This is a genomic window from Bifidobacterium sp. MSK.13.1, assembly GCF_019131435.1.
Lineage (GTDB): Bacteria > Actinomycetota > Actinomycetes > Actinomycetales > Bifidobacteriaceae > Bifidobacterium > Bifidobacterium pseudocatenulatum.
The window spans coordinates 1-57671 of record NZ_JAHOMM010000006.1; the positions used below are offsets into that span (position 1 = coordinate 1).

The window sequence follows — 57671 nt, forward strand, 5'->3', positions numbered from 1 at the left end:
TTTGTTTGTTCAATGGATAACATGCGGGCAATCCGCATTCACCATGAGCCATGTTATCTTCGCGAGCGCAACGGGCTTTCAATAGATAGGATCTGCTTCCAAGTTAGCAATTCGTCAGAATGCGTCCGCGCGCCTTTACGCACTCTCAGTACTCTCATGCACCTACATCTCAATTACATACTTTGTCGCTCATGCAGCATGTTCAATCGCCAAAGAATGTACAGCCTTTTATATCAGCGCCCATCCAAGGCTACGTTTACGTCCTGAAATACGGTGGACTTCTTTTCTATCTCATTGCTGCTACGAGTAGCAGCAACAGCTTCCAAGCCTCTTAGCAATGCTCAAATCCAGGGTCTCTTCCTTTTGCCAAGCCGCATAGGCATGTATAAATCAACATATCTGCCTTCTCTGAACTACACTGTTCCTAGAAAAGTTTCAACATTGAAAGGGGTAACCAATGGCGCGCAAAGGTGGGTTTCTGAAGGGGATCGTCGCATCGGCGGCGACCTATGCCGTCAAAACGGCGGTCGACATTGCGGCCAATCCGGAAAACATGCAGAAGGTGGCGCAGCTTGTCAGCGAGCAACAGGTAGGCAGCAAACTCAAGCAGGCCGCCGCGAACATGCATCTGCCGGCCGCGCTTAGCCCATCCGCAAGAGTCGCCAAGCAGCTTGACGCCATTGAGGAGACACTGGAGCAATACGCCGACCAATTTCCTGTAAACGCACCAGTCGAACGATGGAAGAGCACCCTGCAAAGCCTTCATCTTATGGACACCATGAACAGATCCACAACCGGCAGCGAGCATAAGATCCGCTTGGAAAAGCTTCAGACGCAAACCGAAGCCCTGTTCAACGAGATCTTCCAGGCTCTCGACTCGGGCGATGCCCAGATCGAAGACTGACCACTTCCCCACTGCTTTCATACCTGTTCCCCGCCACTCCCAAACGCATCGACGCGTCTGCCGGTCGTATACTGCTGCCAAGTGGATTTGAAGGGAAGAACCATGATCGACGACGATTCCAACGAACTCATCCCATTCGAAGGCGGAGACGGTGATGCCGACGCCAGCACCGGGAACAACAATCCAGACGACACGCAAAGCGTCACCATCATCCAAGACGAACAAGGCATCGTCTTCCTCGGCGACGCCGGGACCATAGATCTCTGGCTCAAGGACGAAGGCTTCGGTTCCAAAGCGTTCACAGCCAAAGCCATACAGACCGTCTCCTCGGCCAGCAAAGGCGCACAAACGGTCGGCAACGCCATGGCCGAAAGCGGGCGTTGGGTGAAGCTCACCAAAGAATCAGCCGAACTGGTTGCCAAATACGGCAAGAACTGCAAGAAAGGACCGTTCCAAGCCGGCGTTGTACGACAACCGAACGGGCACATCATCAAACATCTGCAATTCACCCAGCCAGGGCAACTCAACCCCGCCATGCTCACCGGCATCAGCGGCGTCATGGCACAGATGGCTCTGGAACAGGCCGTCTCCGAAATCACCGATTACCTGAAGGAAATCGATGCGAAGCTCGACGACCTGCTGCGCGATCAGAAAGACCAGACCGTCAGCAAGCTCGCCGGAATCTCTCATATGATTGACGAGACCATGCTCATCTACCAGCAAGTCGGTTCGATCAGCGAGACCACATGGTCCAAGATGTCAGGCTGCCCACAAGACATCGCCACCATCCAAGCGTATGCAATCGCCAAAATCAAGGACCTCACCGAGAAGGTGGAACGCGAGCAGGATCCCAAGCAGGTTCGCCCGCTGACCCAGCAGATTCGACAGGAGATCCACCAGTGGTTGGGCATGCTCGCATCCGCGGTCAGGATGCAGGATCAGGTCTCCTGCATCGAGCTCGCACGCGTATGCCAGGAGGAGCCGGAACAGCTCGAAGCACACAAGAAGGGCATCGTGCTTGCTAGGAACAAGCGTCTTGCGGAAATCGAGCAGTCACTCAACGCATTGGGCAGGCAACTGGAAACGAAGGCTGGAATCGTAGGTGGGAAGGTGCTGCTGAACCCATACAGTTCACCTCATGCCATTGCCAACATCGAAAGCATCACCAGCGATCTCAATGCATTCGCCAGCACATTGCAGCTTGAGCACATTCATCTGCATGTCGAAGACGGTCCCACCTGGATCGAAGCCGCGGGCAAGGCCGTAGACGACACCGGCAAGGCCTTGCAGAATGCCAGGCAGCAGACCGCACACGCCGTCCAAGACGCCGGCAGTGCGATAGCGAAGGGCGCTCAAGGCACCGGCGTCGCCGTTGCCAAGGGAATGCAGGACGCCGGAAACCAGGCCGCGCACATCGCGCAGGATGCGGGCGACGCCATCACGAAATGCGCTCAGGACGTAGGTGTCGGAATCGCCGACGGAGTGCAGCAGTTTGGCAAAGGAATAGCAGACGGATTGAAACAGCTCCCGGAGATCAAACTGACCAAGTTCGGGTGGGGCAAGAAATAAGCCGGAGAGTCACGCCGTGAGCACCGAGCTTCTTTCGTCGTTTCGTGGGACTCTTCCATCTGATCATCATCAACACGTGCCACAAACAAGCCAACAAGCATTTTGGGGAGGGCTATTCGTGCGATGTTGCGCTCTATCATTGATAAAGGCATCCAGCAACCGCATATAGTAAGGAATCGCATGCGTTATTTCACTTCGGACACGCATTTCGGCCATCCACTAGTCACCGCGCTGCGCGGGTTCCTGAACAATGGCAAGCTACGTGCTGAGTACCTCGACATCTGGCAGACGCAGACCCGCACCGCCGCACACGCGTGGATCAAACAATATGTGCACGACAATCAGACATCGTTCAAAGCGATCTGCGACATCGCACGTCATGAGAACACCATCATCGACAATATCAACGAGATCGTCGGGCACGACGACGAACTGTGGATTCTCGGCGACCTCTCCTACCGTTGCACCGTCGAGCACACACTCGAATGCCTGCGCCGAATCAACTGCCAACATCTGCATCTGATCATCGGCAACCACGACCGCAACTTCCGTCTCCGATTCAATGACATGCTATACGAAGACGTGTTCGAGACCATCGACGACTACTGCGAAATCGACATGGAACTTCCCGTTCTCGATGAATCCGGCAAAATAACGGTGGCGACCACGCAGCAAAGCATCGCCATGAGCCACTTCCCCAGACTCTCGGCATTGGCCGAAGAACACGACGATTGGCCGAGCAACTGGAACGAGTTCGCCGATATGGCGCCTGCCACCGAAGGCTGGCTGCTCTACGGCCATACGCATCAGGACGTTCCCGACGGCACTGATCCGCGAAGTGTGAACGTGGGACTCGACGCATGGGATTTCAAGCCCGTCAGCGAACAGCAGATCCTCGCCTGGCTTGTATCCCGGTGTGCCGACCAATCAAGGTGAATTCCACCCTGAGCATGAATCCGGGCTGTAGGATGCCGGGGCGCTGGTATTTGTCGACTCCGGCACTCCAGGTTTGCAACCATTCGAGTTTGGGACACTGTCGGCATGTTCCCGGATCAACATTGCCGATGATGGCGGTGACTTGAGCTTTGAGCTCTTCGGGGATGATGGCCGTCCATGCCATGTTGCCACGCTGCGCCGGATCGCCTACGAATTCTTGCGGCACGCCTTTGGCTGCACGCATAAACTGCGCTTGTTCGGATGGCATCAACGGCAGGCAATTGACGATAAGTTTGCGATTATTCTCGATTCCCACCTATCCCACCTTATGACAGACATGAGATAAGCCTTTCGCATGTGAGTGGCGAATAGATTCAGCCGGGTCTGACTTGACCCGGCTGAATCACATGTATGCGCCCGTCTGTTCAGGCAAGGGACTCGTACGCTTGCACGTCGACCGGCTCGAGCCATTCGTTGCTCATCGCGCCAGGGTCTCCTGCCGGAACCATGAATGCCAGGTGGGAGAAGGATTCGCCCGGAGCCGCACCATGCCAGTGTTTGGTGTCTGCAGGAATGCACACGGCTTCGCCAGCTTTGAGTTTCTTGGGTTCCTGACCTTCAATCTGGTAGTAGCCTCGGCCGCCCACGGCGATGAGCACCTGGGCTCCGCCGTGATGTATATGCCAGTTGTTGCGGCATCCCGGCTCGAAGGTGACGTTGTGGATGGAAAATTCAGGAGTGTCGAGCACCGACGCGAGATAGCTTTGACCTACGAAATACTGGGCAAAGCCGTCGTTCGGCTCTCCTATGGGGAATGCGCTTGGATTTTCCATAATGGTCCTTTCGTTGTAATACGCGTTCATTGAACCTCGACGAAAATGCCGTGTCAATGTATAACGAGTGACGAACATGCTTTTCCATACAGCAAACGCATATACGTATAATAGAGGCAAGAGGTACGCATTAGGTTCATTCGCGGACCGAGCGGTGCTATGGAAAGCAACATTTCACACATCCAACCGACAAAGGAGCTCCATCTGATCATGACCGACATGAAGTACGCGCCGCTAGGCTGGTCCGGCATCAAAGTATCCAAAGTATGCCTTGGCGGCATGAGCTTCGGCAAAACCTCACCGGACTTCCATCAGTGGACCATCGACCAGCAGGGAACGGAACAAGTCATCGGCCACGCCATCGACCGAGGCATCAACTTCATCGACACCGCGAACTGCTACGCCTTCGGCACTTCCGAAGAATACATTGGTCAGGCGTTGCGCAATCTCAACATCGCGCGACACCAAGTTGTGCTCGCCAGCAAAGTGTACTTCAACGATGGGCATCTTTCCAAAGAAGCCATCAACCGAGAGATCGACGGCACGCTCAAGCGTTTGGGCACCGACTATCTCGACCTCTACATCATCCACCGTTTCGACTACACCACCCCCGCCGAAGAAACCATGGAAGCCCTGGACGCGCTAGTCAAAGCAGGCAAAGTACGCGCATTGGGCGCCAGCGAAATGTATGCGTACCAGTTCCACAACCTGCAGGCCGTGGCCGACGCCAATGGGTGGACCCGATTCACCAGCATGCAGTGCCACTACAATCTGCTCTACCGCGAAGACGAACGCGAGCTCATCCCCGTATGCCAGCAGTACGACGTTGCTTTGACGCCCTACTCTCCTATGGCTTCCGGACATCTGGCACGCCCGACATGGAATTCGAATTCCACCCGCGGCACCACTGACGGCACCATGCGCAACAAGTATGATCAAGCGCAAGCCCAAGACATGCCCATCGTCGAACGTGTGCTTGAAGTAGCCGAACACCACGGAGTGCCCATGGCTCAGGTTGCGCTTGCATGGCACTGGGCCAAGGGTGTGACTGCACCTATCGTGGGCTGTTCGAAGCCGGAACGCGTGGATGATGCCATCGCCGCGCTAGGAGTGCAGCTTACGGAAGATGACATCGCCTACATCGAAGAGCCGTATACCGCGCATGAGCTAGTCGGTCCGCTTTCCCGCCCAGGAGAGAAGGCCTTGGCCGGCACCCTGGCGCCCACGCTCAAGGAAACAACCCGAAACTAAAACCACATGTGGCGGTATCTGCCTTATATATGGCAGATTTCGCTCCCCGTCTCCACGTATCTCGCCTATATATGGCAGATAGCACCGGACAGCCTCGCAAATCTGCCATATATAGTTGAGTTAGAGGCCGAGACCCTCCACCCAAGAAGTCACTTCGTCGGCCGATACGCTGGACGAGAACCTCTGACCATCCTGCCAGTCGCCAGCTCCCGCCATATCCGCCAAATCAGAACCGCTGCTCCCCAACGGAGATGACGCAGAAGTGGCGAACGGAATGACTTTCTCGCCGGTGAAGTCATTGTCAGTCACAAAATGATTGACCGGCCATACGGCCCCGCCCCACCAGATCGGATACCCGATGAATACAGTGTCGTACTTATCCCACCCATCTGGCGAGGTAACGTTCAAAGGAACATCGCGCAGGCTTTCATCATTATGCTCGCTGTTCACTCGACTGAATTCGTCGTTCCAGTTCAGATCACCACTGGAATATTCCCGCTCCGGGGTGAGCTCGAACAAATCACCGTCCGCCGCATCCGCAATGGCCTTGGCCACGTCGGCGGTGTGACCCGTAGCGGAATAATAGGCCACGAGCACATGACTTCCACTCTGCCGGCCTCCCCGCGCATTCGGCTGTGAGCTTGTGGAATCGGCGTTCTCTGACGAACCGTCTGTATTTCCGGCCCACATGCGCCCATGGAAAACAGCATGGCTGCGTCAGTAGCGGCACCCATCAACTTACGAAATGAATTCCCCGCATTGAACATGTACTTCTCCTTACGGTAGGCGAACATCGCTTTCGCGTATGCCCATCCCAACGGCATATCAAATGCGAATCAAATCACCTTTGATATGCATTTTTCTATAATTTCAACAAACGAATTCTCCGCTCTTCCCTGCCTGCTTCACACTATTTTCCGGTAGTAACTACCGGTCAAATCAAGATACGCCGGTAGTTACTACCGGACAAAATCGCATGTGCCGTACACTGATGGGCAGGAACCGGCCGCTGAGACATACCCAAGAAACGAGTCATCGATGTACACCATGTAACAGGCATGCGAGTTGACGGGCATGAACTATGAGGGACTGAAATTCTACTGCAACGAAGGACTGGTCCCCAATCTCAAACGTGACGTCAACAACAGGCGCGTGTTTGACGAGAAGAACATCGAATGGATCAAAGCGTTGGGATGTTTGAAGCGTTGCGGCCTCAGCATTGCGGAAATGAAACGATATACCGAACTGTGCCTGCAGGGAGAATCATCCATTCCCGAACGCAAAGCCTTGCTCGCATCCAAACGGCAAACGCTGGTGGAACAACTTGCCGCCGTGCAGGATTCCATCGACTACATCGACTACAAACAGGAGTTCTATGACGGCGTGCTTGCAGGAACAACCGAATACTACAGCAATCTCATCGACGTAAACGGCGGTACAGAAACAGATCCGACCGCCTGCGAGCGTCTGCTCGACTGAGTACTCCATTTTACGCGCAAAGCCATGAGCTCTCTCAACATGTAGTTAAAAAAACATACGTCAGCATTAAATACTAAATCAGACTGCTTACACGTGGCCACGCAACCAATCTGATTCTCTATCGGCTAAAAACTCCTCACAATCATAAGTCGCGCAGATCCACGACTGCATCCCACGATATGCATGTCCGCGCAGCCCCCTACACGTCGGAATCGGAAAAGTCGCTAAAGTCATCCAAAGATGACACCCGCTTGCAAATAACTATACGGATATTCCACTCGTGGCAGACTGGCGTTGTGTATAGGAGGGAAAATGAAACTAATCGCCATACTGTTGTCCATCGTCATGACGGGTGCGCCTAACTCCATGACTAATCAAGGTAGTCTTTTTACATCAGCAAACGTTCTCAATATGTATTCTGCAGAGATATACCCCAAGTGCCCGCCAATCCTACACTGGCTCTGCCGAGTCTTCTGACATGATGACAGGAAAACGCGCATGAAACTGCCATGCTCCTTTTTCAGAAGATGTTTTAGCAAATCCTCCTATGGACTTAATCCATTTCATATGCAGCGACAAACCGCTTCCGGACACCGGCTTGTCAGGAAATAAGTTCTTTGACGAAATATCATTCACCTGATCCACATGAATTAAATCATCGTCATCCCAAAAAACAATGAGACGGTATTCACCTCCTGGACTTCCATGCACAGCGATATTTGTATATAGCTCATGAATCAAAGAAAAAACCTCACGGGAAAAAGCATCATCAAGATTCTTCAAATCTTTTAGCGCAATTCTCGTCTTTCCATGAAATCCGAGTTCCTTCAGGAAGGAATCCCCTTGCTCACCTACAATTTGCAATCCAGAGAGACTCATATTGTCCGCTTGTACTGATTCCGTCTTTCCACCATTCATTAAATCAACAACAGATCGCATCTCATCCAAAGTTTCTACGACGAGAGCCCTCACTTCTCTTATTTCTTTCTCGTCAAAGGTTTTGTTCTTCTCAGCATCCAAGATTAGACCGTCCAGCAAAATTGCCATGTATGCCAAGTTACCAGCCACTGAATCATGAATTCGGCTGGCTACCACGCTCTCTTTTCGCAGGTATTCGACGTGCTGACTTAATTTTTCATACCTTAGTTTGTTTTGTTTGAGCTGGGCAGCAAGTTCTTTCCACGCAAACGTTTTTCCGACGAAGTATGCAAAGAACATGACAAGAATTAACATGAAATACTCATTGGCCGCCACACCATCAGCATTAAAGCGCCACATTCGAACCAATGCCACCGCGAACGGATACAGCATCCCCCACAACGACTCAATTCGCAGCCCCGCATACCCCAGAGCCAACCAAGTTCCCCATAAAAAGCTTGGACCACCGTCATCTGGAATAAGACAGCAAATCACAAAAGTAAAAAAAAATGATATTGCAACATATAATCGGCCGCCGCGGCATCAGGACAACAGCTAATACATGCACGCATACGAGGAAAAATGTCATCACACCCGCAGAAGGGAAAAACAGTATTTCCGCAATAGTCATGATGACACAAACCGCTACAAGCAGATATTGGAGGTGAAATACGCACCATGAAATAAATGGATTTACTCTTTTAGTACTCACGTTCATTAATTTCCATCCATTGAATTACTGCTTGAGTCCTATTTTTAGCCCCTAATTTCTTCATGACCCTTCGAATATACGTTTTCACTGTAGGTTCCCCTATGCCAAGCTTGATGCCGATCTCCTTTGAGGTAAAACCCAGGGAACACAGCCCCATAACCTCTCGTTCCCTTTTCGCAAACGTTTCATAGTTGACATTTCCACTTTTGGCAGTCAATAATCTCTCATGCGACTCCTGCGCACTTTCGGAAGATGCATATTTAACATCCGCCCGCCGCCCATTCACTATTGCACATAAGACATGGCAAAGACCTTTCACATTCGCCTTATCCACAAGACAGCTCGCTCCGTTTTCCAGAGCAGGCACACAGTAACGGTCCAGAGAAAAAGCAGTCATGCCCACTAAATCAACCTGAGCAGTCTCCTCACGAATGGTCCGGCACACATCGCAACCGCTCATTCCCTCTAGAGACATATCCACAAGCAATACATCAGGACGCGTCCGCGAGTTAAGACTCTTACTCACCGCGGTCAGACCATCCGATACAGCCCAACACACGTTAGCCTGCGGAAGAATACGCTCAATCATCATCTTCATAACACCAAGCGTCAATCTGTCATTGTCCACGATAGCGATTCTTATTCGTTTTCCCAAATACATCGTCACTCACCTTCACCCCTAAGCATACAAATATAGCCACGCATTGCATCACGTACAGGCCATCACCCAGCCAGCAGCAATAGCTATTTTCAAACACGGAAAAGCGAAAAATCCTCATTTTCCAGAACCGGCATCCAAGATCCCCATTCCCCTGATCGCCCAGAATCACTTAACGCTAAAAGCACACCGGCCGATCCCGTCCCCAAATCCATGGAACACTTGTATCCATAAAGTCCCGGGAAAACAATGTTTCCATTGTTCTTCATCAGGTAAAGATTCAATCCATCAATAATCCGCTCCCACAGCTCATCATCAATACCTAAGTCGCGCAACGCTATTGCAGCAGGCAACAGTCCCACATAACCCCCGAATAAGCCACCATTAAACGTGCAAACCATATCTGAACCTTGGGAAAGCCTTCTAAGAAACTCCTCATTAAGGAATTCCATTGACTCATTACCATCTTTATAGACTTCAATAAAAGCTAGGGCCACACCAGAAGTTCCACAATCCAGATAAGGCATTGTTCTGGGTTTATTCTTCAAATGATCCACGTAATACATCGGACGCTCCTTGTTATCCGCATTGGCAAGATGCGTTAGCGTAAGACGAAAAATGCTTTCCGCACGGGAGCGCAAAGCATCGTCTTTCCTGCAAAGAGAAGCCTTCCACAGGAACAGACCTGCACCCAACCAGCCCTTCATTAAGGTAAAGTCCGCTTTCGAACTCAGCATGTCTTGCGAAGTTAAACCACAATCGCATCTCTCATACACCTTGGAAAGAATATACGACAACATTTTTTCTTCATGCGAGTTCCTAGATGCTCCCAATGACAGAAGAGCCATGCCAATGCCAGACAAACCAGAGTACAAGGAATAGTCGTCAATGCCTGCCAAATAATCAATGTGAGAGATTCCGATATAAGAAAGCATTTTATGACATTCCTCGCGAGAAAACACCTCATATGCAGCCATGGCCACACCTACCGTACCGTTAAACAATCCCGCGCGGAACGACATACCGTCTTTCAATTTACGTAATACCGATATATATTTCTCCCGCGCAATAGCATAAAACCATTCCGAGTTTTCCAAACATGAAGATTTCAGCAAAGCCAAGCTCACACCGGCAAAACCAGACCCAATGCTATATTTAGACATCTCATCGCCATACATTGAAATATCACCTTTGACAGGATATTCACCTCGCAAGTCAAGACCAGAGACAATCCCTTTATAAAGAAGTCTCATAAAGGTTTCAATATTCTCAGGATCTAAAAGCTTGTCACAAGCCTGTAACGCTTTGTCGATAAATGGTCCATGAGACAATAACGGAGTCAAGCCAAGCATTCGCGATCTGACAGACCGAAGAAAAGAAACTGCCTCATTCCCAAAGTGCTTTTGCACCATATAATCCTGACAGAACAACAACGAAGGAGCCAGATAATAAAGGGGACATATGGGAACAAAAAGGCGGTGCACTATAACCGCGAAGGCATACCAATCTTGTTGTTCATAGTTGCATACAGCATCGTTGGTAAATCCTGGAGTAGCGATATCTACTTGAAAATCTTGGGAAAGTTTTTTCGCCGCCTCAAAATCAATCAGTTTAATTTCTAAAGAATCATTAATCAGCACATTTGATAAGCTCAAATCTCCAACCGCAAATCCAATTCCATGCATTTTCGCAATTGCACTTTCCAATTTGGTTGCGATCTCTTTACACCCTCGCCAATAAGAATCAGAGCAATCCGTCCGAGCAGAGCATCCATCGAAAGGGAATTCCATTGCTATGTACTGCTGCAAATCTCGACCTTCAAAAAAATCCTCAACTAAAAATGCATGATTCCAGACATCAAAACAATCGACAGCATTCACAACATCAGAGAGCGGACTCAAGGAACGAAGGATTTGATATTCATGCTTGATTCAATGAAAAGCATCCAAACATGACCTATCACTGACCCCAACATTTTTTCGCCCTTCTTTAAGGATATATTTTTTGCCGTTTCGCGAAGCGAGATACACCCCACCGTTATTACTAAAATGGACAGCGGAGTCTATTTGATAATCCGTTAATTTTCCATTTGAGTATTAAATTAAATTTTATATCTGATTTTTGATTATCCGCATAAACACCATACTTTCAAGCACTTTGAAGTATAGAAAATTATTCAATTTACCACGAATTTACCACGATTGAATGAGCCTTGATATGACAATAAAATAGCACTAAAAAGACACCTTTAACACTTAAACGGTGTCTTTTGTTAAAAAGCAATCAATCCTAAGACTAACTGCTTTGTGTGTATAGATATAATTTGATTAAGTTTTAAAACCAGCTTATTTTTTCATCTCTAAATTGAGGGTTCTCGCTGTGCTGATATGGATTGTAGTTATTCAAATTGCAACCATATTCTTTTAATGATTTGATTTTGTTATCTTCTGTCCATTCAATTAAGGAAATACCGTCAAATTCTTCAATACTTCCTGTATTCATTTCATTTTTAAAATACCACTCTACAACAGTTTGATTTCCCTTATGAAAGAACTGCTTAATATCCCAAATAATAACTTTACCACGAGTATTCCATTCGCTAAACCAATGTTTTACTGTTTTAAGGTTTTCATATTTAGGACACCAGCTTTCCGTATAAACAACATCTTCTGTGAAAATTCTATCCATTCCTAAATCTTGCTGTTTAAGCCACATATCGAACCATAAGTGAATGATTTTTTCTCTCTCATTCATAATAGAACACCTCAATCCTAAGACTAACTACCTTGTATATATGGATATAAAATTGTCAAGCTGGAAGTCAACTATCTTACGATAAATCTATAAATTGCATAGGCAACCCATATAATCCAAGAAAAAGCCCATAAATCAAAGAGAATACTTACTGTTAAATAAATGATAGCAACGGCGATTGCTATTATCCAATTTTCTTTTTGGTTTTTTTCCATAATTGACCACCTCCACAACTTCTAATATGTCGCTTTCTTCATATCCATATTATACCATTCTCGTATCAGCACCACAATAAAATTTTATGCACCGATAATCTTATTGAACAGCTCTAACAGCACATCATTTCATCATTCCTTTCTAGGTACGAAAAAAGCAGTCAATCCTAAGACTAACTGCTCATACAGTAACATTATTTCGATATTCTTATCTGTATCTGGTATTAAAATATATTATTTACAGCAAGAAGCATAAATAAAAAGACAACCACTAATACAGTACATACCATTGCTATCCGATTTAATATCTTATGCGTTTTATCCTTTAGAACAATAGATAATACATATACTAATGCAACTCCAATTATACCCCCTAATGTGTTGCTGATTAAATCTGTAATATCACTTGCTCCGATAGCAAATATAAACTGAATTATCTCATATATGAAGCTAATTCCCAAAACAGAACCTATTGCTTTTAAAGCTGATTTATTTTTGAAAAGCAAACTAAAATATGCACCCACAGGAATAAAAACAATGGCATTATTTATAATTTCATCAAAGTCAATTTTTCCATTTACAATAACCGAACCACCAAAAGGAATCAAGTTTATTTCTCTTATATGGTCTAATGCAGAAAATGAAAATTGTAACTTAAATAAAATAATCCATGATAAAACTAATAGATAAACAATAAGTAATGCTACTGTAATTTTTTTCTCATTCTTCATAATACACACCTCTTTCAAAAATAGATAATATCATACATTTTTGAAGATTTACAGAAATAAAACGAAAACTTTTCTTAAATCATTTCCTTAAAACCGAATTGTAAGTTATTTTCTCGGCTGTCCCTGCGGTGTAGGGTTCTGTGGACTGCTTGCGTTCTGATTACCCTTATTCTTCAACGCAATATCCTTTGCCTTTACATATCAATTTATGTACAGTATTTGTAATCAAAGTTTTTGATGTTCTTTCACCTGAATTGAAGTACTCCAATTCAGGTGCTCCATTCCTTTATCTCCTCTTGATTATCTAACACAGAAAAGAAAAAACCCTGTCAAGAGCCTTGCCACCATTGGTGGTGCTTTGCACTCTTTACTGGGCTTTTTGTTTGCTGTATCTTCCATGCAAGAGGAAATCAAAGACCTCTGTTCCATTTCGCCTTTAGATAATCTTCATAATCTCCCTCATTAAAATCTACTTGTGGAGAAGTATTAGGAATGTTTTTTCTGTTATCAATATCTGCAAGTTGACGGAATATCCAGTCATCATAAGGATTGTGATATTTGTATTCTTTCGGTTGTTCTCTGTATCGGTCTAACCCTCGCATTTCCTTATGTACTTTCATCATGCGTTCTATTTTCTGACGCTGTATCAACTGCTTGATTTCCATAAGTTCTTCCAACTCCGTAACCTCATTGGTAATGTAGTTATGAATATACTGTATGAGTTTATATACCTTGTAAAATCTGTATTCTTTTTCATCATTGAAAAATTCATTTTCAGACAGATAATCTAAGGAAACATTAAAGTCCTGTTCCCGTTTGATAATATCCATGATGTAAGGCTCGGTGTGGTCGATATACTTCCATTCTCCCGACAATAATTCATTGGGTGTTACTCCCAGCACGTCCATTATCTTTTCCAGCGTATCAAAGGTAGGATAATTCACGCCACGTTCAATCTTAGAAAGGCTCTGCATATTGATACCGATTTTGTCCGCCAGTTCCTGTTGTTTCATTCCTCTGTGTTTCCTTATGGTCTGTATGTTCTCTCCTAAGAAACTGATTTTCTTTTCGTAATGCTCCATGACTTAGTATAAACACTCCTTTCATTGCTTTTTTTGGTATTTATAAGCATATCATACTTAATATATATCGAAAAGTCAACAAAAACTTCTTGACAAGTAATTCTAATGGCGTTATTATCGTATCAGATAGAGTGATTAAGCACGCTAGGGTCAATCACACGCTTGAGTAAGCATAGAAAAGATGTATTTTCACTTTGATAGCATGAATAAGCATGGACTATCAGACAGAAAATAAGGTTTCTGACTGGGGCTGTTCCGTTTAGCCACGAGCCTTACAAGGCTCGTGAGCGTTAAGAACGGATCAGACACAGGAAGAAAGGGAACGCCTTTAGGCGTTCATAAAGGGCGTATATGTAACACCGCCCTGCGCATACATGTCATAGTACCTAGAAACTGTGATAAATAAAGGACAAAACACGATTTTTACCCCGCAAAAAAACGGGAAGTACGAAAGGAGTAATGCACTATAACTACACACAAAAATTTATCCGTTAAGATTGATTACATCAGCATTGTATTTGATACTGCAACCGCTGAAGATGTAATCATGCACATTTTAGGTTTACCGACTGACATTTTCAATGTTTATCCAGCAACGATAAAATTCAAGACTTATCAAGCACGCTGGCAGATTGGAGATATTTATGTATCGGGGGACGCAAGAAAGACAGAGGACAACCCACAGGGGCTAGGCTGTTATCTTGTTATGACTGGCAGAGGTTGTGATGATATTTTCCGTATTCTCGATAGTAGGAATTGTACCTTTGGAGATATGTTCCGACGTTGTGAGCGAAGATACGGACTGGATAACTTCCATTTTACAAGACTTGATATTGCCATTGATGATAAGAACGAAAAGCCATTCTTTACCATAGAGCAGATAAAGAAGAAATGCGAAAAAGAGGAATTTATTTCTAATAGTGAGGGCTACCACTTTGACGAAAGCAAGTTTGATGATTTCGACACCGCAAAGACTGTTTATATCGGTGCTGGTAAATCGGGATTGTCCTACCGCTTTTATGATAAAGATAAGGAAGTCTGTTCAAAACATAATAAGACACTTGATGAAGTTGGCAGTTGGAAACGGACAGAAATGCAACTGCGTGATGATAAGGCTCATGCTTTTGCCATGACATTCAAAGACAGACCGCTGGAACTTGGGGAACTGGCTTTCGGGCTATTGGCAAACAACCTACGCTTTGTCGTGCCAAACAGAAATGAAAGTAATAAGAGCAGATGGAAAACGTGTCGGTTTTGGGAACGCTTTTTAGGGGCTGTGGAAGTCTTGAAAGTGCAAGTACCGAAACTACATAATTCTCTTGAAGAAACACAGCAATGGCTCACAGAGGGTGGCGTGATTTCCGCTGTCAAAAGTTTTTACTTCTTAGAAGAACATGACGCATTAGGTGGACTGGAAAAAGTGGGAACTATGCTTGATAAGGCAAGATACAGTAATTCCCTTTCCAGCAAACTAACCGCCCACTTACAGAGGATAAACCGCACCGACCTTATCCCCTATATCCAGTATGACACAAAACAAGGGAAAGGGGGTATCTAATGAATAACAACGATATTCCTGTATGGGAAAAGTACACCCTTACCATTGAAGAAGCGTCAAAATATTTCCGTATCGGAGAAAACAAGTTAAGACGATTGGCAGAGGAAAACAAGGACGCTGGCTGGCTCATTATGAATGGCAACCGCATACAGATTAAACGCCGACAATTTGAAAAGGTCATTGACAAATTGGACGCAATCTAATGCAAATGAGCCTTGTATGTGTTATGATGAACACAAGTCATATCAAGGCTCTTTCCAACAAGGAAAGGAGCAGACACCATGAAAGAAAAAAGACGGGATAGCAAAGAACGTATCCTGCATACTGGAGAGAGCCAACGAACAGACGGAAAATACTTATATAAATATGTGGACGCATTTGGAAACACAAAATATGTGTATGCTTGGAGATTGACACCCACAGACCCGACACCAAAGGGAAAACGGGAAAAACCCTCACTTCGTGAACTGGAACAGCAGATAAGACGGGATATTGAGGACGGTATCGACAGCACAGGCAAGAAAATGACGCTTTGCCAACTCTACGCTAAACAGAACACACAGAGGGCAAACGTGAAGAAAAGCACACAGAAACAACGGGAACAGCTCATGCGGTTATTGAAAGAGGACAAGTTAGGTGCTAGGAGCATTGATACGATAAAACCCTCTGACGCTAAGGAATGGGCATTACGCATGAAAGACAAAGGCTTTTCCTATAACACCATTAACAACCATAAACGCTCGTTAAAAGCGTCATTCTATATCGCCATACAAGACGATTGTGTAAGGAAAAACCCTTTTGATTTCAAGTTAAGTGAAGTCCTAGAAAATGATACCAAAGAGAAAGTCGCATTGACAGAGGAACAGGAACAAGCCCTACTCTCATTCATCAAGACGGACAATGTGTATCACAAGTATTATGATGATGTGCTGATACTGTTAAAGACAGGACTTCGTATCTCGGAACTGTGCGGACTGACAATCATGGACGTTGATTTTATCCATGAGGTTGTGGTTATCGACCACCAGTTACTAAAGAGCAAGGAACAGGGTTATTATATTGAAACGCCTAAGACAAAGAGCGGAATAAGGCAAGTGCCATTAAGCAGAGAAACAATACAGGCATTTCAACGGGTTATGAAGAAACACCCAAAGGCAGAACCATTTGTGATAGACGGACGGAGCAATTTCCTATTTGTCAATCATAAAGGCAAGCCCAAAGTTGCGATTGATTACAACGCCTTATTTGTCCGTATGATAAAGAAATACAACAAGCACCACAAGGACAATCCCTTGCCACATATCACACCGCATACGCTACGCCATACATTCTGCACAAGGCTGGCAAGCAAGAACATGAACCCGAAAGATTTACAGTATATCATGGGGCATTCAAATATCAGTATCACAATGAACTGGTATGCTCATGCGTCCATAGATACCGCAAAATCAGAGGTTCAGCGTCTAATCGCATAAGAAGTATTTACCACGATTTTAACCACGCTTGATAGCGAAAATATAAGAAGATAGACCTAGATATGTGAGGTTTACCACAAAAGAAAAATGCCCGTAGAGCCTATAAAATAAGGCTTTGCGGACATTTAAGAAGATATAAAAAGATAGTCAAAAAGACATATATAATTTCAATAAAATAATTATTCTCTTTAACATATATAGGTTCATCAACGAAAGAAGGCAAGGAATACAGCGGTAATTCTTTATCCGGTATTAAATCACCCTGAGGAGTCACTATCACAGGTACATTCTTTTCGTTTGAAAAGCGCGGCTTCAGAGCACCATATCTGAAAAATACATTACTATTTTGCCATTGTTTATCAGTTAAGATATAAGGACCATCATCATATTTACAAACAATGGTTTTTAAATCTTTTAGTAGCTGAATAAAAATATGTTCAGAACTGGGGTAAATAGTTATGAATTTACCTAACTCAAGTCTATCCGCATATTTTCCATTCGCCTGAATGAAACAAATTCTACTTGAAAGATATTTAAAAGAAATAGATTTAACGAAAAGATATTCAGCAACATCATAGAGAACATTCTGAGCATCATAAATTGTAGAAGTGATATGAATTTTCCAACCTTGAGGAGGAAAAGAGTACATCAGACAATTGACATAAGTCCAATGCCCATCAGACCTAACGCCCCATTGCTCTGAGTTGTCATTCGTCGGCAAAACATAAGCATCTTCACAAGCATAAACAGGTTCGCTATAGTATATGGTCTCCTTATCTGCCGAGAAACGGAGGTAATCATCCGCCGAGTAACCAACCATCACAATTCCCTCTTCCCCTATATCAATCCTTCAAGAGTTGATTTTGAACAAAAAATCTATACGCTGGACATCTTTCAATGAGCTCTCGATGATCCCCCTGATCCAAAAGATAACCATCTTCAATAAAGAAAATAACGTCTGAGTCTATTATCGTAGACAAGCGATGTGAAATGACAATTGAAATATCATACTCATGCGATCTTAATAGGTTATCAAGCACACGTCTTTCTGTCTTCACATCAAGATTCGACGTTGCCTCATCCAAAATAAGTATCGGAGCTTTCCTTAAACAAGCTCTCGCAATCTGCAATCTCTGTCGCTGTCCACCAGACAAAGACATCCCCTGCTCACCAACACCCTTTTCCAAATCACCAACGGAAATAATTTCATCTAAGCAAGCATTTTTCAAACATTTATTAATGTCTTTTTCTGATGGTACAAAATCAAGACAAAAAAATAAATTTTCTTTAATTGTTGTAGAGAAAAGGAGATTATCTTGAGAGACGACAGTAAACCACCTTCTCCACTCTTCTAGATGCTGCCCATCAAGCAAGCTCTCATTAATAGCAATGGCTCCAGAATTTGCACTATATAGACCTGTTATTATATTAATAATAGTCGTTTTCCCGGATCCAGATGGTCCAATAATTGCATATCGACCACCCTTCTCCAACCTCATACTAACATTATGAAGAACTTCATTATCATTGTAACCAAATGAAACGCTTTTCAATTCCAAATAATCAACATTATTATACGCAAAGTTTTCCATATCTACTTCTCTTGAGATCCGATGACACGGTTGATTCTTTTTAAGGAACCTTTGATTGTTTGACAACTCAAATAAAAGGTAAATAAACCACCTACTGGAGTAACCAGCTGAAAGAATAACATTACATATGCAACAAACGAACCGTATGTCAAGAGATGTACGTCCATCAGATGAACACCATAGCAAACAATGACCCCAGTACAAAAAATCGAAATCAGGTTTTGAACGGGCGTAACAAAAGAATATACTTTGTCATTCAAGAGATTAACTTCTTTTATTTCATTTACTCGTTTCTTGAATTTTAGAAGCATACATCTCTCTGCATTACATAACTTAACAGTGCGCATACTTCGCACTATTTCTGAAGTAAACGTATTTAATTTACCTATTCTCTCTTGCAGCATCATCGCATTTCTGTTATTAAATATACCTAAGGGAACAGCCAGTATCATCACTGCAGGAAAGATAATTAGAACCAAAATAGATAGTCTGTAGTTAATTACAGTAAGAGCAACGACGGAAAACAGTATATTGATAACACTCGAAACAAACTGAGGAATACTAGCCGCCACAAAATTCCTGACCAGAGAGATATCATATACTATTCCACTGGCGATTTCACCGCTATTTTCATTGTCAAAAAAGAGCATATCTTTCTCAAAAATTATATCCATAGCCTGAATACGCAATTCCGCCACATGAAGATCGGCCTCAGTTGAAATTAGCAATCCACCAATTGCACACAAGATGAATTGCGCCGCAAAAAGAAAAGGGAATACATACAGTAAACTAAGATCAAATTTTTTATTATCTATAAAATCTTTTATCAAAAGAGGAACAAAGAATGATAACGTCGATCCAGCGATACTGCAAACCACGCCAAGAATCATTCTCTTGCTAATTCGCATAAATTTAAGCATCAGATTTTTCCGCCAAATATTTTGTATTAGTTTTAAGCAACTTTCCTTTACTGCCTATTCTAGGTTTAACATCCTCATCACCAACTTCTTCAGGTTTTAATCCTAAGCTTTCAACAAAAGCATCTGATAAGTCATCAAGCGCCATATCCTTCATTGACCAAATTCTCTTATTTACCCTAATCAATGGCGTCGCAAACCCCTCCCTTCCTGGAGCTATTAGGTCGCTTCGTAGTATTGTGTAATCATTACTTTTTTCAATCCATTCATCGTACTGTCCATTTAAACTTTCCTTTGCAATTTCTCTAGATATTCCCGCTTTAATCGCTTGTTCGATTATCTTTTCATCAGACGTTTCTACATAATCTACTTCTGAAGGCTGGAACTTTTCATCAAATATTTCTGAAATGAATGCAACGACATGCTTTGGATCTTTTTCTGAAATGTAGGCTATGGATCCCGATACTCTGGCCGAATAATGGTCAGATGAACACTTGTCTAAAAAATCACAGGATGAATTTCAAGCTTAATCTGACCACTCGTATACATTTTTCCTATATCATCATTTAATGTTCTATCAATTTGTGCACAAGCCGGACATAGGGGATCTAAATAAAATTCTACAGTCGGAATATCTTTTTTTGACCCAACTTGCACCAGTAGCCCGCCATCATTTGTTGCGTTTGTAGGTTTTCTTTTCACTTCTGATAATGACTCATACGCTTTTTTTATATCTTTAGCGTCACTTGCACTGTTTCTAGACATGAAAAGCCCAATAAATGCACTGGCGAGAAGTATAATAATTATAAATATAGTAAACAATCCGAGAATTGTTTGCTTTTCTCTTTCATTCAATCTTTTCATTACAGCATCCATCTATCAAAATGGCTATCTGTTAACTTCAAAACAGATAGCCACTGCAGTTTAAAACTGTTACTCTTCTACTTCAGCAGAACCAACTCCACGAACTATGCCAATGATGCGTATTCGGATCACAATTAGGATCCGTCGAACAATTTCCATGCGTGTCAACACATGGTGGCCTTTTAGAGGTCATACTTGCAGGTTGCGCAATCAAAGCCTGTAAACTGAGCAAATCCTTCATTTCCACTCCTTTGAACTTCCAGACTCTCATCACAGCGAAACAGATAGAAGTCCAGAAACATTTCTTCCACTGACGAAACCCAGTTTGACACTTTTCTCAATTTCGTGTCTTATTCACTCTCTTATGTCATCCCTTAGATGACATTTCAAGCCATATATGGATCTACCATTTTTGACATGTAACGGCTCGTTTTTCATGATGGGTTACAGACATCATTGTCTGTAACCCATCACATTGCGAAACGGCCATCAGAACCTAGAAATCAGCCCTAGAAAGGACTGGGCATACTCTCTTCACTTGTTGCCGTCCAAAATTGCCGATAGATCGACAACCCAAATAAGTGAATGCTGTCCATATACTGACGCTTTTCCGAAAATGTCACTTTCCATACAAGGCAGAAACGTTCAGCAACGCCCCTCATACAAGAAGAAGGAAAGCGCGCCGTCTTCCAGACCGCCTTGCGTAAAGGAGTCCCTGCGTACAGTACGTTCCGCTTTGCGCGTCAAACCACGGTAATCATAAAAACCGTAATCGCAGGTAGTGTCAGTGAAGAGGAAATACTCGTTCATTCCGGCATTACGAAACACGCCAAGCATGTGGTTGAACAGCTTACGTCCGACGCCCATGCCCCGCGCTTCCGGGGAAACCACAAACAACGTTATCTCAGCCTGATAGCTTTTGCCGGCATCTCGTTTCAACACTTCATCGACCTGCAAAATCGCAATCTGATCGGCAAGTCCTCGACGGCCATCCTTACTTGCCAACAAGGGCAACGCCAAGCAATTTCGCGTAATAGCATGACGTATCCTCTGCGCTGTGGTAACACGGGATCTCAACGAGCCCAATACCACGCCAAGCACCCGACCATCACGTTCAGCGACCGTAGCCTCGGTGGTGCGGGAAAGAAAATCATGCATGTCGATGGCCGCGAGTCGATGCATATTACGCAAGTGAATCGCCTTGCGCAGCTTATACTTACGCAACCCGCGCTCATCGTTCGGAACGTTCCCATTATCATCCGACTCATCATCCACATACCAAGCCTGACGGACAAGCTCTTCAAGCGCGGGAAAATCCGTGCGACGCATCGGTCGGAGCATAATCATTTCTGAAGTCATGCTCCCCCATCCTAGCCGCAGCCATACCAAAACTCCGCTCACGGATGACATAATGCGCATGGTATTGAAATAACAGGAATGCGTAGGATTTGTTGGCATTGGCGTGTGACGCTTGGGGGTCTGGGGTCACGCGCTTAGGATGAGACAGGATTGCGTGTGACGCGCAATGAATGAGAGGTTCATATGGCAACGTTGGTTAGACGAATTGCGGGCGCGCTATGCATAGTGCTCGCCGCGGTATGTGTTTGTTACTCTTTCGCAGTGCGTAACACGCATTCCGGCACAGTATTCTGGATTGTCTGGCTAGCATTCGCGGCGCTGTTCGCCGTGCTTGGATTCGGAGTGCTCTTCCAATGGTGGGCGATGCTGCCAAGACTGGTCAGAGGTGTGGCAATCGCAGTCGCATGCGTCGGTCTGGTCGCATTCGGCACGGTGGAAGGTTGCATTGTCAGCAAAATGCATGCGCAAGGTGAACCAAATCTCGATTATGTGGTGGTGCTTGGAGCTCAGGTGCGCAAGTCCGGGCCAAGCCTTGTGCTTCGTTACCGTCTCGACAAGGCTATTGAGTATTTGGATGAGAATCCGAATACCATCTGCATCGTTTCCGGCGGAAAAGGACCGAACGAGCCGTTCCCCGAAGCCCAAGGCATGGCTGATTATCTTAAAGAACATGGCATTGACGAGCAGCGCATTCTTGAAGAGCCGGATTCGAAGACCACTGAGGAAAACATTGTCAACAGCAAGAAGCTGATCAGTGACGATAATGCTTCCGTAGGGGTGATCACCAACAATTTCCACATGTTCCGCGCGTTGCAGATTGCCGACAAATATGGTTTGGACAACGCCCAAGGCATTGCGGCTGGCTCTCCCCCGAACATGCTCGTCAACAATATGGTTCGCGAGTTTTTTGCTGAGATTAAATTCCTGCTGTAGATTTCAAGTTTCTCAAGCTGTAAGCATATCGGGAATAAGTTGAGGGGTTGGCTCTTGGAACCAACCCCTCAACTTATTTGGGACTCTTACGAGTCAGAAGCTATCGATCGAAGCTCACTCTTCGGAAGCAAGTTCGTCAGCCACAGCGGCGGCTGCGGAAGCAGCTTCAACGCTCTCGGCTTCTTCATCTTCAGCGGCTTCGCCAAGGAAGGCGCTCAGGTCCAGGGTTTCACCCTCGGACTTGAAGGTCACGGCGCGCATGCCGGCGAGCAGGCCCTTGGAACGGCCGACTTCCTGCACTGCGGAGCCGAGCTGGCCGTTGCGCATGATGGCCTGGATAAAGGCGTTCGGATCCATGCCGTACTGCTGGGCGATGGAAGCGAGGAAGTTGAACACGTCGGACTGGGAGACCTTGACGTCCAGCTTCTCGGCGAGCACGTCGAGCACCATCTGGTCGCGCAGTTCCTTTTCGACGGTTTCTTCGGCTTCGGCCTTCTGCTCCTTGGTGGCATTGGCCGGATCAGCGGTCACGCCCTTGAGCTGCTGCTCAACCATTTCAGCCTTGACGCCCTTCGGCACCGGAATCTCCAGGCCCTCTTCGAGCTTGGCGATGAAAGCGTCACGAGCTGCGGTGGCCTGACGACCTTCGGCATCCTGGGAAGCGGCCTTCTTGAGGTCTTCCTTCAGCTCGTCGAGGGTGTCGAACTCAGAGGCTTCAGAAGCGAAGTCGTCGTCGAGTTCCGGCAGCTCTTCAGCCTTGACGGAGTTGACCTTGACCTTGACCTGAGCCTTCTCGCCTTCGTGCTCGCCTGCTTCCAAGGTACCTTCGAAGGTGGTCTCTTCGCCGGCGGACAGGCCTTCGAGAGCCTCATCCAGACCGTCAAGCATGGTTTCGGAGCCGAGCTCGTAGCTCACGCCTTCCTGGGAGTCGACCACTTCGCCGTCGATTTCGGCGGTCAGGTCGATGTTGGCATAGTCACCCTTGGCGGCCGGGCGATCCACACCCACGAGGGTGCCGAAACGCTGGCGCAGGGCTTCCAGACGGTTGTTGATGTCTTCGTCGGTGATTTCGGCCTTGGCGACCTCGATCTCCATGCCGTCGATTTCCGGCAGTTCGATGTCCGGGCGACGCTCAACGGTGGCCACAAACTTCAGCTTGGTCTCGTCCTTGGCGGATTCCGGAACTTCCTGAACGTCGATTTCCGGCTGGGCCATCGGACGGATGCCCTTTTCTTCGAGAGCCTTGGAGTACAGCTCCGGCACACCGTTGTTCACGGCTTCGCCAGCAACGGCACCGAAGCCGATGCGCTGGTCGATGATCTTGCCGGGCACGTGGCCCTTGCGGAAGCCAGGCACGTTGACCTGCTTGGCGATTTCCTTGCGAGCATTGTCGAGATACGGGTTGAACTCTTCCGGATCAACGGTGACGGTGAGCTTCACCTTGGTCGGCTCAAGATTCCTGACGCTGATTTTCACGCTTGCGCTCCTGAAAAATACGGTTCTTCACATTTCTGCCGTTAGGCAACCTCTACATGATAGCGCGACTCACGGACTCTGCAACCAGCGCGACCTGCCACGCCCTCGCGCCCTGCTCGGTGAGGAATTGCGCAACGTCACGTTTTTGCGGTTCGTCGGTCCAACACAGGTTGCGCAGATACTGCGGTTTGATGATGACGTCCGCGGGGGTACGCGTGTCTTCCGCTATCTGCGCCACCATCTTGCGTGCCTTGTCAAGCGTTGCGAGACGTTCCGGATAACGTTCCCTCCAGACTCGCGTCGCTCGTGGAGCGGATATGCTCTGCGCCTCCTGGTTTTGGGGATTGCCGCTTTCGATGACCGGCCATTCGCTTTCCGGCAGATCAAGCGCCTGTTGGATTATTCTCTTCCACATGCTTGGCTTGATTTTACGTTGGATCGGCGCGTAACGTTCGAACATTTTCTCCTGTTCGGCACCGGCTTGGATGCGTACACGCTCGTTGATGGAACGGACCGCCCTGAATTGCGCGGCGTTATGCGGCTTGCGTTCCGCCACTTCGATGATGGTGCTGTCGGCGAGCAGCAGTGTCGGCGAAATATCGTATTCGCGTGCCAGTTCATCTCGTTTGGTCCATAATGCTTTCGCCACGGCCAGGGCCTGGCGGTCCCTCATGATTTCGGTGATATGCGAGATGCGCAGCCATGGGATGGGATGCTCCTTACGTGGCGCAGTTCCTTCGCGCAGCGCGTAATCGAATTCCTCCTCAGCCCATTCGATCTTGCCTTGCTTTTGCAGTTCGGCGCGCATGGTCGTTTCAAGCTCGATCAGCAATTCAACGTCCAGCGCCGCATAATTACGCCAGTCTCGGGGCAGCGGCCTGTACGACCAGTCGGCCGCGGAATGCTCTTTCGCAAGCGTCAGTCCCAGATAATGCTCGGTAACGGCAGCTAATCCGAAACGTTTGAGCCCCAGCAGCCGTGCAGCGATTTCCGTATCAAACAAACGTTTCGGCTGCAATCCCAAATCAACGAATCCCGGCAGATCCTGCAACGAATCATGCAGAATCCATACCGCATCGCCCACCGCACGATTGAAATCGTTCCAATCGGCACCTTCCGCAGCCAATGCCTGCGGATCAAGCAATCCTATGCCGGCACCGTCTCTTTTGAATTGCACCAACCAATCGTCATGACCGTATCGGAAGCCAGACGCACGTTCCGCATCCGCAGCCAAAGACCCATGCGAAGACGCCAATGCGCTGCAGTACTCGCGGAATGCCGGTAGGGTGTCGATCACATCGGGCACGCCCTCACGCGGCTCGGCCTGCAACCTTGGCTCGTCAGTCAACGGGATAATCCTCCTCGGATTGCGTCATGGACCGGAGGAACCTAGCCCACGCGCCCACTTGGGCGCCCGCGTCAAGGCCTCCATCGGCATAGTCTAGTGGCGTCCAAGACACACGAATCTCACACCCGGTTTCGGGAGCGTCGGACTGAGTGCCAAACGTCGTGCTTTTCGTGACTGTGACGGTTCCCGAAACATGTTCGACATCGCACGAACCAACACGGTCCATCATCGCATCCCAATACATGGACGGTATCAGACAATCGCCTTCGCCTCCAGACAACGGCAACGCGGCGAAAGCGACGCAACGCCAATGAGAATGCCAGTCATTTCGGTATTTGTGCGAATACAACATCATGATCCAGCCTGTGGAACGCGCCTCGTCGCATTGCATCTCAACTCCAATGCCGAAACTCGCCATGGCGCACGGCACTGGAATCTCACGATACGACACGCTTGGTAATCGAGGCATGCGTTCTACGGAAAGCACGGCGTCCCATACCTTGTCTGGCACACCGGAGGGTCGGGTCAACATTTGTTCAGGAGGGTCGGCGTAGGCGCACGATCCCCTACCTGTGGCACGCGCTTCGTTGGGCGTGCCTTGAGGAAAAGCATAGATGTCCACCATGATTCAAGGCTACGGCAGAGTCGCCGGTTTTGCGGTATTTCACAGCATTTCGCCACGCGTCGAATGTGAAGATTTTTTCGCGTGGCGAATGCTGGTTCAACAATTGCACGAATATTCCTTTTTCCAATCGCTGAGGCACTTTCAAACGATTGATTTGCCGGAATCGTTGGCTGGAATATGCGTGGCTTCCCGTTTAGTAGACGGTGAAGCCGTGCGATTGGAATTGTTCCACCACACGCTGTTTCATTGCCTCGGACGGCCCCTTCTGGTCTTCCAACGGGTAGGGAATGTTGAGCATATGCCATTTTGGACGGCCAAGCTGGTGGAATCCAAGCACATCGATATGTTCCACTGCGTCGCCGAACGACTCGCAGATCTTCGCCACATTCTCAACGTTTTCCTCGGATGAGGTGAGCCCGGGCACAAGCACGAAACGCACCCAGATCTTCTTGCCGGCCTTGGCCAGACGCTGTCCGAAATCGATGGTCGGTTGCAGAATGCCGCCAGTCACCTTCTTGTAGGTTTCCTCATCGCCGGACTTGACATCAAGCAGACACAGGTCGATGTCGTTCAGCATGTCGTCGGTATAGCTTGCGCCAAGGAATCCGGAAGTATCGAGGCAGGTGTGCACGCCCATCTCCTTGGCCGCACGGAACACGCGGGAAACAAACGCCGGTTGCATCATGGATTCGCCGCCCGAGAAGGTGATACCGCCATGCGTCGCCTTGAAAAGATCCACATAGCGTTCGATCTTTTTGACCATGGCCTCGTAATAGACGGGCTTGCCGTCACGCATTTTCCACGTATCCGGATTCTGGCAATACTGGCAACGCAATGGGCAACCGCTCATGAAGACGGTCATGCGTGTTCCCGGACCGTCGACGGACGTGTTGATGTCCCAGGAATGCACGAAGCCGATATCACCGCTTTTCAGCGCGTTGATGCGGTCACGCCGGTCCAGTCCGATCGGCGATTCGAAGCCTGACAACCCTCCCATAAGCGTTTGGTTGACGTAGTTTTGCGATTCTCTGAGCATATGCCTTGTTGTGGAGCGAAAATGTACGTTCTCAGACATCGGTGTCCTTTCGTTGTATCTCTCCAATGGTTTCCCCACATTGTACAGGGAAAACCAAGGGGCGAAGCTTTCACGCTCCGCCCCTTGCACTCTACCGCTTCACACGGTACCGTTCAGTCTCAGTCGACGACGGCGCCCTGGTGGAACGTACGGGAGATCACGTCGAGCTGCTGCTCCTTGGTGAGCTTGACGAAGTTCACCGCGTAGCCGGAGACGCGCACGGTCAGGTGCGGGTACTTTTCCGGATGCTCGACGGCATCCTCGAGCTGTTCCTTGCGCAGCACGTTGATGTTGGCGTGGTACAGACCGTGGCCGTTGCCGGCGTCCAGAATGCCCACGAGGTTGCCGATGCGCTCATCCTCGTCGCGGCCCAAGCCATCAGGGGTGATGGTGTTGGTCAGCGAGATGCCGTCAAGAGCGTCGTTGTAGTCGATCTTGCCGACGGAGAACATGGAAGGCAGCATGCCATGGGAGTCCATGCCGTTCTCCGGGTTTGCGCCCGGAGCATACGGGGTGCCCTTCTTGTGGCCGGACGGGAAGGCGCCGGTGGCCTTGCCGTATTCCACGTTGGAGGTGATGGTCAGGATGGACTGGGTCGGGACCGCTCCGCGGTACACCGGCAGGCGCTTGACCTGGCCCATGACGGTGGAGACAACCCACTTGGCGATCTCGTCGGCGCGATCATCATCGTTGCCGTACAGCGGGAACTCACCCTCGGTGCGGTAGCCGACGATCAGATCGTCATCGGCGCCTTCGACGTACTCGTCCTCATGGCCCGGAGTGGTCTTGGCGTCCTTGTTGTAGATCGGGTAGACCTTGGCGTACTTGCATGCGGACAGGGAGTCGGCTGCGATGGACAGGCCGGACATACCACAACCGAGGGTACGGTACACTTCCTTGTCGTGCAGAGCCATCTCGATGGACTCGTATGCATACTTATCGTGCATGTAATGGATGATGTTCAGAGCCATCACGTAGGTCTCGGACAGCCATTCGAGAGCCTTCTCGTAGTTGGCCTTGACCTTCTCGTAATCCAATGAGCCGTCGGATTCCGGCTGAATCGGCTCGATAACGCCCTTGTCGATGACCTGCATGCCGGTCATTTCGTCGCGGCCGCCGTTGATGGCGTACAGCAGGGCCTTGGCGGAGTTCACACGGGCTGCGAAGAACTGCATCTGCTTGCCCACGCGCATCGGGGAGACGCAGCATGCGATGGCGGCGTCATCGCCCCAGTGGGAGCGGATTTCCTTGTCGGACTCGTACTGGATTGCCGAGGTGTCGATGGAGATCTTGGCGCAGAAGCGCTTGTAGGCTTCCGGCAGCTTCGGATCCCAGAAGATGGTGATGTTCGGCTCCGGGCCAGGTCCAAGGTGCTCGAGGGTCAGGGTGTCGAGCAGACGGAAGGAGGTCTTGGTGACCAGCGTACGGCCATCATCGCCGAAGCCTGCGTCGGACCAAGTCGCCCAGTACGGATCGCCGGAGAAGATCGCGTCGTAATCCTTGGTACGCAGGAAGCGCACGATACGCAACTTCATGACCAGGTTGTCGATGATCTCCTGTGCGTCGGTCTCGGTGATCTTACCGGACTTCAGGTCACGCTCGAAGTACACGTCGAAGAAGGTGGAGACGCGGCCGAACGACATTGCGGCGCCATCCTGGCTCTTGACGGAAGCGAGGTAGCCCATGTAGGTCCACTGCACTGCTTCCTGAGCGGTCTGTGCCGGACGGGACAGGTCAAGACCATATTCGTTGCCGAGGTTGATCAGCTGCTTCAGGGCCTTGATCTGCTCGTCATGCTCCTCGCGGAAGCGAATCCAGTGCTCGATCTCCGGCTCGGTGAAGTCGTTGCGGTACGGCACGGAGTCCTTGTCACGCTGCTTGAACTTGATCAGGGTGTTCACACCATACAGTGCCACACGACGGTAATCGCCGATGATGCGGCCACGGCCGTAGGCATCCGGCAGGCCGGTGAGGATCTTGTTGTGGCGGGCAACCTTGATCTGCTTGGTGTACACGCCGAAGACGCCGTCATTGTGGGTCTTGCGGTACTTGGTGAAAATCTTCTTGATTTCCGGATCCGGCTCCTTGCCGGCTTCCTTGATGGCCTGCTCGACCATACGCCAACCGCCATTCGGCATCATGGCGCGCTTGCAAGGAACGTCGGTCTGCAGACCGACAACCACATTGTCGACTTCCGGAGAGTCGATGTAGCCGGCGCCGAATGCGTCGATGCCAGCCGGTGTGTGGGTGTCGACGTCGTAGACGCGCTGCTTGCGCTCTACTGCCAGATAGTTGTCATCGAGGTACTGCCACAGGTGCTTGGTCTTCTCGGTGGCGTCAGCCAGGAAGGACTCGTCGCCCTCATAAGGCGTATAGTTCTTCTGAATAAAGTCACGGACATCAATGTCCTTCTGCCAGTTGCCCTCAGCGAAGCCTTCCCAAGCCTTAGCCTGAAGCTCTTCCGGGGAGACTGCCGTCGCATCAACTGCTGCCATTTCCACTCCTTCTGGGTGTTGGTTTGGCGACGCATCGTTACGTCGTCGCTAGTTATCGATTCTAGCTGCATAAACCTGTATAGAACCTGAGTTTACGAGGAAATAAAAGTGACATATGTCACACTTGCGAAGTATAAGAAAAAATCGCGGTGCCGTAATCCAGACACCGCGATTTCTTATATCGCATCAACTACTTTTCATCGGAAGACCAGCGTTTCCATTCGCGATCCTGTTCTTCCCATTTGATGTTGCGTTCCTGCACGATCTTCCATGCATCGAGCGCGTCTTCCCTGGTTTTGTATGGTCCCATACGATGGCTCGCCGGTGATATCATGCCCAGTTCAGGCTGTTCGGTAACCGTATTGAAATACCATTGCTTTTCCATATCACTCCTTACGAAGCGCGCAACGAAACAATAGTCCGCCGCTGTTCTATTCGCGGAACGCGTTGGTAATCGGCAAGCGGCGGTCACGTCCGAACGCCAATGCCGTCACCTTTGGCCCAAGCGGGTATTGACGGCGCTTCCATTCGGCACGATCGACCAGTCGCATAACCGTGTCGACGGTGGTCTCATCGAAACCGTCTGCCAGAAGATCCTCACGACCATGCGCATGTTCAATGTACATCGCCAGCACCTGGTCGAGCAGCTCGTACTCCGGCAGCGAATCAGAATCCTTCTGCCCCGGGCGAAGCTCGGCGGACGGGGCTTTCTCAATCGAATTGACGGGAATCATCACGCCATCCGGCAAAGGAGTCCCAGCAAGCCCCTGTTCGTTGCCCACGACATGCAGCCCGCCGATACCCATGCCCTCGGAGGCAGCCTTATTGCGCCAGCGGGAAATCTCCCACACGCGAGTCTTCAGCAGATCCTTAATCGGAGCGTATCCACCGACTGCATCACCATAAATGGTGGAATAACCGCAGGCAAGCTCCGACTTGTTGCCCGTGGCGACAGCCAGAAGCCCCTTGGAATTCGAATATGCCATGACAATCACGCCACGAATACGCGCCTGCAAATTCTCAGCAGCCACACCTTCAAGATCAAGCTGCTTTTGGAAGGAGACGAACAGCGGCTCAATAGGCTGAACATCATAATGCGCGCCAATATTCTTCGCCAAATCGGCAGCATCATCCTTCGAACCATCAGACGAATACATGCTCGGCATGGAAATGCCATGCACGTTGGCTCCTCCCACGGCATCAGCAGCCATGGCAGCCACCAATGCGGAGTCAATACCTCCAGACAAGCCCAAGCACACGCCCTTGAAATGGTTCTTGGCCATGTAATCCTTCAAGCCTAGCACACAAGCGGTATACACTTCCTCATCCGGATCAGGCTTGGCTGCGATAACACCAACCTGCTGATGTTCGGAGGCAGTATCCAAATCAAAGAAGCTCAAATCCTCCATGAACATCGGAGAACGTTCCAGCAGTGTACCGTCAGCATCAACCACGAAACTGCCACCATCGAACACCAGATCGTCCTGACCACCCACCTGATTGAGGTAGATCATCGGCGCGTTCACTTCAGCCGCACGGCGTACCGCAAGATCGAGTCGAGTATCAGTCTTACCCTCCTCATACGGAGAACCGTTCATGGTAAGCAGCAAATCAATATGCTGCTCGGCAAGTTCTGCCACAGGACCGCCATCCTGCCAGATATCCTCGCAAATAGCCACACCAATACGTGCGCCATTCACATCAAGCACCATGGACTTATTGCCAGGACTGAAAATGCGGAATTCGTCAAACACACCGTAGTTGGGCAGGAAGTGCTTGTCGTAGCCGGCCCAAACCACGCCATCATGCAATACGACGAGTCGGTTGCGTGGCTTGGATGTCTCGCGATCAGTGCCGACCGTGCCAACCACCACAAACAGGTCGCCAAGCCCATCGGCAGCCAGTTCGGTGGCAAGCCAGTTGGCTTTGTTCCACGCGGCTTTGCGGAAGGTGGCCCGCAGGGCGAGGTCTTCGATGGGATATCCGGTCAATGTCATTTCCGGGAATACGACGACTTGCGCGCCCTGTTGCGCGGCGCGGCGGACGTATCGCATGATCTTACCGGCGTTGGAATCAAGGTCTCCGACGCAGGTGTCGATTTGAGCGAGTGCGAAGCGAATGTCTGTCATAGCTGCCTAACCTACCGTTGATTTGTTGAACGTTTTATTTTCTTACGATCGCGAATTGAAAGCGGACCGCACGCGTGTCACGAAAGTTCGTTGAGCACCGTCAGCGCCGCGTTGGCGTAGAATTCCACGCCGGCCTGCAGTGATTCATCTAGACCGACGAAATGCGGGCTATGCCAATCGGGGCAGCCTTTCTCGCCATTGGAACCGATGAAGGCGAACACCGGCATGGTGACGGGCATGAAATCGCAGAAATCCTCCCCCGCCATCGAAGGATGGATTGGCTCGAGCTGCGCGTAGTCGCGCACGTTGTCAGCGACGATTTTGGATAGTTCCATGTCGGAGACGAGCGGATTCTGAAAGTCATCCCAGTCGATGTCTGTGGTAATGCCGTAGCCCGCGGCGATGGATTGGACCTGCTGCTTGAAGCGTTTCTCGACCAGTTCGCCGTCGGACTTATGGAAGTAGCGTACGGTTCCTTGGAAGCTGGCCTTGTCCGGCACGACATTCCACACGTGGCCGCCGTGCAGTTCGGTGATGGACAGCACGAGCGGATGGAATGGTGAGACATTGCGGCTGACGATGGTCTGCAAGGCGAGAATCATTGTGGCGAGCGCCTCGATAGGACCAGTGCCCTTGTGTGGATATCCGGCATGTGAGCCGGCGGCATGCAGAGTAACGTGGAATTTCACGCAGCCGGCCATCATCGGGTCGGGGCCTACGGCGATCTGTCCGGGCGCGTAATTCGGATTGTTGTGGGCGCCGATGGCGGCGGATACGTCGGCGAGCAACCCCGCATCGACCATAGCTTTCGCGCCGAGACCGAGCTCCTCGGCAGGCTGGAACAGCAGTTTAATGGAGCCTTTGATGCGCTTGCGGCGTTTTGCGAGCCAGAATGCGGCTCCGAGCATGTAAGACATGTGCAGGTCGTGGCCGCAACCGTGCATCACACCGTCGTTGACGGACGAGAACGGCAGGCCAGTATCCTCTTGGATGGGCAGACCGTCGATATCGGCGCGCAATGCGATGCGCGGGCCTGGTTGCTCGCCGCGGATCAGGCCGACCACGCCGGTTTCAAGCGGGTTGTTGAGCACTTCGATGTCGTGCGCGCGTAGCAGTTTCTCGATATAGGCACTTGTCTCGTATTCCTTGAAACTGCGCTCGGGATGTGCGTGCAGATAATGACGGATCTCGATGATCTCCGGCGTGATCTCAATATGTTCGCTCATGGTTGACGATTGTAGGCGCAACCGGACGTTTTTCCTATTTTCGTGTTCGTTTTTCGTGCCGACAATGGCGTTTTCCGCAGTTTTTCCCCGTAAGCTGGATGACGTTTTGAACGGATTCACGGGGAGATCGGCATGTCATCGGACATCAAGGCTGCGTTTTTCGATATCGACGGCACTTTGACGAGTTTCGTCACGCATGTGGTGCCGCGATCCACCATCGACGCATTGCATGCGTTGCAGAAAAAAGACGTGAAGGTGTTCATCTGTTCGGGGCGCGCACCCTCCTATATGGGTGTGGTGCTTGACACCATTCCCGTCGAATTTGATGGCATTGTTGGCCTTAACGGCCAGTTCTGCACAACACGCGACGGCCTCGATTACCGTCATCCAATCGACCTGCACGATGTGGAGATCATCACCGACTGGCTGCAATCGCATACCGATGTCGTCGCCAATTACGCGGAAAGCAACTACGGGTATTTCAATCGCATCAACGCCGCTTTGGAACGTACGTGGAACAGCCTTGGCAAAACCGCGCCGAAAATCGACATATGCAATCCGCAGCAACGTATAGGAAACCATCGCACATTCCAGATCAGCCCATATGTGGATAAGGCAACGGAAGCGGAAATCGCCGGCATGTGCGGCAACGTGCGCGGTGTGAGGTGGCATCCCGACTTCACCGACCTGATTCCTGCGGATGGCGGCAAGGCGGTCGGCATGCAGGTCGTGCTTGAGCATTTTGGTTGGTCGAGGGACAATGCGATCGCGTTCGGCGATGGCGGCAACGACGTGGATATGCTACGTTTCGCCGGCATAGGCGTGGCTATGGGCAACGCCACTGACGAACCGAAGACCGTAGCCGATTACGTCACCGACAGTGTCGACGATGCCGGAATCTCGAATGCATTGCATCATTTTGAAATTCTGTAGAAAAGGTTTTTAAGAGTTTTCTTGCGATTTTATAAGACGGTTTTCGCGAATTTCTGCGTTTTTCATGCCCTTTATAAGTATTTTCAATAAGTGAACGCCGTGTTGCCGTCGATGGTTCCTCTATATTGGTCAATCGTTGGGTCCGCCGCGTGGCAAACGGGCGGCCCGTATAGCGAATTGAGAGAGGAACTCAACCATGCGTAACAAGAAGCTTCTCGGCGCGCTGCTCGCCGTCACCACGCTCGCGACCTTCGGTCTGGCCGGCTGCGGCGACTCTGGCTCCAACGGCGCCGCCTCCAAGGAGGATGACAAGACCATCACCGTGGCGGCCTCCCCGACCCCGCACGCGGAAATCCTAAACAAGGCCGTCAAGCCGCTCGTCGAGAAAGACGGTTATAAGCTCGAAGTCAAGGAGTTCACCGATTACGTTCAGCCGAACACCGCCACCGAGGATGGTGAAGTGGACGCCAACTACTTCCAGCACAAGCCGTACCTCGACAACTTCAACAAGGAGAAGGGCACGCATCTGGTGTCCGTGGAAGGTATCCACTTCGAGCCATTCGGCCTATACCCTGGCAAGACCAAGGATTTGCAGAATCTGCAGGATGGCGCCACCGTGGCCGTGCCGAACGACGCCACCAACGAGGCCCGTGCGCTTCTGCTGCTGCAGGATGCCGGTCTGATCAAGCTGAAGAATCCGAAGGACATCAACGCCACTCCGAAGGACGTCACCTCCAATCCGAAGAATCTGAAGTTCAAGGAGCTTGAGGCCGCCGTGGTTCCGACCGTCATCAAGGATGCCGACATCGCGGCACTGAACGGAAACTACGCCATTCAAGCCGGCTTCGACCCGACCAAGGACACACTGGTCACCGAAAAGGCCGACGGCCTGGCCGCGAAAACCTACCAGAACATCCTCGTGGTGAAGGAAGGCAACGAGAACACCGCCAAGACCAAGGAGCTCAAGAAGGCTTTGAAGTCCGACGAGGTGCGCGACTACATCAACAAGAACTACAAGGGCGCTGTGGTGCCGGTCTTCTAAGACCCGCTTCGGCTGCAAGAATTCAATGCCGCAGGTATACTACCCTGCGGCATTCTTATTATGGAACATCAATAGGAACAGGACATTATGACGATTCAGATCGACCATCTGCACAAAAGCTATGGCAGTGGCGCCGAGGCGCATGAGGTGCTGCACGACATCAACCTGACCATCGATTCGGGTGAAGTCTTCGGCATCCTCGGCTCCTCCGGCGCGGGCAAGTCCACGTTGGTGCGCTGCATCAATCTGTTGGAACGTCCCACTTCCGGCAAAGTGCGCGTCGATGGTGAGGACATCACCGATGCGAAAGGCAAGGAGCTGGCGGACGTGCGTGCCGGAATCGGCATGATCTTCCAGAATTTCAGCCTGTTCCAGCAGCGCACCGTGCTGCGCAACGTCACGTTCCCACTGGAGCTCAACCATACGCCGAAAAACAAGCGCGAGGAGCGTGCCCGCTATCTGCTTGACCTGGTTGGATTGGCCGATCTGGCCGACCGTTATCCGAGCCAGCTGTCCGGCGGCCAACAGCAGCGCGTGGCCATCGCACGCGCGTTGGCCAACAATCCGTCCATCATGCTGTGCGACGAGGCCACCAGCGCACTCGACTCCACCACGACTGCGCAGATCCTTGACCTGCTGCGCCGCATCAACCGCGAGCTCAACGTGACGCTGGTCATCATCACGCATTCGTTGTCCGTGGCACGCAACATCTGCGACCGTGTGGCCATGATTGATGGCGGACGCATCGTGGAGATGGGCGATACGGAGGAATTGTTCTCCAATCCGCAAAGCGACATTCTGAAAACACTGATCACCGATGCGAAAGTGGAGAACCATCGCCATAAGCATGATTCCGCTTCGTCCGATGAGCAGACGGACTCGCCGACCAAGGAAGAGGTGAAGTGAAATGGGACAGATTATCTCGCAATTCATCGCCGATTATGGCGAACTGCTGGTCGAGGGAGTACGTGACACGATCATCATGACCGCGGTAGCGACGCTACTCGCGTATGTGATCGGCCTACCTGTGGGCGTACTGCTCATCACCTCAGCAAAGAAGGGCATCCGCCCGAATGCGACACTCAACACCGTGCTCGGATGGATCGTGAACATCGTGCGTTCCGTACCATTCATCATTCTTCTGGTGGCCATCATCCCGTTGACCCGACTGATTGTCGGCACTTCGCTCGGCGTGCCGGGAGCCATCGTGCCGCTGGTCATCACCGCGGCGCCGTTCGTGGCACGCGTGGTGGAGCAGTCGCTCGCCGAAGTGGACGGAAGTCTGGTGGAGGCCGCGCAAAGCTTCGGTGCCAGCAATCTGCAGATCGTGTTCAAAGTGCTGCTGTTCGAAAGCCTGCCGTCGCTGGTGCGCGGCGCAGCACTGACGTTCATCACCCTGTTCGGCTTCTCCGCCATGGCCGGCACCGTCGGCGCAGGCGGTTTGGGCGATATCGCCATCCGCTACGGCTACCAGCGTTACCAGTACGACGTGATGACCGTGGCCGTGATTCTGTGCGTCATCCTCGTACAGATCGTGCAGACCATCGGCGACGTGGCGTCCGACCACATCGACCATCACGAGCGCTAAACCGACGCTTTCATGCTCCTATATGCAAGAATCGGGTCTGAATAATTGTGTTCGGATCCGATTCTTGTATGCGAAAACACTGCTACGTGGTGCGCTTACTTGTTGAGTTCAACAACTCAATCTATGATATAACCTGTTTTTGCTCCGCATTTCCCCGACTCGATGGGAGATGATGGGATTCACGGCAAGGACACTCTACCATGCACCGAAATTCAAGTCAGAAACCAATCAGTATCCGGCTTTAATGGCGGTGATGGTCAGCTCGCCACGGTTCGTGTACCCGAGCGCCGTGAAAAACTCGGATATGCAGGGGCGCACAGTGGTCTCGCTCGGTCCGAGCCGTTTGGCGATATCTTGTTTAGTGGCGCCTAGACAAGAAGGAACAATCCCACTGCCATGTCAGGTATGGTAATCTCAAAACACCGTATAACCTCGAACCATCCAGAACATCGATAAACTACTTCAAAGACAAAAGAGGCGCGGCACGATTGCAGGGGCATTGATGACAGGAACATTACCAAAACAGCATAAAGCGGCGCGCATTATCGAGCATATCGTCCTTGTACTCGCACTGGTCTGGGCCGGCGGCTGTACCCTCATATGGACGCAAATAGACATGCCCCACAGCATCGTGAACACGACATCCTCTGACGGCACCTGCGAAGTGGCCATCGGCGAACTAGGCTCGCCCATGTTCTTCGGCCCAAGCACCATCACGATCAAAGTCTCCTGGGACACCGATTCCAACGTCATCGGAGCCGAGAACGTCACAGAAATCAAGACGGACCTGCACAACGACGGCAAATCATTGGACTCGGACAACTTCACCGTAACCTGGCACGGCAACATCCCGACCGTCACCACCCACGGCGAGGAACAATCGGACCAGAGCTACACGTTTAACTGGAAATAACCACCCCGGACATCACGTCTCTCCGAGAATAGTCCTCACGACCGAGCAGGCCTCACAGGGGCATAAGCATGAAAATCATGACTATAGCTATCATGCGCACCTCTGACGATAATCGCGTGTGGTCGTTTTTGGCTTTGTTCCAAGGTTTTCATTTTTTGGGAAACCTGACTATCACCCTCGTTTTCCACGAGGCACCTCCAGACACCCGAAAATAATCCGGGAACGTTCCACCACCCTGCCGGCGCTCAGCGTCTTCGCCGACTGGCACGGAAAAGTGCAATACCCCCTGTGGTTTCATGATGTTCCGCCTGGGTGGTGCCCAGAAGCATTCGCCCGGCAGCACGTCTCCATGGCGGACAATAGACAGAACGATACGCGGCCCATACAACCGTCCCAGCCGCCAATGACATCCCAAATCCATCCCGAATCCCACAGGCCTATTGCAGACAGCCCAGATCAGCTGGCTCATAGTCCAAAGCCGCCTGCGACGCCACCGTCCCAATGGCAGGAACGGTCAGCTGCGCAGTATGATTTCCGCCCTGTCGGCCAGTTCCCGTTCGCGCACGCCCATAGCAGACAGGATCGCTTGTCTCCGCGATGGCATGGCGGAGGTCGCCCGTGCGACCAATGCGGAGAAGCGACCGAACAATTCCAAGTAATCGTCCTTGTCAAGCAAATAGCCAAGATCACCGATGGCCTGGTACACGTTCTCGTTAGCGCGCCCATCGTACCGGGCACAATAGCAGCGCTCGTCATGCGCGCACAGGTTGCGGTAGAACACCAGTCTGTTGAAGATGCTGTCCAACCGCTTGATGGTGATGCGCCACGGCCCGTCGTGCGTGTCCGCATACAAACCGGTGAAACTTTCGGCGACCGCCAATCGGACGGCCGGGGACTGGACTTGGAAGAACCATACCGTCTGGCCGAAAGAAAGATCGTTGGCCAGCACCCACAACGGGACCTGGCCGTTGTGGTCTTCCATGCAATGGCGGATATACGCCTTGCCGCCATAGTCGCCCCTGTTACGCGGGTTGCCGTCCAACTCAAGTATCCGCTTGAAGACCTTGTCGATCAACGCCACGGCGCTCGGACGGCGCTTCGCTCGCGCCGCGTGACTTGGACGCCCGCAGGGCCCGGAGTTTTTCCAGGTACGCGACCTTCGCCTTCAGATAGGCGACCTGTTCGGCGAGCTCCTGCTCGAGCGTCGGTTCGGGCTTCGGTTTGGATTTCGAGCCTCTGGGCCTGCCCTTGGGCCTCGGCCCGAGCGCCTCCGGACCTCCGGCCCGGTACTCGCGGCACCAGCGTTCCAGGGGTGTGACGCTCGCGATCCCGTGCATGGCCATGACCTCCGCCTTGGTCAGACCGTTCTCGACGTGGTCGCGCGCCGCGGCGACCTTCGTCTCCCCCACGTATACCGTATAGTCAGGAACGCTTTTATACCTGTTCTTATCTTCCGCATGAACCACATACACCGTTGGATAATGAAGACGCGTTCTCTCGGACATCGATACCCCCTTTTATCCCTATCTCGCTTATGTATGGCAGATACACCTCGGAAAAGCGTACTTAGGGGGTATGAGAACAGCTGTCATGACAACCTGACCTGCCATATATAAGCGAGATGTCTCAGGATAAAGCACGGAATCTACCATACGTAAGCGGGATAACCAAGCTTAAGCGCTCGTACGACACATTTTTGTGCACAAGACATCCCTCCGCAAGCGTCATCCGACCGCCTGGTGGCACGTTTCATATGCACAGAGAAAACACAGCCCGCAAACACCACACTCGAAGCATGACGCCAGTGGCTTTAAGGTAGAACCACGCCGATTCTGCTTGCTGATTAAGGTAGGCGATACGGGCTTTCTCTGGCATTCGTTGTCGACGGAAGCCCATTTGGCGGATCGCATGTTCCTCCTTTTCGGGTATGGAGGGAGTGTTCGGGCACTGGAGTGAGCATAACGTAATCATGAGAGAGCAGACAAAATAACTACGGCAGCTTCGATCTTGCGCGTTCCGCCCCTCTCGGTCTTCCCTCGGCGCATCTCTACGAAGTGCTTGACGGTAATTTCTTCCAAGGTGAAATCAGCTAGTGGGGCAAGTGTTTCTGTATCTGTGCATTCTTGGACCATCCGTGTTCATGATCAGTCTCGGGTCGAATCTGGTCTTCTCCGACGCCAACCCTCGCAAGATTGTAAAACGAGGCTGCACCACGCTCATCGCTTTTCTTCTGTTGAATATCGTGCGCGATGGGATTCCCGATGTAGTCGTTGCATTGACTGGCCACCCCAGTACTCTCGACACGTTTGGATACGATATTTTTGCGTCCGATATTCTGGGATTTGCGGGTTTCGTATTCCTGTTTTTTCGCACTTGTCAAACATTTTCACATTGTTTCATTGGCTACGCCGCTGATTTCGTTATGCATGTTGACGGTTAACGATCTGATTCCGCCATTGCACAATGTCCATTGGACTTTACGTGCAGAAGCGGCTTGTCGCACGCGCTTCTAAAGCCTGATTTCGCATGCGCACATCCGCAAAGTCACGCAAATACTAGTTAGCGCAACACTACTTGGTGAGATTTGTTCCCGATGTTTTCCGTATAGTACCTTAGGTCACCCCTTTTTGGTATTTTCTTCTGTTAGATATGCCACACGAGGAATATCTTTTCGGAGTATACGAGATTAGGGAAAATATGGTCAACCACCATAAAATGATTAATGCTGCAATCGCAACGCTTGCGACTTGCGCCATGTTGCTGCCGGTAGTAGGCAGCGCCAATGCTAATGAATCCTCGAATACCGCCGTACTTGGTGCCGGCTATACGGCCACCAAGATTTCGCACCCCAATGCAGGGCTGGGCGAAGATGACGGTATCGTAAACGTTTTGAACGGTGAATCCATTGATGATCTCACGCAGGGTTTGCCCGAGCGTGGTCAGAACTATTCATGGGCTTCGGCCGGCTACGGCGACTGGATGTATGTGGGCACCTGCTATTCCGCAATGGGTTCCACGCTGAAATACATGGCTAACACCATGGGCGCCAAGTATGCCAGCATCAAGGCCGCTTTGGATGTTGCGTTCAACGGCGAGCTGTTCCTCGACAATGGCGAGAACCACAGCTTGCTGCTCAAGATCAACGTCAAGACCGGTGAAGTGAAGATCATCGTCAATGCGATTGGCGGAGAGCATGCGGTCAACGGCTATCGTGCAGCCGTTGAATTCCATGACAAGCTGTACTTTGCTGCCGCCGCAAAGGGTCAGCCGTACCTGCTGGAAGTTGATCCGAGCAGTGATGATGCCACTGAAATCGTGTATCGTTCCGCTGCCATGACCACTGGTCTGAAGAAGGGCTACACTGCTGGTATCCGTGGTTTGACCGTGGTCAACAATCAGCTTATCGCCAGCATGATCACCGACAACGGTGCCACTATTGTGGCTTCTTCCAACCCGTCAGCAGGCCAGGATTCTTTCGCCACTATCGCTACCCAGACCGAGGGCCTGTACAACTATCCGGCATGCGCTGTAACTGATGGAGTGTTCGGTGGATGTGTGTGGGATATGGTCGGCTTCAAGGGCAATCTCTATGTCACTATGGTAACTGGAACCGCGAAGAACAACAAGCAATCCTTCGCACTCGTGCGCGGCACGCAAGATAAGGAAACCGGCAAGTGGACCTTCAAGCCGCTGGTCGGCGATCCGGCAGACGGCGCCAAGTACGAGTGGGGTTTCGGAGCGAGTCGTTCCGGCGCAGCCAACATGGTGGTATACAAGGGCCACCTGTACATCGGCGGCTACAACGATCCGATGAACGCTTTGGAGAAGGCCATGCAGATGGATTTCTCCGATCTGTACAAGGATCTGGAGAGCCCGGTCAACCTGTGGCGTATGGACGTTGACGAAGACGGCAACGAAAACTTCGAAATGCTCGCCGGCGAAGCCAACAACAAGTACTTCGGCGATTCCAAAGGCACCATCGATGGCAATACCATGCTGTCCGGCTTGGGCGACAGCGACGAGCAGAGCCGTCACCTGAACCAGTATGTGTGGCGTATGCAGTCCTACAACGGCAAGCTGTACGTCGGCACCTTCGACATCAGTGATCTTGCATACCCGGCAACCCAGTTCGCCAACGGCGACATTCTGAAGCGTACTCCGGAAGAGTGGAAGAAGCAGATCGAATACATCAAGATCTTCTTCGACTCTCTGAAAAAGAATGACCAGAACGGCACTTCCGGTACTATCGGCACGGACTCTCAGGAAGCCTCCAAGCCTTCCGAGTCCGAATCTCAGGAAACCACCAAGCCGAGCGATGATGACATCATGCCGTTGAACGAAGGTGAAGCATCTGAGAGCGATCAAGCTGCACAGGCAGTTGAAGAAGCCGGCAAGACCGACGAAGTGGCCGCTGACGTGGCTACCATGCAGCAGCTGCTGGAGGACATGGGCGCTGATCTCAACTCCAAGCAGACCGACGTGGTCTCCCCTGACGGTGTCGCTCCGCAGGCCGCTGAAACCTACACGCTCGACGATCGTTACCAGTTCCTCGCATCCCTGCAGCGGCTGCTCGACCTGTACAACAAGAACAAGCAGTATCTGCCGGAATTCATTACCAACGAGCTCGACAAGTGGCTTACCGAAGAGAATCTGGAGAACTTCATCGACTTCGTGGGCGTGCTCAGCTACCTGCATTACTCCAACGATGAGACTCGTGGCTTTGACCTGATCGTCTCCTCCGATGGCACGAACTTCCAGACCATCAGCCGTAACGGTTTCGGAGATAACAACAACCACGGTCTACGCGTGTTCGCCGTCACCGATTCCGGTCTGGCAATTGGCACCGCAAACCCGTACCATGGCACTCAGGTGTGGCTGCTGAATGATGGTGAAATCAAGAATGCTGAGCTGACGAATGGCGATGCATTCGACTACGACAAGTATGATAGCGATAAGAAGAGCGCCAACGCCAACGGTCTGACCGTTGGCATCAACCCCAATGGCAATACCGTGGAAGACGTGCAGTACGACTACCAGTCACTGACCGCCGGCACGGATTACACCGTGGCCGATGACGGTTCCATCGTGTTGAGCAGCGCATTCCTCAATGGTCGCGAAACCGGCAGCACCGGTTCTGTGGTGGTGTTCTACAACCAGGGTGCACGCGTGCGTTTCACTGTGACTATCAAGGACAGCACTCCGAACGCACCGAAGAAGGATGATGACAAGCAGAATACGAAGCCTGCCGCACACAAGAAGGCAAACACTGCCAACACCGGTTCCAACGTAATCGGCGTTGTTGTGGTGGTCGCTGTTCTGGTTGTTGCAGCAGGGGCATTGTTCGTGTTCAAGCGCAAGCGTTCCTGAATTGCCAGAGCCTGTTCTTAGGACTCATTCCTAAGTTCGTCCGCAAATAACAATCCCGCATGATCCGGTTCGCCGGAATCATGCGGGATTTTTTATTTTGCAGAGATCGCCTATCTCACGTCATGTCAAACTGCTATCACAAGCTGATTTCAATGTGCGATATGCAACCATGTGGAAGTTCCGATACGGAAACCATTGAAAATGGCACGCAATCCTACAAATAACAGATTCACCGCAAGCCACAGCAACGCCATACGCAGCGCGGAAGAAGCCTGCATCGCATCGCATATCCAACCAATCACAGCAAGACAGGGCACATATATTGCAGCCGTCGCCGTACACGTCAATGCAAGATACCGGTAATCCCCTGCCCCAATCAGAATGCCATCAACAGCCCACATCCAACCAGCCAACGGCAATGTCACGCCAACAACCACCATACCGACAGTGAGCAAATGCTGGATCTCAATCGACTGAGAAAACAGCGGGGACGCGCACCATCCGGCAATCATCAAACCAATACCGATTACCGTTCCTCCGCATAATCCTGCCTTGCCAGCGATTCTCGTCAAACGCATGGCTTCATCCTCTTGACGGGCACCAATCTGCGCGGCAACCAACGTCTGACCGGCAATACCAATGGCATCAAGCATGTTCAACACGAAATTCCAACTGGAATTCACCACCTGATACGCAGCCAACACTTCCACGCCCATATGCGTAGCCAGCACCACATTCGCCACCAGGCATGCGCGCAACGCAAGCGTGCGCAAGAACAACACCGCACCATCGCCAGCACTGTTCAACACTCCTGACAAACGCGGCCGTAAACGGGCACCTTCCGCACGAGTCCACAACACAGCAGGAACAATCAGCACTACCGCCATAAACCATTGCGAAATCAGGGTGGCCACTCCGGAACCAAACACACCCCAACCGAATCCGAGAATAAACAGCAGATCCAGCAACGTATTGAGTATCGCACCCAGCGTAGCAGCTACCAACGTGATGCGAACCTTCTGCAGTCCGCGGAAAATACCGTTGGCCGCATACACCAGCAACATGCCGGGAATACCGAACACCACTGCGCGAACATAGTCAACCGCGTTATGCAGCACACTCCCTTGGGCTCCCATGGCCATGCACAACGGGCGTGCAATAACGAACAGCGCCACAGACACCACCACGCCAATGATTCCAGCCAACCACAGGCCATCAATGCCTGCTTCCAAGCCTTCTCTCCGCTTGCCGGCGCCCAAAAGACGTCCCACCTGCGATGTGGTGCTATACGCAAGGAACACACATAGCCCCACAACAGTGAGCACAATGGTTGACCCGACCGACAGACCTGCGAGCGCCCGCCCGCCAATATGTCCGACGATGGCGGTGTCGATGAGTACGAATGCTGGTTCGGCGATAAGTTGCCCGAATGTTGGTATGGCTAGTGTGAGAATGGTGCTGATGGTGGTGCATGATGCGTTGTTTGCGGTATCTGTTTCGTGAGTATTCTGCGAAGTTGATGTGGTCATAATCGTAAGCGTCTGGTGTGTTGGGAACTGCATGTGCAGTGTAAGGTCACGTGTTTCATCATCGCCGTTGATTGCTCAGATTTTGGCTATGTCTGTTTTGCGCTATTTGAGAATGTCGTTGAAGGTTTTCGCTGATTGTCTGCATAAAGGTAGAGGGGCATATAATTCCTGAACCGCTCGTGACGCATAGTCCAAGCTCCTGCGAGACCCATTCGATCCCATCCAAACCCTAGTGGATTCCCCAATCCGCCTTCGCAGTAATACTTCATGTGACCGTCGAACTTATCCCCGAACGCGTCAATGGGCTACCGCCTGGTCTCAAGCCCATGAGACACTAGGAACCATGACTACAGTTATCATGCGCACCACTGAAGGCGACATCAAGATCAACCTGTTCGATGACAAGACCCCGGAAACCGTGGCCAATTTCCTGGGCCTCGCCACCGGCGAAAAGGAATGGGCCGACCCATTCACCGGCCAGCCGAGCCACAAGCCGTTCTACGATGGTCTGACCTTCCACCGCATCATCAAGGACTTCATGATCCAGGGCGGCTGCCCGCTGGGCACCGGCACTGGCGGCCCGGGCTACAACTTCGATGATGAAATCGTTCCAGGACTGACCTTCGATCGCCCATACCTGCTGGCCATGGCAAACGCCGGCCTGCGCCGCGGCATGGACGGCAAGATCCACGGCACCAACGGCTCCCAGTTCTTCATCACCACCGTGCCAACCGAATGGCTCAACGGCCATCACACCATTTTCGGCGAAGTCGCGGATGACGAGTCCAAGGCCGTCGTCGACAAGCTCGACTCCGTGGCAACTGACCGTTCCGATGCTCCGCTCGAACCGGTCGGCATCACTTCCATCGAAGTGCTGAAGTAAGTTTCGCATCAACAAGACTTACGGCAAAACAATGAAAAGCCCCTCGCGTGAGGGGCTTTTCATTATCTCCGAGAGAATCTACAGCAGTTCAGATGAGTCTCACGACCGCACTGATCGTGTCATATTTTGCGTAAACGAGGTTCGGCGGAGTCCTTGGCACCGGTGATACGATACACATCGAACACGCCTTCAATCTTGCGCACTGCGGCAAGCAAAGTATTCAAATGCTGGGGGTCGGCCATTTCGAAGCTGAATTGGCTGGTGGCCACACGATCGGTTCCCGTGGAAATGGAGCCGGAAATAATGTTCACTCCATGGTCGGAAAGCACGCGCGTCACGTCGCTCAGCAGATGCGGGCGATCGAGCGCCTCCACCTGAATCTTGACCATGAACACGCCCTTGGTACTCGTCCACTGCACGTCAACCACACGTTCCGGCTGACGCTTCTGCAAGTCCAGCATGTTCTGGCAGTCCACACGATGCACGGACACGCCCTGATTGCGGGTGATGAAGCCGATGATGTTGTCTCCTGGCACCGGCATGCAACATCGGGCGAGCTTGACCCAAATGTCTCCCACGCCCTTGACGGAAATGCCCAGCGAGCTGGTGGTCTTCTTGGTGCGTTCCACCTGCTTGAGCGGCAGAGCCTCCTGCTCCACCTCCTCATTCACCTCGTCGCTGCCCGCATCACGGACCAGATGCGAGATGACATTCTGCGTGGAAATCTGCCCTTCGCCAATCGCCACGAACACGGCTTCGGCATTGGCGAGATTCAGCTCATCAGCAACACCGATCAACGCCTCGGGAGTCAGCAGAGTCGCAATCGGAAGATTGCGCTTGCGCATGGCTCGTGTCAGCTCGTCACGACCTTCTTCGATGGCCTCGGTACGACGCTCCTTGCTGAACCATTGGCGAATTTTGTTGCGTGCCTTCGGGCTCTTGGTAAAGCTCAACCAGTCACGAGACGGACCAGCCGATTCGGACTTCGACGTAAGCACCTCGACGGTGTCGCCGTTTTCAAGCTTGGTGTCGAGCGGTACCAGACGTCCGTTCACGCGGGCGCCCATGGTACGGTGGCCGACTTCGGTATGCACCGCGTAAGCGAAATCGATCGGTGTCGCCTCGGCAGGCAACGATACGATCTTACCTTTTGGAGTGAACACGTAGACTTCGGCAGCACCCAGATCTTCCTTCAGGGAGCCAAGGAATTCATTGGAATCCGGGGTCTCACTCGTCCAGTCGGCGAGCTGCTGAATCCACTTGAAATTGTCAGCCTCGCTCAGCTCCTGGTTCTCGCCACGTTTACGATCGGACTTATCGGGCGAGCTCAGCGCACGGCCAGCTTGACCGTTCTCCTTGTACTTCCAATGCGCGGCGATACCGAATTCCGCACGGCGATGCATGTCCCACGTACGAATTTGAATCTCGACAGGCTTGCCGCCAGGACCCACCACCGTGGTATGCAGGCTCTGGTACATGTTGAGCTTTGGCATGGCGATGTAATCCTTGAAACGGCCCGGAACGGGGTTCCAACGCGCATGCACCGCACCCAACGCGGCATAGCAATCCTGAATCGTGTCGACGATGATGCGCACACCCACCAAATCGTAGATATTCGCAAAATCATGACCACGTACGATCATCTTCTGATAAATCGAGAAATAGTCCTTCGGACGTCCCGTTACGTACGCCGTAATGTTCTGTTCGTCAAGATCTTCGTTGATCTCCGCGAGAATCTGCTTCAAATACACGTCTCGCTGGCCTGCGCGACGGGCCACCAGCACCACGATCTCGTTGTAGATCTTCGGATAGAGCACTTTGAAGCTGAGCTCTTCCAATTCGGTTTTGATCGCGTTCATGCCGAGACGATTGGCAAGTGGCGCGTACACGTCAAGCGTTTCATGCGCTTTCTTCTGCGCGCTCGGAGTTTTGACGTAACGCCAAGTACGCGCGTTGTGTACACGGTCGGCGAGTTTGACGACCAGCACACGCACGTCGCGGCTCATCGCGACCACCATCTTGCGAATGGTTTCGGCTTGCGCGGAATCGCCGTATTCCATCTTGGAAAGCTTGGTGACGCCATCGACCAAACCGGTCACGGTATCGCCGAACTCGGCGCGGCACTCATCGAGCGTATAGTCGGTGTCCTCAACCGTGTCGTGCAACAGGCCGGCGGCCACAACCAACGGTCCCATGCCGAGATCGGCAAGAATCTGCGCCACGGCCAACGGGTGGATGATGTACGGCTCACCCGATTTGCGCCGTTGCGAAGAATGCTGCTTGACCGCACGCTCATAAGCGCGCTCAAGAATGCTTATGTCCTCATCGGGATGATGGTATTCGCACATCTTCAGGATCGGCTCAAGCGGATCAAGCGGATTCGTGCTGATCTCGCAGCCCAACATTCGGGCAGAATGAACCTCACGCTCAACGTCACCCATCGTCCACCTCCTCGCTCGCAATGCTCCCTATACTACCCGCGCCTCACCGTGCATCCGAGGCATCCGACCGCGTGTTGCAAGGCCAAATACCCCCGAAACCATTGAGATGTCAGCGTTTGCCGATTCCTCTGCGACTAAGCCAGTGCGTTCAGCTCAGGAAGCCACGCCTGTGGAACCAAACCCACGCTCAGCGCGATCCGACCCAGGCAGCGTTTCCGCCTCGATGAACTTCGCTTCGACGTAACGCTGAATAACCAGCTGCGCGATACGGTCTCCCGGATGGAACGTCACGGTGTGTTCCGGATCAAGATTGATCAGCGGCACCTTGATCTCACCACGGTACCCCGCGTCGATGGTTCCCGGCGCATTGAGCACAGTCACACCCTGCTTGACGGCAAGACCGGACCGTGGATGCACCAGAGCCACGTAACCCGCTGGAAGGGCGATCGCCACTCCTGTAGGCACCAGTGCCCGCTGGAACGGCTTCAGCGTGACTTCCTCCGTAGTGCGCAGATCAGCGCCAGCGTCACCGGCATGGGCATAATACAATTCCGCCGGATGGTCAGGATCCAGCGACTTTACCAGAACCTCGACGTTTTCCGGTTCGTTATATGCTTCGTCGAACGCCATCAGGCAGCGCACTCCTGACACACCGGCTGACCGTCGTCAGTGGTGTAGGCAAGCTGGCTACGGTGCTTCACCAGGAAGCATTCGGAGCAGATGAACTCGTCACCCTGCATAGGAATGACGGTCACCGAGGCGTCCTCATTGCTGAGGTCCGCACCGGGCAGCTCGTAATCTTCGGCGATGGCGTTCTCGTCATCGTCCATATCGTTGGAAGTGTTCTGGGAGCTCTTGCCCAAAGCCTGGAGCGACTCCTCGTCCTCGTCTTTGTTGCGCGGGGAATCATAATCCTGTGCCATCGAGATTCCTTTCGTCATCTATGGTGCTTATGCGCCATAGGATACATGACTTTTACCCCGCATAGGATACACGAATCGAAATACTCGTAAAATCCGACACGTGGGGCACAATGGAATAAACAGAAATTCTTGAAGGAAAGTGGTGTGTTGTGCCTGGGAATTCACTCGAGGAAGCGCGGTTCGATCATGTCAGCGACACCGGTGAACTCGTCTTTGTTTCAGGTGCCGGAAAGTTCGCTGTAAAGGTCGACGAAGCGCTTGAAAGAGCCATTTTGGAGGCCAAGCAGATTCGTTCCGAAGTACAGGAGGAACAGAAAACACGCATCCCACCCACCCTGCCGATTTCGCAAATTCAATCGTTGATTCGCGCTGGCGCCGATCCCGCGCGTGTCGCGGAAAGATATTCGTTAAGCGAAGCGCTTGTTCGGCGTTTCTCGGCTTCGGTCGAAACGGAAAAGCAATATGCGATCGAGCAGTTTCTCGCCGTTCCAGCGCCGAAGGAAAGCCGCGTACGCACGCTTTCCGAACTGATCGAACGCACTTTTGCGGCAGCGCGGGTGCGCTTGGAAGATGTGACTTGGAAGGCCACCAGACTTGGCTTGGAGCCTTGGAAAATCAGCGCTCAGTTCGTCTCCTCCGGTCACAATGTCTGCGCGGAATGGTCGTGGAACATGCACGACAATGCCGTAAGCTGCCTGAATTCCGCAGCACGAAAACTCATTGGAGAACAGGACACATCGAAAGAAGGACACGCCGAGAAACACGCCGATGAAAATTTTCTCGTGTCACTGAATCTTCCCGGAAATTCCGCACGGTCGGCGCGTATCGAGCAAACGGTGTCCGCATGGAACACGCCCGAGCCGTCCATGCCTGCAGCCCGTCCCGCGGCAGCGCCTTCCGTTCTGATCGCACCAATCGGCGGCGTGTCTAATGAATCCGACACGCCTGACACGCCGAACGCGCCAGCCATCGCATCCGACTTGCCTCTGCCGAGCCGACCGGAGAACCCTGCTGCAGGAGCCAATACAGCCAGCGCAACAAACACCGACACACGCAATACCGTTCCATCCACGCCGGAGCCTGCTTCGAACATGGCGAACGAGAACCAGACACTTGACCCGCATAGCCAGAACACCACCAAATCGAAGCGTCGTGCCGGACGTTCCGCCGTGCCAAGCTGGGACGAAATCCTGTTTGGCGACTGAAGTTAGGCCACGTCGATCAAGCAGGGAATGTCGGATTCGAGCATGGTGAGCGACCCGTGCACGCTTGGCAGGTGCATCGCCTTTTCTGCTTGCGTACGTGAGTCCACAATAGTGACGGCTTTGGCGGCCGATACGATCACATCGCCGATCATCGGTTCGACGCGAGCTTCCACCGGCCCATACACGCCTTCATCCATTGCCTGCGAGCGCGTGCGCACCTGCGCACGGTCCTCCAGCACGCTGCGCCATCGTGTGGCGATGTCTTCTGGATTCTCGCCTTGTTCCGCGTAGAGCATGACGCAACGTGGTTCTCCGCCGACATGGGCGACGCCTTGCATGAGTCGCTGGTCCTGTGCAATGTCAATCACGGATTCGGGATCAGTGGTGATCATGCCGTGGTCCGCCACAATCACAATCAATGTGCCTTTGGGCACGCTACGGCGAAGAAGGCCGAGTTGCCCGTCAACGCGCTCGTACGTGCCGATCCATTTGTCGGAATCCCAACCGTAATTGTGCCCGATCTTATCGGTGTCCCTCAGATACAAATATGTCAGACCGGGCGTTTTTGCCGCTTGCGCCGCGGCTGCAATCCGTTTTCGCGGATCATCGTTGGAAATGTAGTCGCTGCCCCGTAGCGCCGCCTGCGTCAACGCGGAAAAGGCGAATTTCGGCAGTCCAGAACTGGTCACTCGAACATCCTGCGCGCTCAGCCGTTCGAAAATGGTCGGTTGTTGCTGCAATTCAAGCGGAGGAATTGCGTTTTTGAAGGAAATCAGCTGGCATATTTCATCGGTTTTCGGATTGAGCTGCGTGTAGCCGGTCATACCGGTCATACCGGGGCATGTTCCCGTACCGAAGGTAGACATGGCTGCGACGGTGGTGCTTGGCATGCATGTTGCGATGGGACGTTGATTGGCGGTGTCGTTCATCAGCGCACGCAAGTAGGGGGCATGTCCCAGCCTCATGTTGAGATTCCAGTAGCCGAGACCGTCCACGAGCGCCACAACCACGGAAGTCGCATCGGGAATGCCGAGCGCTCCCTGCAAACGCTTCGGATCAGGATGGACTGCCGTTGGCATGGGGTATCCGATGGCGTTGGAAACAGCAGGAAGTACCGATGACAGGTGCAACGCTCCCCCACGGGTTCCTTCAGATGACACGTCATCGCCGTAGCATGCCGGTTCGGTCATGGTGAGCAGCTCTTCGACGCTTGGCACTTCAACACTCATAATTCCCATTCAAGCACCGCGGCGGTACCGGCTGGTAGCATTGCTAGGTTGATTACCATTACTTTTCCGTGAGGAGATTCACCGCATGGTGTCGCACCGCAAACCGGCAAAACCAGCCTTTGACCCGCGTACGGTCAAAGAGAACATCGTCGAAACACCGTTGAATGAGGAGATGAGCAAGTCGTTCCTCGAATACGCGTATTCGGTGATCTATGCCCGCGCGTTGCCCGATGCCAGAGATGGTCTGAAGCCGGTGCAACGCCGCATCATCTATCAGATGGGCCAGATGAATCTCAATCCTGATCGTCCGTATATGAAATCGGCCCGTGTGGTCGGCGAGGTTATGGGCAAGTTGCACCCGCATGGCGACTCCGCCATCTATGAGGCGATGGTTCGTCTTGCGCAGCCGTTTGCGATGCGATTGCCGTTGGTGGATGGCCATGGTAACTTCGGTTCCCTTGACGACGGTCCTGCGGCCTCCCGTTACACTGAGGCGCGTATGGCCCAGGCAGCGCTTGGCATGAATGCCAATATCGGTGAGAATACCGTTGATTTCACGCCGAATTACGATAACAAGCTGCAGGAGCCGACTGTTTTGCCCGCTGCGATTCCGAATCTGCTGGTCAATGGCGGTTCCGGTATTGCCGTCGGCATGGCCACGAATATGGCGACGCATAATCTGGGCGAGGTGGTTGCCGCGGCCAAGCATCTGATGCATCATCCTGATGCCACGTTGGAAGAGCTTATGCGCTATGTTCCAGGTCCGGACTGGCCAAGTGGCGGCGTGATCGTTGGGCGTAACGGCATTCGTGAGGCGTATGAGACCGGACGTGGCGCGTTGACCACGCGTTCAGTGACGCATATCGAAAATGTGACGGCCCGTAAGAAAGCCATCGTCGTGACGGAACTGCCGTTCATGGTGGGGCCCGAACGAGTGCTGGAACGTATTTCCGAGGGCGTGAAGAATCGCAAGCTGGAAGGTATTTCCGGGGCGATCGACTTGACGGATCGTCATAACGGCACTCGTCTTGTCATTGAAATCAAAACCGGTTTCGATCCGAACGCCGTGCTTGCGCAACTGCTCAAGCACACGCCGTTGCAAGACAATTTCACTATCAACAATGTGGCGTTGGTCAACGGCCGCCCGCACACCATGGGTTTGAAGGAAATGCTTCAGGTGTGGGTGGACCATCGTCGTGTGGTGATTCGCCGTCGTAGCGAATTCCGTAAGAAGAAGGCGTTGGAGCGTCTGCATTTGGTCGAAGGCCTTCTGCTTGCGATGGTCGACATTGACGAAGTGATTCAGGTGATTCGTTCGTCTGACGATGCTGATGCCGCAAAGACGAAGCTCATCAAGGTGTTTGATCTGGATGAGATTCAGGCACAGTACATTCTTGACTTGCGTCTGCGTCGTCTGACGAAAATGAGCCGCATCGAGCTTGAGTCGGAACGTGACGATTTGAAGCAACGTATCGAAGAGTTGGATCGTATTCTCGCTTCCGCCGAAGCGCTCGACAATGTGGTGATCTCCGAAATGGATGAGGCCGTCGCCACGTATGGCACGCCTCGTCGAACCGTATTGCTGGATGAGGATGCCGATGGTAAGCTTGTGCCTGTTGTGGCGCATGGTGATGATGGCGTGTCCGCTTCGGCTATGGCCGCAGCCCGTGCCGCCGCAACGGTCTCTTCCGCAGCAGCTGATGTTGCCGCAGCCGCTAAGGCAGCGACGAAGGCCGGTGAAGACAATGCGGCCGCTGTGGCATTGCAGATTGACGACGAACCATGTGCGGTGATGCTGTCGGCCACGGGTTTGATCGCGCGAACCTCCGAAGATGCGTTGGAACGTTGGGAGAATCGTTCTTCTGCCGACAAACGTGTGAAGGACGATCAGATTATTTCGATTTTCCCTACCACCACACGTTCCTCATATGGTTTGATCACATCTGCCGGCCGTCTGATTGTGGCGCATGTCGTGGAGTTGCCGGTTGTGTCTGCGGATGGTCCGCTCCATGTGACTGGCGGCGTCCATGCCGAAGAGTTGATCGGTATGACGGAAAATACCGATCCGATTCGCGGCGAACGCGTGATTGCTGCGATTGCCATGCCAACTGCCGATGATTCCGGTGATCATGCCGCAGAACCTGCTCCTCTTGCATTGGGCACGCGTAATGGCGTGATCAAGCGTTGGAATCGTGAGTCGCCCACCACGATGGATTCATGGAGCATCATCGATTTGAAGGATGACGATGAAGTGCTGGCTGCCGCTGAAGCGCGCGATGAGGATCGACTGGTGTTTGTTTCTACCGACTCGTCTTTGCTGACGTTTGATGCGAAGAACGTACGCCCTCAGGGCCGTACCGCGGGCGGCATGGCAGGTATCCGCTTGGCTGAAGGCTGCTCGGTTGCCGCGTTTGCGGTGATTCCCGCCAACAAGGTGGCTTGGAATTACGAGGAGGGAGACAATGGCCTGTTCTCCGCGTCTGGAGCCGTGGTATTGACGGTTGCCGGCGATTCCGAAGCACTGCCGGGCACGGAGAATGGTTCAGCGAAGGTAACCCCGTTGGAGATGTACCCGACAAAGGGTCGCGGTACCGGTGGCGTGCGTTCGCAGCGTTTCCTTAAGGGGCAGGATACGTTGATCCTCGCCTTCGTGGGCACATATCCGGTACATGCTTCCACGGAGGGCGGTGCCGGCGTGGAATTGCCGAAGCCGGATATGCGTCGTGACGGTTCTGGTACGGAACTTTCCGCGCCAATCGCCATCGTCGGCTGACCCATTGTAATGTGACGTGCCCGCGTTTTACGAAGTTTGGAATCGTTTAGGATTCCGTTCGTAGGACGCGGGCATTGTTGTTCCTGCGTTTTCGTCCGCGCTGTCACTATGCATTAGCGATGATGATCTTTTTCAACAGTAAAGTTTCATGCCTTGCGGACTATCGACGAAACCTGCGGCGTAAAGGATTTGCCGGTATTCATTGCGTGCTTTCAATGATGTTCCGTTCATTTCGCTGAAGCTGATGCTGCCGCTGGGTTGGCGCTGCAATACGTAGGCAAGTTCGGCGCATGACGGTCTTAATATTGTTTCGTCTGCGGTGAAGCTGACAATTTTATGGCTTTTTGGCACGGAGAACAGTACCGGTTCGCCTTGTTTGAGCACAATGATGGACCCGGATCTGCGTGCTGGTTTGAGGTAATCCTGTTCTGGCCAGGCGATTGCGGAACCAGTGAGATTGGCGGGATCGATCACGTCGAGCGCAACGCAGGATTGACTGTGCCATTGCGTGTCGCTGCGCAGCGCGTCGACGGTGTCTCGTTCCGCGAATTGTGCCGCGCCAAAACCTTTCACGAACATGCCTCGGACCAGTGTGCCATGTTCTTCCATTCGTTTGAGTACCGGATAGAGCGCTGAAAATCCTCCGGCAATCCGTTCCTTGTCAACCAAAGGAGCGGCAATCACGCCGTATCGGTCCAGTAATGAGTCGATGAGCGCCAGCTCACGCTCCTCTACACTTGCCGTATGCGCCATGCCAATGCCGGTATCGCTGTTTTCGAGCATGCCCGGCTCGATAACACCGTCTAGTGGTTTGTTTGGCATAACGGTTCGCCCGTCGCCACAAGATACTGCGGACCATAATCCACTCAGCGCCAATGGTGTTGGAGGACGCATGGTGACGCGTCTACGCGCGGCACGACGGGGTGCGCGAACGGTTTTGCCTCCGTGCAGAAGCGCTCGTACTGGTGCGAACGAACTGTTCGTCATTTTCCCCTGCCATACCAGTGACCATAAGGCTTCTTCGAACTGCCGCTCGCCCCATGCCGGAAAGATGATTTCGCCCGTTTCGGGGTTCACCTGCGCTTCGGCATGCTCAAGCCAGATGGTTTTTGTCACGGCTGAAAGCAGTTGAATAGGAAATGCTCCGCCACCGCTTAACGCCGTTAACACGGCATCCGGCATGGTCAACGTTTCATTATCGTTCAGCTTATCCACCGCCGATTCAGGCTGGTTGAGCAGCAAGGAACCTGCTGGATAGAAGGCGATCTCACCAGCTTCTTTGGCGTTGGATCCACTTGCTTTCGAACCGACCCACACCACATCCGACGATGAGATGAGTTCGTCGAGCATACTAGGCTGATAGTCACGCACACGTGCCGGGAATACCATGGACTCCCATACCGAAGCGTTCAGGAACACGCCTTCCAACTGCTCGATGACACGCATCAGACCATCAACGCCTTCGTAGCGTTCACCTCCAACAGGGCCAACGCCCTGACGATTAAGCAGAAACGCCTGATAGACGCTCGGATCGACCGGTTTGACGGCCTTTCTGGCCTTGGCAAGAGACAATGCTCGAATACGCCGGAAAACATCCTTGTGGAGCCATTGCTGAATATCGTTCTTTTCGGAAGTCTCACCTGAATCAGTGAATCTTCCCTTGATGAGTTCTCCTCGGGCATCCAGTTCATCAAGCGCATGCACCGCCTGAGCCGCGTCAATGCCCAGTTCGGCAATCATCTTGTCAGCGGTGAATGGTCCATGCGTTTTGGCGTATCTTGTTACGCGCCCGCCGATATCTTCTTCGGCGAGATCATTCCAGAATGTTCGCCCAGCAAGCTCGCCCTCCACTTGTGTAATAGCTTCGGCGTCCAACAACGATGCCATATCCGTGCTTCCTAGAAGCCGTTCGAGCACTTCCAGATCCATGGACAGCAACTGCGTGCTTCGTTCGGCTTGGGGCACGTCATACTGGTACATCACCGATCCAACGAAGCCGAACAGCATGTTCTGCGCAAACGGAGAAGGTGTTTCAGTAGTTGCCTCCGATAAAAGTATTGTTCCCGCATGCAGGCCTGTCATAATCGTGCGTAATGCCGGCAAATCATATACGTCCTGCAGGCATTCGCGCGCAGTTTCCAACAAGAGGGGGAAGTTCTTGCAAGTACGAGCCGCATTCAACAGTTGCGCGGCCTTCAACCGCTGCTGCCAGAGAGGCACACGCTTACCGGGACGTGTGCGCGGCAGAAACAGTGATCTGGCCGCACATTCGCGGAATCGAGCCATGTAAAGCACGCTTTCGCCAACTTGCGTCTCAACAGTGCGTTGCAATTCGTCCACGTCGAATAGCAACAGCTCACGTGTAGGCAAATCGCCGTAACCGTCCGGCAATCGTAAAACAATGCCATCGTCGACCGCGTACACTTGACCGTCGAAACCAAACCGCTGTTTGATTCGAGTGGTGATGGCTAACGCCCAAGGCTCATGCACGCGCCTACCATATGGTGAATGGATGATGATGCGCCAATCTCCGCCTTCATCCCGGCAACGCTCCACCACGAGATCACGATCCGAAGGAATCGTACCGGTCGCTTCACATTGCTCGTCAAGCAGTTTGGCAAGATTGCTTATGGCATTATGGTCGAGACCATCTCGTTCCAAACGTTGCGCGGTCTCACGGTTGAACTGTGCTTCCAATACAGTCTGAGCCGTATTCTGATCACCATTCTTTGCTGGTTCACGCCTATGCAATCCTTGGCTGAGCTCACGCGTCAAACGCCCTTGCGCCAATCCGAAACCATAATCACGCCCATCCTGATCCCCATGCCAAAATGGCAAGCGCGCGGTGCGCCCGGGAGCAGGAACCACCACTACCCTATCTCGTGTGATCTCCTGAATCTGCCAGGTGGAAGTCCCCAAAGTGATGACATCTCCCACGCGGGATTCGTATACCATTTCCTCATCAAGCTCGCCCACTCGCCGAGGACCTGGACCAGAGCCCTCTTCTGGAAGCACCACCGCGTACATGCCACGGTCGGGTATGGTGCCGCCACTGGTCACCGCCAAGCGTTGCGCTCCTGGACGTGCGGAAATCAGCTTTGCCTCTTCGTTGTATTGCAGCGGTGGACGGAATGCGGAAAAGCTCTCACTGTTGTAGGCGCCCGTCATCATGCCGACGACAGCGTCGAACATAGACCGGTCGAGATTTTGGAAAGGTGCGGAACGACGCACAAGCTCGTACCAATCGTTCGTGGAAAGATCTTCCATGGCCGCGGCTGCGACGGTCTGCTGTGCGAGCACGTCCAGAGGGTTGCGGGGCATATGCAATGGTTCTATAGCCCCTTCCCTCATGCATTCCATGCTGGTTGTTACGCCAATAATCTGTTGGCGGGTTATGGGGAAGAACAACGCGTGCGAGACTCCGCCGACATTGTGGTCGGCACGGCCCACTCGCTGCAATCCCGATGCGATCGACAATGGGGCGGCCACCTGAACCACGAGATCCACCGAACCCATATCGATGCCGAGTTCCAGGCTGGAAGTGGCCACCACGCAACGTAATTCGCCGCGTTTTAACTGTTCTTCGATCTGTTTACGTCTATCTTTTGACACGGACCCGTGATGAGCCATGGCAATCGCATCAATGTCTTCATGCGATTCAACCAGCATGGTGGTGGATCCCACCACCGAGTCATAGTGCCCGGCAAATTGCTCGCGGCCCTCCGGTGAGC

General features: G+C 51.7%; 50 protein-coding genes and 1 pseudogene (1 of these 51 running past the window's edge). 19 read left to right on the forward strand and 32 right to left on the reverse strand.

Annotated elements, in window-relative coordinates; all coding sequences use genetic code 11:
- Nucleotides 1-457: 457 nt before the first annotated feature.
- The 3 genes from KSY55_RS06765 (at nt 458) to KSY55_RS06775 (ending at nt 3409) form a co-directional block, all read left to right on the forward strand.
- Entirely contained in the window at nt 458-904 is a 447-nt protein-coding gene (locus KSY55_RS06765) for a hypothetical protein (protein ID WP_117754594.1), read from the forward strand.
- A 102-nt stretch (nt 905-1006) separates the two neighbouring features.
- On the forward strand, nt 1007-2473 hold the full coding sequence (locus KSY55_RS06770; RefSeq protein ID WP_118240381.1) for a hypothetical protein: 1467 nt from the start codon (nt 1007-1009) through the stop codon (nt 2471-2473).
- A 180-nt stretch (nt 2474-2653) separates the two neighbouring features.
- Nucleotides 2654-3409: a hypothetical protein gene (locus KSY55_RS06775; protein WP_254881884.1), complete on the forward strand. Its 756-nt coding sequence runs from the start codon at nt 2654-2656 to the stop codon at nt 3407-3409.
- Here the strand turns inward: KSY55_RS06775 and KSY55_RS06780 are convergent.
- Nucleotides 3351-3725, reverse strand: coding sequence for a hypothetical protein (locus tag KSY55_RS06780; protein ID WP_254881883.1), 375 nt, complete (start codon nt 3723-3725; stop codon nt 3351-3353). The genes KSY55_RS06775 and KSY55_RS06780 overlap by 59 nt on opposite strands.
- 109 nt (nt 3726-3834) lie before the next feature.
- A complete protein-coding gene (locus KSY55_RS06785; protein ID WP_217749648.1) occupies nt 3835-4242 on the reverse strand; it encodes a cupin domain-containing protein in 408 nt (135 codons plus the stop codon).
- A 210-nt stretch (nt 4243-4452) separates the two neighbouring features.
- Between KSY55_RS06785 and KSY55_RS06790 the strand changes: the two genes are divergently transcribed.
- A complete protein-coding gene (locus KSY55_RS06790) occupies nt 4453-5493 on the forward strand; it encodes an aldo/keto reductase (protein ID WP_117810429.1) in 1041 nt (346 codons plus the stop codon).
- Nucleotides 5494-5613: 120 nt separating this feature from the next.
- Here KSY55_RS06790 and KSY55_RS06795 read toward each other — a convergent pair whose 3' ends face one another.
- Nucleotides 5614-6084, reverse strand: coding sequence for a flavodoxin (locus KSY55_RS06795; RefSeq protein WP_201786845.1), 471 nt, complete (start codon nt 6082-6084; stop codon nt 5614-5616).
- Between the two features lie 474 nt (nt 6085-6558).
- On the opposite strand from KSY55_RS06795, the gene KSY55_RS06800 reads away from it, so the two are divergent.
- Nucleotides 6559-6972: a MerR family transcriptional regulator gene (locus tag KSY55_RS06800; protein WP_226557271.1), complete on the forward strand. Its 414-nt coding sequence runs from the start codon at nt 6559-6561 to the stop codon at nt 6970-6972.
- Nucleotides 6973-7422: 450 nt separating this feature from the next.
- On the opposite strand, the gene KSY55_RS06805 is transcribed toward KSY55_RS06800, so the two are convergent.
- From KSY55_RS06805 to KSY55_RS06835, 7 genes are all read right to left on the reverse strand, one after another.
- Nucleotides 7423-8265 carry a type II toxin-antitoxin system RelE/ParE family toxin gene (locus tag KSY55_RS06805; RefSeq protein WP_217749647.1) on the reverse strand — a complete coding sequence of 281 codons (843 nt, stop codon included), beginning with the start codon at nt 8263-8265 and terminating at the stop codon, nt 7423-7425.
- 326 nt (nt 8266-8591) lie between these two features.
- A complete protein-coding gene (locus tag KSY55_RS06810) occupies nt 8592-9230 on the reverse strand; it encodes a LuxR C-terminal-related transcriptional regulator (RefSeq protein ID WP_236717806.1) in 639 nt (212 codons plus the stop codon).
- A gap of 122 nt (nt 9231-9352) precedes the next feature.
- Nucleotides 9353-11191 (reverse strand): hypothetical protein, encoded by a 1839-nt coding sequence (locus tag KSY55_RS06815; protein WP_368660435.1) that lies wholly within the window; start codon nt 11189-11191, stop codon nt 9353-9355.
- 403 nt (nt 11192-11594) lie between these two features.
- Nucleotides 11595-12014 carry a nuclear transport factor 2 family protein gene (locus KSY55_RS06820; protein ID WP_154304157.1) on the reverse strand — a complete coding sequence of 140 codons (420 nt, stop codon included), beginning with the start codon at nt 12012-12014 and terminating at the stop codon, nt 11595-11597.
- A 71-nt stretch (nt 12015-12085) separates the two neighbouring features.
- Complete coding sequence (locus KSY55_RS06825) at nt 12086-12229, reverse strand: hypothetical protein (protein ID WP_173690091.1); 144 nt, start codon at nt 12227-12229, stop codon at nt 12086-12088.
- A 224-nt stretch (nt 12230-12453) separates the two neighbouring features.
- Entirely contained in the window at nt 12454-12960 is a 507-nt protein-coding gene (locus KSY55_RS06830) for a VanZ family protein (RefSeq protein WP_173746365.1), read from the reverse strand.
- Between the two features lie 410 nt (nt 12961-13370).
- Nucleotides 13371-14042, reverse strand: a complete 672-nt coding sequence (locus KSY55_RS06835) for a helix-turn-helix domain-containing protein (protein WP_156341620.1) — start codon at nt 14040-14042, stop codon at nt 13371-13373.
- 496 nt (nt 14043-14538) lie between these two features.
- On the opposite strand from KSY55_RS06835, the gene KSY55_RS06840 reads away from it, so the two are divergent.
- From KSY55_RS06840 to KSY55_RS06850, 3 genes are all read left to right on the forward strand, one after another.
- Nucleotides 14539-15600: a replication initiation factor domain-containing protein gene (locus tag KSY55_RS06840; protein ID WP_173816749.1), complete on the forward strand. Its 1062-nt coding sequence runs from the start codon at nt 14539-14541 to the stop codon at nt 15598-15600.
- Nucleotides 15600-15803, forward strand: coding sequence for an excisionase (locus KSY55_RS06845; RefSeq protein ID WP_002610247.1), 204 nt, complete (start codon nt 15600-15602; stop codon nt 15801-15803). Before KSY55_RS06840 ends, KSY55_RS06845 begins: the two co-directional genes overlap by 1 nt.
- A 78-nt stretch (nt 15804-15881) precedes the next feature.
- Complete coding sequence (locus tag KSY55_RS06850; protein WP_003127058.1) at nt 15882-17075, forward strand: tyrosine-type recombinase/integrase; 1194 nt, start codon at nt 15882-15884, stop codon at nt 17073-17075.
- 100 nt (nt 17076-17175) lie between these two features.
- Here KSY55_RS06850 and KSY55_RS06855 read toward each other — a convergent pair whose 3' ends face one another.
- The 6 genes from KSY55_RS06855 to KSY55_RS06880 all read right to left on the reverse strand — a co-directional run bounded on the left by KSY55_RS06855 (nt 17176) and on the right by KSY55_RS06880 (nt 21807).
- A complete protein-coding gene (locus KSY55_RS06855) occupies nt 17176-17895 on the reverse strand; it encodes a hypothetical protein (protein WP_217749645.1) in 720 nt (239 codons plus the stop codon).
- A gap of 22 nt (nt 17896-17917) precedes the next feature.
- A complete protein-coding gene (locus KSY55_RS06860) occupies nt 17918-18667 on the reverse strand; it encodes an ABC transporter ATP-binding protein (RefSeq protein ID WP_217749644.1) in 750 nt (249 codons plus the stop codon).
- A gap of 2 nt (nt 18668-18669) precedes the next feature.
- Entirely contained in the window at nt 18670-19575 is a 906-nt protein-coding gene (locus tag KSY55_RS06865; protein ID WP_160271621.1) for an ABC transporter transmembrane domain-containing protein, read from the reverse strand.
- Nucleotides 19576-19579: 4 nt separating this feature from the next.
- Nucleotides 19580-19741 carry a hypothetical protein gene (locus tag KSY55_RS06870; protein ID WP_217749643.1) on the reverse strand — a complete coding sequence of 54 codons (162 nt, stop codon included), beginning with the start codon at nt 19739-19741 and terminating at the stop codon, nt 19580-19582.
- Between the two features lie 341 nt (nt 19742-20082).
- Nucleotides 20083-20448: a DsbA family protein gene (locus KSY55_RS06875; protein WP_217749642.1), complete on the reverse strand. Its 366-nt coding sequence runs from the start codon at nt 20446-20448 to the stop codon at nt 20083-20085.
- Nucleotides 20449-21093: 645 nt separating this feature from the next.
- The gene (locus KSY55_RS06880) at nt 21094-21807 is read right to left on the reverse strand and encodes a GNAT family N-acetyltransferase (RefSeq protein ID WP_022245152.1); all 714 of its coding nucleotides are present in this window, start codon (nt 21805-21807) and stop codon (nt 21094-21096) included.
- A gap of 183 nt (nt 21808-21990) precedes the next feature.
- On the opposite strand from KSY55_RS06880, the gene KSY55_RS06885 reads away from it, so the two are divergent.
- Nucleotides 21991-22740, forward strand: a complete 750-nt coding sequence (locus KSY55_RS06885; protein ID WP_065437413.1) for an ElyC/SanA/YdcF family protein — start codon at nt 21991-21993, stop codon at nt 22738-22740.
- 114 nt (nt 22741-22854) lie between these two features.
- On the opposite strand, the gene tig is transcribed toward KSY55_RS06885, so the two are convergent.
- The 8 genes from tig to KSY55_RS06925 form a co-directional block, all read right to left on the reverse strand.
- A complete protein-coding gene (tig, locus tag KSY55_RS06890) occupies nt 22855-24216 on the reverse strand; it encodes a trigger factor (protein ID WP_004222525.1) in 1362 nt (453 codons plus the stop codon).
- A gap of 52 nt (nt 24217-24268) precedes the next feature.
- Nucleotides 24269-25564, reverse strand: coding sequence for an HRDC domain-containing protein (locus KSY55_RS06895; RefSeq protein WP_022245245.1), 1296 nt, complete (start codon nt 25562-25564; stop codon nt 24269-24271).
- Complete coding sequence (locus KSY55_RS06900) at nt 25557-26189, reverse strand: DUF3000 family protein (RefSeq protein ID WP_065435287.1); 633 nt, start codon at nt 26187-26189, stop codon at nt 25557-25559. Before KSY55_RS06900 ends, KSY55_RS06895 begins: the two co-directional genes overlap by 8 nt.
- Nucleotides 26190-26382: 193 nt before the next feature.
- Nucleotides 26383-27264 (reverse strand): pyruvate formate-lyase-activating protein, encoded by an 882-nt coding sequence (pflA, locus tag KSY55_RS06905; protein ID WP_033524052.1) that lies wholly within the window; start codon nt 27262-27264, stop codon nt 26383-26385.
- Between the two features lie 119 nt (nt 27265-27383).
- Entirely contained in the window at nt 27384-29759 is a 2376-nt protein-coding gene (gene pflB / locus KSY55_RS06910) for a formate C-acetyltransferase (protein ID WP_004222538.1), read from the reverse strand.
- A 190-nt stretch (nt 29760-29949) separates the two neighbouring features.
- Nucleotides 29950-30144, reverse strand: coding sequence for a hypothetical protein (locus KSY55_RS06915; protein WP_003834504.1), 195 nt, complete (start codon nt 30142-30144; stop codon nt 29950-29952).
- Nucleotides 30145-30190: 46 nt separating this feature from the next.
- Complete coding sequence (locus KSY55_RS06920; protein WP_118292843.1) at nt 30191-31888, reverse strand: NAD+ synthase; 1698 nt, start codon at nt 31886-31888, stop codon at nt 30191-30193.
- 77 nt (nt 31889-31965) lie between these two features.
- Nucleotides 31966-33114 carry a M20 family metallopeptidase gene (locus KSY55_RS06925; RefSeq protein ID WP_004222540.1) on the reverse strand — a complete coding sequence of 383 codons (1149 nt, stop codon included), beginning with the start codon at nt 33112-33114 and terminating at the stop codon, nt 31966-31968.
- 132 nt (nt 33115-33246) lie between these two features.
- On the opposite strand from KSY55_RS06925, the gene KSY55_RS06930 reads away from it, so the two are divergent.
- From KSY55_RS06930 to KSY55_RS06950, 5 genes are all read left to right on the forward strand, one after another.
- A complete protein-coding gene (locus KSY55_RS06930; protein ID WP_004222541.1) occupies nt 33247-34047 on the forward strand; it encodes a Cof-type HAD-IIB family hydrolase in 801 nt (266 codons plus the stop codon).
- A gap of 196 nt (nt 34048-34243) precedes the next feature.
- Nucleotides 34244-35089: a MetQ/NlpA family ABC transporter substrate-binding protein gene (locus tag KSY55_RS06935; RefSeq protein ID WP_217749641.1), complete on the forward strand. Its 846-nt coding sequence runs from the start codon at nt 34244-34246 to the stop codon at nt 35087-35089.
- Nucleotides 35090-35176: 87 nt separating this feature from the next.
- The gene (locus KSY55_RS06940) at nt 35177-35995 is read left to right on the forward strand and encodes a methionine ABC transporter ATP-binding protein (RefSeq protein WP_004222543.1); all 819 of its coding nucleotides are present in this window, start codon (nt 35177-35179) and stop codon (nt 35993-35995) included.
- A gap of 1 nt (nt 35996) precedes the next feature.
- The gene (locus tag KSY55_RS06945; RefSeq protein WP_004222544.1) at nt 35997-36677 is read left to right on the forward strand and encodes a methionine ABC transporter permease; all 681 of its coding nucleotides are present in this window, start codon (nt 35997-35999) and stop codon (nt 36675-36677) included.
- A gap of 502 nt (nt 36678-37179) precedes the next feature.
- Nucleotides 37180-37590 carry a hypothetical protein gene (locus tag KSY55_RS06950; protein ID WP_004222545.1) on the forward strand — a complete coding sequence of 137 codons (411 nt, stop codon included), beginning with the start codon at nt 37180-37182 and terminating at the stop codon, nt 37588-37590.
- 514 nt (nt 37591-38104) lie between these two features.
- Here KSY55_RS06950 and KSY55_RS06955 read toward each other — a convergent pair.
- Both KSY55_RS06955 and KSY55_RS06960 read right to left on the reverse strand, forming a co-directional pair.
- Complete coding sequence (locus tag KSY55_RS06955) at nt 38105-38671, reverse strand: Abi family protein (RefSeq protein ID WP_368041972.1); 567 nt, start codon at nt 38669-38671, stop codon at nt 38105-38107.
- Nucleotides 38634-38993, reverse strand: a pseudogene (locus tag KSY55_RS06960) (transposase); the annotation flags it as partial. The gene KSY55_RS06955 and the pseudogene KSY55_RS06960, both read right to left, overlap by 38 nt.
- Nucleotides 38994-39730: 737 nt before the next feature.
- On the opposite strand from KSY55_RS06960, the gene KSY55_RS06965 reads away from it, so the two are divergent.
- Nucleotides 39731-40030, forward strand: a complete 300-nt coding sequence (locus KSY55_RS06965) for a hypothetical protein (protein ID WP_141639770.1) — start codon at nt 39731-39733, stop codon at nt 40028-40030.
- Between the two features lie 275 nt (nt 40031-40305).
- Nucleotides 40306-42957, forward strand: coding sequence for a X2-like carbohydrate binding domain-containing protein (locus KSY55_RS06970; protein ID WP_254881882.1), 2652 nt, complete (start codon nt 40306-40308; stop codon nt 42955-42957).
- A gap of 149 nt (nt 42958-43106) precedes the next feature.
- On the opposite strand, the gene KSY55_RS06975 is transcribed toward KSY55_RS06970, so the two are convergent.
- Nucleotides 43107-44486, reverse strand: a complete 1380-nt coding sequence (locus tag KSY55_RS06975; RefSeq protein WP_217749639.1) for an MATE family efflux transporter — start codon at nt 44484-44486, stop codon at nt 43107-43109.
- Between the two features lie 343 nt (nt 44487-44829).
- On the opposite strand from KSY55_RS06975, the gene KSY55_RS06980 reads away from it, so the two are divergent.
- Complete coding sequence (locus KSY55_RS06980; RefSeq protein ID WP_022245121.1) at nt 44830-45369, forward strand: peptidylprolyl isomerase; 540 nt, start codon at nt 44830-44832, stop codon at nt 45367-45369.
- A gap of 119 nt (nt 45370-45488) precedes the next feature.
- On the opposite strand, the gene KSY55_RS06985 is transcribed toward KSY55_RS06980, so the two are convergent.
- From KSY55_RS06985 to KSY55_RS06995, 3 genes are all read right to left on the reverse strand, one after another.
- A complete protein-coding gene (locus KSY55_RS06985; protein ID WP_065441098.1) occupies nt 45489-47810 on the reverse strand; it encodes a bifunctional (p)ppGpp synthetase/guanosine-3',5'-bis(diphosphate) 3'-pyrophosphohydrolase in 2322 nt (773 codons plus the stop codon).
- A 153-nt stretch (nt 47811-47963) separates the two neighbouring features.
- Complete coding sequence (gene dut / locus KSY55_RS06990; RefSeq protein ID WP_004220381.1) at nt 47964-48440, reverse strand: dUTP diphosphatase; 477 nt, start codon at nt 48438-48440, stop codon at nt 47964-47966.
- Nucleotides 48440-48733 (reverse strand): DUF4193 domain-containing protein, encoded by a 294-nt coding sequence (locus tag KSY55_RS06995; RefSeq protein ID WP_022245122.1) that lies wholly within the window; start codon nt 48731-48733, stop codon nt 48440-48442. The genes dut and KSY55_RS06995 overlap by 1 nt, the downstream gene beginning before the upstream one ends.
- 149 nt (nt 48734-48882) lie before the next feature.
- Between KSY55_RS06995 and sepH the strand changes: the two genes are divergently transcribed.
- The gene (gene sepH, locus KSY55_RS07000) at nt 48883-49938 is read left to right on the forward strand and encodes a septation protein SepH (protein ID WP_217749638.1); all 1056 of its coding nucleotides are present in this window, start codon (nt 48883-48885) and stop codon (nt 49936-49938) included.
- A 2-nt stretch (nt 49939-49940) separates the two neighbouring features.
- Here the strand turns inward: sepH and KSY55_RS07005 are convergent, their stop codons facing one another.
- Nucleotides 49941-51167, reverse strand: a complete 1227-nt coding sequence (locus KSY55_RS07005) for an alkaline phosphatase family protein (RefSeq protein WP_171842580.1) — start codon at nt 51165-51167, stop codon at nt 49941-49943.
- 85 nt (nt 51168-51252) lie between these two features.
- On the opposite strand from KSY55_RS07005, the gene KSY55_RS07010 reads away from it, so the two are divergent.
- Nucleotides 51253-53940 (forward strand): DNA topoisomerase (ATP-hydrolyzing) subunit A, encoded by a 2688-nt coding sequence (locus tag KSY55_RS07010; protein ID WP_217749637.1) that lies wholly within the window; start codon nt 51253-51255, stop codon nt 53938-53940.
- A gap of 132 nt (nt 53941-54072) precedes the next feature.
- On the opposite strand, the gene KSY55_RS07015 is transcribed toward KSY55_RS07010, so the two are convergent.
- Nucleotides 54073-57671, reverse strand: the 3' portion of a protein-coding gene (locus KSY55_RS07015) for a DEAD/DEAH box helicase (RefSeq protein WP_217749636.1). The gene runs 1015 nt beyond the window's last position; the window shows 3599 of its 4614 coding nt (coding positions 1016-4614); the start codon falls outside the window, past its right edge — the gene reads right to left on this strand; its stop codon occupies nt 54073-54075.

Bases quoted from the DNA above. Each gene is read 5' to 3' on its own strand.
- KSY55_RS06870 (WP_217749643.1), bottom strand. From the start codon at position 19,741: ATGAAGGATATGGCGCTTGATGACTTATCAGATGCTTTTGTTGAAAGC.
- KSY55_RS06985 (WP_065441098.1), bottom strand. From the start codon at position 47,810: ATGGGTGACGTTGAGCGTGAGGTTCATTCTGCCCGAATGTTGGGCTGC.
- KSY55_RS06915 (WP_003834504.1), bottom strand. From the start codon at position 30,144: ATGGAAAAGCAATGGTATTTCAATACGGTTACCGAACAGCCTGAACTG.
- KSY55_RS06930 (WP_004222541.1), top strand. From the start codon at position 33,247: ATGTCATCGGACATCAAGGCTGCGTTTTTCGATATCGACGGCACTTTG.
- KSY55_RS06775 (WP_254881884.1), top strand. From the start codon at position 2,654: ATGCGTTATTTCACTTCGGACACGCATTTCGGCCATCCACTAGTCACC.
- pflA (WP_033524052.1), bottom strand. From the start codon at position 27,264: ATGTCTGAGAACGTACATTTTCGCTCCACAACAAGGCATATGCTCAGA.
- KSY55_RS06770 (WP_118240381.1), top strand. From the start codon at position 1,007: ATGATCGACGACGATTCCAACGAACTCATCCCATTCGAAGGCGGAGAC.
- KSY55_RS06945 (WP_004222544.1), top strand. From the start codon at position 35,997: ATGGGACAGATTATCTCGCAATTCATCGCCGATTATGGCGAACTGCTG.
- KSY55_RS06925 (WP_004222540.1), bottom strand. From the start codon at position 33,114: ATGAGCGAACATATTGAGATCACGCCGGAGATCATCGAGATCCGTCAT.
- KSY55_RS06850 (WP_003127058.1), top strand. From the start codon at position 15,882: ATGAAAGAAAAAAGACGGGATAGCAAAGAACGTATCCTGCATACTGGA.
- KSY55_RS06970 (WP_254881882.1), top strand. From the start codon at position 40,306: ATGATTAATGCTGCAATCGCAACGCTTGCGACTTGCGCCATGTTGCTG.
- KSY55_RS07010 (WP_217749637.1), top strand. From the start codon at position 51,253: ATGGTGTCGCACCGCAAACCGGCAAAACCAGCCTTTGACCCGCGTACG.
- KSY55_RS06865 (WP_160271621.1), bottom strand. From the start codon at position 19,575: ATGCGAATTAGCAAGAGAATGATTCTTGGCGTGGTTTGCAGTATCGCT.
- dut (WP_004220381.1), bottom strand. From the start codon at position 48,440: ATGGCGTTCGACGAAGCATATAACGAACCGGAAAACGTCGAGGTTCTG.
- KSY55_RS06920 (WP_118292843.1), bottom strand. From the start codon at position 31,888: ATGACAGACATTCGCTTCGCACTCGCTCAAATCGACACCTGCGTCGGA.
- KSY55_RS06855 (WP_217749645.1), bottom strand. From the start codon at position 17,895: ATGGTTGGTTACTCGGCGGATGATTACCTCCGTTTCTCGGCAGATAAG.
- pflB (WP_004222538.1), bottom strand. From the start codon at position 29,759: ATGGCAGCAGTTGATGCGACGGCAGTCTCCCCGGAAGAGCTTCAGGCT.
- KSY55_RS06965 (WP_141639770.1), top strand. From the start codon at position 39,731: ATGATCAGTCTCGGGTCGAATCTGGTCTTCTCCGACGCCAACCCTCGC.
- KSY55_RS06825 (WP_173690091.1), bottom strand. From the start codon at position 12,229: ATGGAAAAAAACCAAAAAGAAAATTGGATAATAGCAATCGCCGTTGCT.
- KSY55_RS06845 (WP_002610247.1), top strand. From the start codon at position 15,600: ATGAATAACAACGATATTCCTGTATGGGAAAAGTACACCCTTACCATT.
- KSY55_RS06975 (WP_217749639.1), bottom strand. From the start codon at position 44,486: ATGACCACATCAACTTCGCAGAATACTCACGAAACAGATACCGCAAAC.
- KSY55_RS06875 (WP_217749642.1), bottom strand. From the start codon at position 20,448: ATGAAAAGATTGAATGAAAGAGAAAAGCAAACAATTCTCGGATTGTTT.
- KSY55_RS06980 (WP_022245121.1), top strand. From the start codon at position 44,830: ATGACTACAGTTATCATGCGCACCACTGAAGGCGACATCAAGATCAAC.
- KSY55_RS06880 (WP_022245152.1), bottom strand. From the start codon at position 21,807: ATGACTTCAGAAATGATTATGCTCCGACCGATGCGTCGCACGGATTTT.
- KSY55_RS06835 (WP_156341620.1), bottom strand. From the start codon at position 14,042: ATGGAGCATTACGAAAAGAAAATCAGTTTCTTAGGAGAGAACATACAG.
- KSY55_RS06995 (WP_022245122.1), bottom strand. From the start codon at position 48,733: ATGGCACAGGATTATGATTCCCCGCGCAACAAAGACGAGGACGAGGAG.
- KSY55_RS06885 (WP_065437413.1), top strand. From the start codon at position 21,991: ATGGCAACGTTGGTTAGACGAATTGCGGGCGCGCTATGCATAGTGCTC.
- KSY55_RS06830 (WP_173746365.1), bottom strand. From the start codon at position 12,960: ATGAAGAATGAGAAAAAAATTACAGTAGCATTACTTATTGTTTATCTA.
- KSY55_RS06900 (WP_065435287.1), bottom strand. From the start codon at position 26,189: ATGGTGGACATCTATGCTTTTCCTCAAGGCACGCCCAACGAAGCGCGT.
- KSY55_RS06940 (WP_004222543.1), top strand. From the start codon at position 35,177: ATGACGATTCAGATCGACCATCTGCACAAAAGCTATGGCAGTGGCGCC.
- KSY55_RS06785 (WP_217749648.1), bottom strand. From the start codon at position 4,242: ATGGAAAATCCAAGCGCATTCCCCATAGGAGAGCCGAACGACGGCTTT.
- KSY55_RS06790 (WP_117810429.1), top strand. From the start codon at position 4,453: ATGACCGACATGAAGTACGCGCCGCTAGGCTGGTCCGGCATCAAAGTA.
- KSY55_RS06950 (WP_004222545.1), top strand. From the start codon at position 37,180: ATGACAGGAACATTACCAAAACAGCATAAAGCGGCGCGCATTATCGAG.
- KSY55_RS06765 (WP_117754594.1), top strand. From the start codon at position 458: ATGGCGCGCAAAGGTGGGTTTCTGAAGGGGATCGTCGCATCGGCGGCG.
- KSY55_RS06860 (WP_217749644.1), bottom strand. From the start codon at position 18,667: ATGGAAAACTTTGCGTATAATAATGTTGATTATTTGGAATTGAAAAGC.
- KSY55_RS07005 (WP_171842580.1), bottom strand. From the start codon at position 51,167: ATGAGTGTTGAAGTGCCAAGCGTCGAAGAGCTGCTCACCATGACCGAA.
- KSY55_RS06820 (WP_154304157.1), bottom strand. From the start codon at position 12,014: ATGAATGAGAGAGAAAAAATCATTCACTTATGGTTCGATATGTGGCTT.
- KSY55_RS06935 (WP_217749641.1), top strand. From the start codon at position 34,244: ATGCGTAACAAGAAGCTTCTCGGCGCGCTGCTCGCCGTCACCACGCTC.